At 44.1% G+C, this 57,671-nt stretch carries 52 protein-coding genes (1 of these 52 running past the window's edge); 28 read left to right on the forward strand and 24 right to left on the reverse strand.

The genetic code is table 11. The features are described 5' to 3' along the window. Positions 1 to 60: 60 nt before the first annotated feature. The 4 genes from ttcA to AB4517_RS14165 all read right to left on the reverse strand — a co-directional run bounded on the left by ttcA (position 61) and on the right by AB4517_RS14165 (position 3,707). Complete coding sequence (gene ttcA / locus AB4517_RS14150; RefSeq protein WP_017059635.1) at positions 61 to 954, reverse strand: tRNA 2-thiocytidine(32) synthetase TtcA; 894 nt, start codon at positions 952 to 954, stop codon at positions 61 to 63. A gap of 320 nt (positions 955 to 1,274) precedes the next feature. After that, positions 1,275 to 1,925 carry a DUF2987 domain-containing protein gene (locus tag AB4517_RS14155; RefSeq protein WP_372148506.1) on the reverse strand — a complete coding sequence of 217 codons (651 nt, stop codon included), beginning with the start codon at positions 1,923 to 1,925 and terminating at the stop codon, positions 1,275 to 1,277. Positions 1,926 to 2,047: 122 nt separating this feature from the next. Further along, entirely contained in the window at positions 2,048 to 2,899 is an 852-nt protein-coding gene (locus AB4517_RS14160) for a glucosaminidase domain-containing protein (protein ID WP_372148507.1), read from the reverse strand. Then, positions 2,892 to 3,707, reverse strand: coding sequence for a membrane protein (locus tag AB4517_RS14165; RefSeq protein WP_017063864.1), 816 nt, complete (start codon positions 3,705 to 3,707; stop codon positions 2,892 to 2,894). Before AB4517_RS14165 ends, AB4517_RS14160 begins: the two co-directional genes overlap by 8 nt. A gap of 329 nt (positions 3,708 to 4,036) precedes the next feature. On the opposite strand from AB4517_RS14165, the gene potA reads away from it, so the two are divergent. The 5 genes from potA to AB4517_RS14190 all read left to right on the forward strand — a co-directional run bounded on the left by potA (position 4,037) and on the right by AB4517_RS14190 (position 9,195). Next, positions 4,037 to 5,152, forward strand: a complete 1,116-nt coding sequence (gene potA, locus AB4517_RS14170) for a spermidine/putrescine ABC transporter ATP-binding protein PotA (protein WP_017059631.1) — start codon at positions 4,037 to 4,039, stop codon at positions 5,150 to 5,152. Then, positions 5,136 to 5,993, forward strand: a complete 858-nt coding sequence (gene potB, locus AB4517_RS14175) for a spermidine/putrescine ABC transporter permease PotB (protein ID WP_017059630.1) — start codon at positions 5,136 to 5,138, stop codon at positions 5,991 to 5,993. The genes potA and potB overlap by 17 nt, the downstream gene beginning before the upstream one ends. Then, positions 5,993 to 6,763 (forward strand): spermidine/putrescine ABC transporter permease PotC, encoded by a 771-nt coding sequence (gene potC / locus AB4517_RS14180; protein ID WP_017059629.1) that lies wholly within the window; start codon positions 5,993 to 5,995, stop codon positions 6,761 to 6,763. Before potB ends, potC begins: the two co-directional genes overlap by 1 nt. A 149-nt stretch (positions 6,764 to 6,912) precedes the next feature. Further along, entirely contained in the window at positions 6,913 to 7,947 is a 1,035-nt protein-coding gene (locus tag AB4517_RS14185) for an extracellular solute-binding protein (RefSeq protein WP_017059628.1), read from the forward strand. A 210-nt stretch (positions 7,948 to 8,157) separates the two neighbouring features. Then, entirely contained in the window at positions 8,158 to 9,195 is a 1,038-nt protein-coding gene (locus tag AB4517_RS14190; RefSeq protein WP_017059627.1) for an extracellular solute-binding protein, read from the forward strand. 94 nt (positions 9,196 to 9,289) lie between these two features. Here AB4517_RS14190 and cobB read toward each other — a convergent pair whose 3' ends face one another. The 11 genes from cobB to AB4517_RS14245 all read right to left on the reverse strand — a co-directional run bounded on the left by cobB (position 9,290) and on the right by AB4517_RS14245 (position 20,906). Next, positions 9,290 to 10,024, reverse strand: a complete 735-nt coding sequence (gene cobB / locus AB4517_RS14195; protein ID WP_017063867.1) for a Sir2 family NAD+-dependent deacetylase — start codon at positions 10,022 to 10,024, stop codon at positions 9,290 to 9,292. 256 nt (positions 10,025 to 10,280) lie between these two features. Next, positions 10,281 to 11,501: an ammonium transporter gene (locus AB4517_RS14200; protein WP_137001778.1), complete on the reverse strand. Its 1,221-nt coding sequence runs from the start codon at positions 11,499 to 11,501 to the stop codon at positions 10,281 to 10,283. A gap of 376 nt (positions 11,502 to 11,877) precedes the next feature. Beyond that, complete coding sequence (locus AB4517_RS14205) at positions 11,878 to 12,294, reverse strand: hypothetical protein (protein WP_048658737.1); 417 nt, start codon at positions 12,292 to 12,294, stop codon at positions 11,878 to 11,880. Next, the gene (locus tag AB4517_RS14210) at positions 12,278 to 13,351 is read right to left on the reverse strand and encodes a formate dehydrogenase subunit gamma (protein WP_012603931.1); all 1,074 of its coding nucleotides are present in this window, start codon (positions 13,349 to 13,351) and stop codon (positions 12,278 to 12,280) included. The genes AB4517_RS14205 and AB4517_RS14210 overlap by 17 nt, the downstream gene beginning before the upstream one ends. 13 nt (positions 13,352 to 13,364) lie before the next feature. Further along, positions 13,365 to 13,973, reverse strand: coding sequence for a formate dehydrogenase FDH3 subunit beta (fdh3B, locus tag AB4517_RS14215; protein WP_004742271.1), 609 nt, complete (start codon positions 13,971 to 13,973; stop codon positions 13,365 to 13,367). An 11-nt stretch (positions 13,974 to 13,984) separates the two neighbouring features. Beyond that, positions 13,985 to 16,840, reverse strand: coding sequence for a formate dehydrogenase subunit alpha (locus AB4517_RS14220; RefSeq protein WP_017063869.1), 2,856 nt, complete (start codon positions 16,838 to 16,840; stop codon positions 13,985 to 13,987). A 10-nt stretch (positions 16,841 to 16,850) separates the two neighbouring features. Next, complete coding sequence (locus AB4517_RS14225; RefSeq protein WP_008217926.1) at positions 16,851 to 17,051, reverse strand: twin-arginine translocation signal domain-containing protein; 201 nt, start codon at positions 17,049 to 17,051, stop codon at positions 16,851 to 16,853. 78 nt (positions 17,052 to 17,129) lie between these two features. Continuing rightward, positions 17,130 to 17,768, reverse strand: a complete 639-nt coding sequence (locus tag AB4517_RS14230; protein WP_017059621.1) for a molecular chaperone — start codon at positions 17,766 to 17,768, stop codon at positions 17,130 to 17,132. Between the two features lie 9 nt (positions 17,769 to 17,777). Continuing rightward, positions 17,778 to 19,439: a 4Fe-4S dicluster domain-containing protein gene (locus AB4517_RS14235; protein ID WP_017059620.1), complete on the reverse strand. Its 1,662-nt coding sequence runs from the start codon at positions 19,437 to 19,439 to the stop codon at positions 17,778 to 17,780. 299 nt (positions 19,440 to 19,738) lie between these two features. Beyond that, positions 19,739 to 20,452, reverse strand: a complete 714-nt coding sequence (locus tag AB4517_RS14240; protein WP_372148508.1) for a DUF3306 domain-containing protein — start codon at positions 20,450 to 20,452, stop codon at positions 19,739 to 19,741. Beyond that, on the reverse strand, positions 20,442 to 20,906 hold the full coding sequence (locus AB4517_RS14245) for a DUF3305 domain-containing protein (RefSeq protein ID WP_017070541.1): 465 nt from the start codon (positions 20,904 to 20,906) through the stop codon (positions 20,442 to 20,444). The genes AB4517_RS14240 and AB4517_RS14245 overlap by 11 nt, the downstream gene beginning before the upstream one ends. Positions 20,907 to 21,303: 397 nt before the next feature. Here AB4517_RS14245 and AB4517_RS14250 point away from each other — a divergent pair, with 397 nt between their 5' ends. Further along, a complete protein-coding gene (locus tag AB4517_RS14250; protein WP_017068189.1) occupies positions 21,304 to 22,125 on the forward strand; it encodes a formate dehydrogenase accessory sulfurtransferase FdhD in 822 nt (273 codons plus the stop codon). 222 nt (positions 22,126 to 22,347) lie between these two features. Here the strand turns inward: AB4517_RS14250 and AB4517_RS14255 are convergent, their stop codons facing one another. Further along, positions 22,348 to 23,931 (reverse strand): ABC-F family ATPase, encoded by a 1,584-nt coding sequence (locus AB4517_RS14255; RefSeq protein WP_009846736.1) that lies wholly within the window; start codon positions 23,929 to 23,931, stop codon positions 22,348 to 22,350. A gap of 461 nt (positions 23,932 to 24,392) precedes the next feature. Here AB4517_RS14255 and AB4517_RS14260 point away from each other — a divergent pair, with 461 nt between their 5' ends. Further along, the gene (locus AB4517_RS14260) at positions 24,393 to 26,738 is read left to right on the forward strand and encodes an ATP-binding protein (RefSeq protein ID WP_017068188.1); all 2,346 of its coding nucleotides are present in this window, start codon (positions 24,393 to 24,395) and stop codon (positions 26,736 to 26,738) included. Position 26,739: 1 nt separating this feature from the next. Continuing rightward, on the forward strand, positions 26,740 to 27,627 hold the full coding sequence (locus tag AB4517_RS14265; protein ID WP_017059614.1) for a mechanosensitive ion channel family protein: 888 nt from the start codon (positions 26,740 to 26,742) through the stop codon (positions 27,625 to 27,627). A 368-nt stretch (positions 27,628 to 27,995) separates the two neighbouring features. Here AB4517_RS14265 and AB4517_RS14270 read toward each other — a convergent pair whose 3' ends face one another. Both AB4517_RS14270 and AB4517_RS14275 read right to left on the reverse strand, forming a co-directional pair. Continuing rightward, positions 27,996 to 30,023, reverse strand: a complete 2,028-nt coding sequence (locus AB4517_RS14270) for a cache domain-containing protein (RefSeq protein WP_372148509.1) — start codon at positions 30,021 to 30,023, stop codon at positions 27,996 to 27,998. Next, the gene (locus AB4517_RS14275) at positions 30,013 to 31,476 is read right to left on the reverse strand and encodes a sigma-54 dependent transcriptional regulator (RefSeq protein WP_029235435.1); all 1,464 of its coding nucleotides are present in this window, start codon (positions 31,474 to 31,476) and stop codon (positions 30,013 to 30,015) included. The genes AB4517_RS14270 and AB4517_RS14275 overlap by 11 nt, the downstream gene beginning before the upstream one ends. A gap of 301 nt (positions 31,477 to 31,777) precedes the next feature. Between AB4517_RS14275 and AB4517_RS14280 the strand changes: the two genes are divergently transcribed. From AB4517_RS14280 to AB4517_RS14305, 6 genes are all read left to right on the forward strand, one after another. Then, positions 31,778 to 32,584, forward strand: a complete 807-nt coding sequence (locus AB4517_RS14280) for a substrate-binding domain-containing protein (RefSeq protein WP_017068185.1) — start codon at positions 31,778 to 31,780, stop codon at positions 32,582 to 32,584. 210 nt (positions 32,585 to 32,794) lie between these two features. Continuing rightward, complete coding sequence (locus AB4517_RS14285) at positions 32,795 to 33,493, forward strand: ABC transporter permease (RefSeq protein ID WP_017059610.1); 699 nt, start codon at positions 32,795 to 32,797, stop codon at positions 33,491 to 33,493. 10 nt (positions 33,494 to 33,503) lie between these two features. Beyond that, on the forward strand, positions 33,504 to 34,223 hold the full coding sequence (locus AB4517_RS14290) for an energy-coupling factor ABC transporter ATP-binding protein (RefSeq protein ID WP_017059609.1): 720 nt from the start codon (positions 33,504 to 33,506) through the stop codon (positions 34,221 to 34,223). Then, positions 34,201 to 34,785, forward strand: coding sequence for a molybdenum cofactor guanylyltransferase MobA (gene mobA, locus AB4517_RS14295; RefSeq protein WP_004733776.1), 585 nt, complete (start codon positions 34,201 to 34,203; stop codon positions 34,783 to 34,785). Before AB4517_RS14290 ends, mobA begins: the two co-directional genes overlap by 23 nt. Continuing rightward, entirely contained in the window at positions 34,785 to 36,602 is a 1,818-nt protein-coding gene (locus tag AB4517_RS14300) for a bifunctional molybdopterin-guanine dinucleotide biosynthesis adaptor protein MobB/molybdopterin molybdotransferase MoeA (protein WP_372148510.1), read from the forward strand. Before mobA ends, AB4517_RS14300 begins: the two co-directional genes overlap by 1 nt. 298 nt (positions 36,603 to 36,900) lie before the next feature. Further along, positions 36,901 to 37,167: a DUF2960 domain-containing protein gene (locus AB4517_RS14305; RefSeq protein WP_076651615.1), complete on the forward strand. Its 267-nt coding sequence runs from the start codon at positions 36,901 to 36,903 to the stop codon at positions 37,165 to 37,167. Positions 37,168 to 37,353: 186 nt separating this feature from the next. Here AB4517_RS14305 and nagK read toward each other — a convergent pair whose 3' ends face one another. Then, positions 37,354 to 38,262 (reverse strand): N-acetylglucosamine kinase, encoded by a 909-nt coding sequence (nagK, locus tag AB4517_RS14310; protein ID WP_050621335.1) that lies wholly within the window; start codon positions 38,260 to 38,262, stop codon positions 37,354 to 37,356. A gap of 163 nt (positions 38,263 to 38,425) precedes the next feature. Next, positions 38,426 to 39,172 carry a tRNA-uridine aminocarboxypropyltransferase gene (locus tag AB4517_RS14315; protein WP_372114790.1) on the reverse strand — a complete coding sequence of 249 codons (747 nt, stop codon included), beginning with the start codon at positions 39,170 to 39,172 and terminating at the stop codon, positions 38,426 to 38,428. 68 nt (positions 39,173 to 39,240) lie between these two features. Here AB4517_RS14315 and AB4517_RS14320 point away from each other — a divergent pair, with 68 nt between their 5' ends. Beyond that, a complete protein-coding gene (locus AB4517_RS14320; RefSeq protein ID WP_102320209.1) occupies positions 39,241 to 40,044 on the forward strand; it encodes a sterol desaturase family protein in 804 nt (267 codons plus the stop codon). A gap of 207 nt (positions 40,045 to 40,251) precedes the next feature. On the opposite strand, the gene AB4517_RS14325 is transcribed toward AB4517_RS14320, so the two are convergent. After that, the gene (locus AB4517_RS14325) at positions 40,252 to 42,297 is read right to left on the reverse strand and encodes a methyl-accepting chemotaxis protein (protein WP_372148511.1); all 2,046 of its coding nucleotides are present in this window, start codon (positions 42,295 to 42,297) and stop codon (positions 40,252 to 40,254) included. A 104-nt stretch (positions 42,298 to 42,401) separates the two neighbouring features. Between AB4517_RS14325 and AB4517_RS14330 the strand changes: the two genes are divergently transcribed. Continuing rightward, positions 42,402 to 42,887, forward strand: a complete 486-nt coding sequence (locus AB4517_RS14330; RefSeq protein WP_017059602.1) for a C40 family peptidase — start codon at positions 42,402 to 42,404, stop codon at positions 42,885 to 42,887. 107 nt (positions 42,888 to 42,994) lie between these two features. Here the strand turns inward: AB4517_RS14330 and AB4517_RS14335 are convergent, their stop codons facing one another. After that, positions 42,995 to 43,339: a DUF3802 family protein gene (locus tag AB4517_RS14335; protein ID WP_010440912.1), complete on the reverse strand. Its 345-nt coding sequence runs from the start codon at positions 43,337 to 43,339 to the stop codon at positions 42,995 to 42,997. Positions 43,340 to 43,924: 585 nt separating this feature from the next. Here AB4517_RS14335 and AB4517_RS14340 point away from each other — a divergent pair. Both AB4517_RS14340 and AB4517_RS14345 read left to right on the forward strand, forming a co-directional pair. Continuing rightward, complete coding sequence (locus AB4517_RS14340; protein ID WP_017059601.1) at positions 43,925 to 44,791, forward strand: fructosamine kinase family protein; 867 nt, start codon at positions 43,925 to 43,927, stop codon at positions 44,789 to 44,791. A 92-nt stretch (positions 44,792 to 44,883) separates the two neighbouring features. Continuing rightward, on the forward strand, positions 44,884 to 45,087 hold the full coding sequence (locus AB4517_RS14345; RefSeq protein ID WP_017059600.1) for a CPXCG motif-containing cysteine-rich protein: 204 nt from the start codon (positions 44,884 to 44,886) through the stop codon (positions 45,085 to 45,087). 108 nt (positions 45,088 to 45,195) lie between these two features. Here AB4517_RS14345 and AB4517_RS14350 read toward each other — a convergent pair whose 3' ends face one another. After that, positions 45,196 to 45,804, reverse strand: coding sequence for a riboflavin synthase (locus AB4517_RS14350; protein WP_017065861.1), 609 nt, complete (start codon positions 45,802 to 45,804; stop codon positions 45,196 to 45,198). Between the two features lie 161 nt (positions 45,805 to 45,965). On the opposite strand from AB4517_RS14350, the gene AB4517_RS14355 reads away from it, so the two are divergent. Next, the gene (locus tag AB4517_RS14355; protein WP_017063888.1) at positions 45,966 to 47,336 is read left to right on the forward strand and encodes an MATE family efflux transporter; all 1,371 of its coding nucleotides are present in this window, start codon (positions 45,966 to 45,968) and stop codon (positions 47,334 to 47,336) included. Positions 47,337 to 47,436: 100 nt separating this feature from the next. Here AB4517_RS14355 and AB4517_RS14360 read toward each other — a convergent pair whose 3' ends face one another. Further along, positions 47,437 to 48,279 (reverse strand): DNA ligase, encoded by an 843-nt coding sequence (locus AB4517_RS14360; RefSeq protein WP_065584423.1) that lies wholly within the window; start codon positions 48,277 to 48,279, stop codon positions 47,437 to 47,439. A 311-nt stretch (positions 48,280 to 48,590) separates the two neighbouring features. Between AB4517_RS14360 and AB4517_RS14365 the strand changes: the two genes are divergently transcribed. From AB4517_RS14365 to AB4517_RS14405, 9 genes are all read left to right on the forward strand, one after another. Then, positions 48,591 to 48,920 (forward strand): STAS domain-containing protein, encoded by a 330-nt coding sequence (locus tag AB4517_RS14365; protein ID WP_017059596.1) that lies wholly within the window; start codon positions 48,591 to 48,593, stop codon positions 48,918 to 48,920. Positions 48,921 to 48,982: 62 nt separating this feature from the next. Further along, positions 48,983 to 49,819 carry an OmpA family protein gene (locus AB4517_RS14370; protein WP_017067078.1) on the forward strand — a complete coding sequence of 279 codons (837 nt, stop codon included), beginning with the start codon at positions 48,983 to 48,985 and terminating at the stop codon, positions 49,817 to 49,819. Then, the gene (locus tag AB4517_RS14375; RefSeq protein WP_372148512.1) at positions 49,816 to 51,915 is read left to right on the forward strand and encodes an SLBB domain-containing protein; all 2,100 of its coding nucleotides are present in this window, start codon (positions 49,816 to 49,818) and stop codon (positions 51,913 to 51,915) included. The genes AB4517_RS14370 and AB4517_RS14375 overlap by 4 nt, the downstream gene beginning before the upstream one ends. Then, positions 51,915 to 52,604 carry a tyrosine-protein kinase family protein gene (locus AB4517_RS14380; protein ID WP_017063892.1) on the forward strand — a complete coding sequence of 230 codons (690 nt, stop codon included), beginning with the start codon at positions 51,915 to 51,917 and terminating at the stop codon, positions 52,602 to 52,604. The genes AB4517_RS14375 and AB4517_RS14380 overlap by 1 nt, the downstream gene beginning before the upstream one ends. 555 nt (positions 52,605 to 53,159) lie before the next feature. Beyond that, positions 53,160 to 54,152, forward strand: a complete 993-nt coding sequence (locus AB4517_RS14385) for an ABC transporter substrate-binding protein (protein WP_017063893.1) — start codon at positions 53,160 to 53,162, stop codon at positions 54,150 to 54,152. A gap of 147 nt (positions 54,153 to 54,299) precedes the next feature. After that, on the forward strand, positions 54,300 to 55,199 hold the full coding sequence (locus tag AB4517_RS14390) for a proline/glycine betaine ABC transporter permease (RefSeq protein ID WP_017059591.1): 900 nt from the start codon (positions 54,300 to 54,302) through the stop codon (positions 55,197 to 55,199). After that, a complete protein-coding gene (locus AB4517_RS14395) occupies positions 55,192 to 56,424 on the forward strand; it encodes a glycine betaine/L-proline ABC transporter ATP-binding protein (RefSeq protein ID WP_017059590.1) in 1,233 nt (410 codons plus the stop codon). Before AB4517_RS14390 ends, AB4517_RS14395 begins: the two co-directional genes overlap by 8 nt. Before the next feature lie 379 nt (positions 56,425 to 56,803). Further along, a complete protein-coding gene (locus tag AB4517_RS14400) occupies positions 56,804 to 57,208 on the forward strand; it encodes an Hpt domain-containing protein (RefSeq protein ID WP_017066737.1) in 405 nt (134 codons plus the stop codon). Between the two features lie 224 nt (positions 57,209 to 57,432). Continuing rightward, positions 57,433 to 57,671 carry the start of a sigma-54 dependent transcriptional regulator gene (locus tag AB4517_RS14405; protein WP_017059588.1) on the forward strand. It continues 1,273 nt past the right edge of the window, so 239 of the gene's 1,512 nt are visible here — the first part of the coding sequence; it begins with the start codon at positions 57,433 to 57,435; its stop codon lies beyond the right edge, outside the window.

The following is a 57,671-nucleotide window of genomic DNA, read 5'->3' on the forward strand; positions in this document are numbered from 1 at the left end:
CCTCCTCCTACTCGATTGTCTGTTGTAGGCGCATCTATTGCTCTACAACGATTATTCTTATTATACGTTCGTTACGTCGATGAACATTGACTCATCGATGTTAGAAGATGAAATTTCAGCTTCTTCGAATTCGTACGCTTTGCGGTCTTCACTACGGTCTAGTGGAAGGTTCACGAAGTCAAACAGCTCGCGGTCAGCCAGTTGGCTTGGACTTACGTTCTGGATTGACTTGAAGATCTTCTCAACACGACCTGGCGTTTTCTTATCCCAATCAATTAGCATCGCTTTAATGTTCTGACGCTGTAGATTCTCTTGAGAGCCACATAGGTTACAAGGAATGATTGGGAACTCTTTATGTTCTGCGTATTTGATTAGGTCCGTTTCACGACAGTAAGTCAGTGGACGAATAACAACGTTACGACCATCATCTGAACGAAGCTTTGGTGGCATAGCCTTTAAGCGCGCACCGTGGAACATGTTTAGGAACATGGTCTCAACGATGTCGTCTAGGTGGTGACCCAGAGCGATCTTAGTTGCACCAATCTTCTCTGCGAATGAGTACAAAGTACCACGACGAAGACGAGAACATAGGCCACACGTTGTTTTACCTTCTGGCACTTTCTCTTTAACCACTGAATACGTGTCTTTATCTACGATGTAGTAAGGAATGTTCAGCGTTTCAAAGTACTCAGGAAGAATGTGTTCAGGGAACCCAGGTTGTTTTTGATCTAGGTTTACTGCCACAACATCAAATTTGATCGGTGCTGCTTCACGTAAACGTAGCAAAATATCTAGCATCGCAAATGAATCTTTACCGCCACTAATACATGCCATTACTACGTCATTCTCTTCGATCATGTTGTAGTCGATGATGGCATTTCCAACATTTCTTCTCAGACGTTTCTGAAGTTTGTTGAATTCAAGTGTTTCTTTTCTATTATCGTTTTGGTTCATTGCGACTCTCACACCGTCGTATTACCGACTGTAGATTGCTAGTGGGACTGTTTTAGGGCGTGGATTATACGGATTTTTATTTAATGTTGAAATAGTAACGGCAGGATAAACAAGCTGAGTAATAGAAAGATTCTGCTTTTATTGTTCGATAAGCTCCCTAGCTGGTAGAGAAACGCGGTTTCACATGCTCTCGGTTGGTATCGCAGATAAAGAAAAGCAGCCTGATCTAATTCGATGAGGCTGCTTTAAGATATGTCGTAAAAGCTTAGGGGAATGATTCCGCTAAGCTTTTACTTCACTAACAATGATTCCGTTAAAAACTATTGCGCGGGAATGTACGGCAATACGCGAACTGTTGGTTCTGGTAACGTGATGCTGTCACTTCCATGAAGTTCTTCTAAGGTGAATTTCGCTCGCCCTTCTTTGATTGGTAGTTGCTTACCATTTGAAAGCTCGATGTTGCCTTCCAGCTTATTAGCGAACTCTAGCGTTACCCCTTGGATATCTGGCGTGAACCAACCAGAGAACATGCCGCTGACGTCTTCAAGCATCGCCTGCATCTGTGGTAATAGGTTTTCTAGTTGAGTTACTTCTACTGTGCCAGCTAAAGGCTCTTGCGTCATCACAACCAAAGAATACGCACACTCTTCTTCTTGAGTTTGTACAAAGATAAGAGGGTTTGCTGAGCGTAGGTTTTGATCTACCGGTAGAAGCAGTTCATTCGCAGGAGAGACTTTTAGCTCTTCGTAGTGCTCTTCTTTTTCCATCCAAGCTTTGCTGATGTGACAGGTTTGCTGAGCTTGTTGATCAACAAAGAAGACCGCAACTTTGACATCATCATGCCCTTCTTTGGTGTTGTTTTTCAGCTGAGTATAAAGCTTAGAATACGTGAACATGTATTCTTGCGCTGAAGCAGGAAGAGAAACCCCAAGGCTTAATGAGGCTAATAAAGCGAGTGCTGTCTTTTTCATTATTATAATCTTGTCGAAGTTGAGCGTTTATAAATAGAAAGAGCAGCCAATGAGCTGCTCTTTTTGTGATATTACTGGTATAAGCCGACTATCGAAGGCAACCAAGTTGGTATCAAAATGAGTTACTTTTTCCAGTATACCTCGTTGTGACGGATCATAGCTTGTAAATCAGTCACATAGTCGGAACCTCGCTCAGAATATTTTAACAAGCCATTGGTGAGCTCTGTCGCCGTTGCGGTTGTTAAAAGATCATCACCTTGCGCATCAAGTTTTGCACGAATCACTCTTAGATCGGCGTAAGCACGATTACGATTAAGGTTCATGAAATACCGATGTACGGATTCTTGGCTTGAAGAGAATGTTGCGACTTCATGAGAGCTACCTTCGTTACGTTGTAGCGGAACAAGGCCACAACCTTTGGTGTAACACCAGTGTCCAAAATAGTTATTTGCTTTAGTGGCGAAACGAGATGTACCCCAAGCTGATTCATTGGCCGCCTGAGTTAACACAAGCGCTTCAGGTAGCACGTTTACACGATTCAACATTTCTTTCAGCCAAGCGTCATCTAAGCCCGATGAAGGTACAGGCAGGCTATACAGCTTCCCTAGTCTCTTTGCGTATAACGCGTCTTCAGAGTCAACATTGTTCAACCCCGTCTCTGAAAGCTTGGTTAGAAACGCACGTTCTTTGGTGATTCGCTTGTTTTCGATGTTGATACTTGGGCGAAGATAAGAAAAGAAGGTGTCTTTCTTTTTATTTACATCTTCAATCGCTGCGAAATCTGGCTTATCAGAAGAGACGGTCAAGTCACCAAAGTTTTGCTCTGAGTCTGAAGCCTTTTGCCCCGCTCGCCTGTGCTCTTCTTCTTGTTGGTAAAGCATTGGGCCAACTAACGAGATCGAGCCAACTAAGGCTAATGCTGTCACTTTTAGCGCAAGTGATTTACTTGCGCTTAATTTAGAGTTGTTATGCATCGAATACCTGTGGGTCTTTATTGTTGCTACCGTTGTGGTCGTCGTCGCTCTTTGGTCTGTCTGACGCGATCAGTTTGAGTTTAATGCCAAACATCTCGCGGTAAAGAATCCCTTTCACGTGGAAGAAGAAAGGTAAAACGAAGATAAGGCCAATGCCGTACATCATTGCCGCGACGATGAACATCAGCATTACTAATAGGTAGATAGAAGCAACGGTGAAGATTTTTTTGTTGACAGCACGCAGAGAAAGCAGCAGCGATTGCATTGGCGGCACTTTCTTATCACAAATCAGCAGAATCGAATGGCTGAACGCCAGTGAGAAGTAGATAGACAAGAACGGCAGAATCATACCTGCGATGCCTTGAAGCATTAGGCTAAACAAAGTCACTAGAATAACCGGAACCGTAAACTGCAAACCTTTACCGATGTGGCGTACTTTGGTTTGTAGGCCAGCGGCGTGGCTCATTGCCATTAAACAGATACCGGCATAGATAGGCGCGCTGATCACTTCATAGCTAAAGTTCGCAATAAAAATCGATTCAACGATTTGTGGCGTGAACGACTCTGGGTCGATAACCGCATCCAAGATAACCGCAGGATCACCAAGCTGTAGTTTTAGTGCGATATAAAAGATAGCGAGCTGCACAAACATCAAAGCAATAATCGCTGGGGAAAACGAAAGAAAGTGACTTATCGTATGTTTCCAAGCTTCTTGGAATACAGCCGTTGCTTTGAGCTCATAATCGCCAGAAAGTGCACGGTTGATACTACCGCCCAAATTAAAATCTTTTTCGATGTCGTTGTTCATATTGATACCTAGGTGTGCCGATTAAGCGAAGCCACCTAACTTATTGATAAAAAATTACCTTCATTATACTCATATGTCGGATACAAACTAAAATATGAATCTGTAACAAGGCTTGCTTTTGCGTCTTAATGGTTAATAATTAGACACTTGTTAGGGTGTAGACCCAGTAAATAACAGTATGGTAAAGGATGTTTACTTTTACCTGCGAAATTTTTTATCTTCGAAAGGTAAAAAATGCTTTGAATTCACGTTTTTGGTGATTATGATGCGCGCCTTAAAGGTGTATAGCAACAGGTCTCAAATAGAACCAAGGTGGAGAAAAACAGACGTTGAACGCTAAAAAATCAGTAGGAAAGCCAGTAGTACAGCTAACTGGCATCAGTAAAAGTTTCGATGGTAAGGAAGTCATCGGCAATCTGGATTTAAACGTAAATCATGGTGAGTTTCTCACGATTTTAGGCCCATCAGGTTGTGGTAAAACAACCGTGCTAAGAATGATTGCGGGTTTTGAAACGGCAGATAGTGGTCAAATACTATTAGCTGAACAAAACGTAACCCAAGTTCCTGCTGAACAAAGGCATGTAAACACTGTATTCCAAAGCTATGCCCTATTCCCGCATATGACCGTTTTCGACAATGTGGCATTTGGCTTACGCATGCAGAAAGTTCCAAACAGCGAGATTGAACCTCGTGTAATGGATGCTTTGAAAATGGTGCGCCTAGAACAAATGGCACAACGAAAGCCACACCAGCTATCTGGTGGTCAACAGCAACGTATCGCAATCGCTCGTGCTGTCGTTAATAAGCCTAAAGTTCTTTTGTTGGATGAATCTCTATCTGCTCTGGATTACAAACTACGTAAACAGATGCAAATCGAGCTGAAACAATTACAACGCCAACTTGGTATCACGTTCATTTTTGTAACGCATGACCAAGAAGAGGCGCTGTCTATGTCTGACCGTATTATTGTTATGCGTGATGGCGTGATTGAACAAGACGGAACACCAAGAGAGATCTACGAAGAGCCTAAGAACCTATTTGTAGCGCGTTTCATTGGTGAAATTAACGTATTCGAAGCGACAGCGAAATCTCGTCAAGATGAAAAACGCATTGTTGCGACAATCGAAGGTGAAGAGTCCATTATCTATCACGATAAAGACGTAACACCGGGTCAAAAACTGCAAGTATTGCTTCGCCCTGAAGATCTTCGAATCGAAGAAATTAAAGAGTCAGAGCAACGCGGTATTGTTGGCCACATTGTCGAGCGAACCTATAAAGGCATGACATTAGATTCAGTCGTAGAACTTGAATCTGGTATGCGTGTCATGGTTAGCGAATTCTTCAACGAAGATGACCCTGATGTTGATCACTCACTGGGCCAAAAAGTTGCAGTAACTTGGGTTGAGAGCTGGGAAGTGGTATTAGAAGATGAGCAAGAAGTTTAATTTACAAAACGCAATTGTTGCTTTAATCACAGGTTGGTTAGTGTTGTTCGTGATGATTCCAAACATCATGATCATTGGTACTAGCTTCTTAACTCGTGATGAAGCGAACTTGATCGAGATGACCTTCACTCTCGATAACTACGTGCGTTTGGCTGACCCGCTGTATTTTAAAGTGTTGATGCACTCTTTCTATATGGCAATTGTCGCAACCCTACTTTGTTTGATTATTGGTTACCCATTCGCTTACATCGTGGCAAAAATGCCGGCGAAGTGGCGTCCAATCATGTTGTTCCTAGTGATAGTACCATTCTGGACGAACTCTTTGATTCGTACATACGGATTAAAAATTGTACTGGGTACGCAAGGTGTCTTGAACAAAAGCTTGTTAGCGTTAGATATCATTGATAAACCGCTACGTATCATGTACTCAGAAACCGCAGTAATGATCGGTTTAGTGTACATCCTACTTCCGTTTATGATTCTGCCGCTGTATTCAGCGATTGAAAAACTGGACGATACGTATTTAGAAGCGGCTAAAGATTTAGGTGCGAACAAACTGCAAACGCTATTGAAAGTGGTACTACCACTAACAATGCCGGGCATTATTGGCGGCTGTTTGTTAGTGCTACTGCCAGCGTTAGGTATGTTCTACATCTCTGACCTATTAGGCGGAGCTAAGAACCTATTGATTGGTAACGTGATTAAGAGCCAAGTGCTCAACGCTCGAGACTGGCCGTTTGGCGCAGCGACGAGTATCGCACTGACCATGGCAATGGCTGTGATGCTGTATGCCTACTACCGAGCAGGTAAGCTATTGAACAAGAAAGTGGAGCTAGACTAATGGGGCGCACAGTTAAGTTCAGCTTTATGGCGCTGGTATACGCCTTTCTATACCTACCTATTATCGTATTGATCGCTAACTCGTTTAATGCCAATAAGTTTGGTATGAAATGGGGTGGCTTCACCACTAAATGGTATGACGCGCTTATTAACAACGACAGCCTAATGCAGGCTGCGTGGCACTCGATCAACGTAGCGGTGTTCTCAGCAACAGCCGCAACGATTGTCGGGAGCCTTACAGCAGTAGCCCTATTCCGTTACCAATTTAAAGGTAAAGGCATCGTAAATGGCATGCTGTTCATCGTAATGATGTCTCCAGATATCGTAATGGCGATTTCGCTTCTTGCGCTATTCTTGGTAATGGGTGTTCAACTTGGGTTCTTTACCCTACTTGCTGCTCACATTACCTTCTGTCTACCGTTTGTTGTAGTAACGGTATACAGTCGCTTGAATGGCTTTGATGTGAAGATGCTAGAAGCAGCAAAAGACTTAGGTGCAAGTGAATGGACGATTCTAAAACAGATCATTCTGCCTCTTGCTAAGCCAGCGGTTGCTGCGGGTTGGTTATTGAGCTTCACTCTGTCTTTGGACGATGTAATCATTAGCTCTTTCGTAACCGGCCCAACGTATGAAATCTTACCACTGAAGATTTACTCAATGGTTAAAGTGGGTATCTCTCCTGAGGTAAACGCCCTAGCAACAGTGATGTTAGTGGTGTCGTTAATACTGGTGATCATTTCTCAGTCATTAGCGAGAGAAAAAATCAAGTAAGTCTCCTACTCTATATAGAGACTGGCTTGATTAAGAAGTTAAGAGACTTCAAGTTCAAAAAAAGTGTTAATCATAAACAGAATGGTAAATTGCCATTCTGTTTTTCTATCTACTGCCTTCGGGCAACGTTTAGTTTGGAGCTAACGTCAATGAAAAAATGGGCTACTCTATTAGCTGGTAGTGCATGTGCGCTTTCAATGTTATCTGCACCATCATTTGCAAAAGATAACAAAGAATTGGTATTCATGAATTGGGGACCTTACATCAACAGTGAGATTCTAGAACAGTTCACTGATGAAACTGGTATCAAGGTGATCTACTCGACTTACGAGTCGAACGAAACCTTGTACGCAAAGCTAAAAACACACAACAAAGGCTATGACCTAGTTGTGCCGTCGACTTACTTCGTATCTAAGATGCGTGACGAAGGTATGCTACAAAAGATCGACAAAACTAAGCTGAACAACTTCAAGAATCTAGATACTAACTATCTAGATAAGCCGTACGACCCAAGCAACGACTACTCTATTCCACACGTAGTTGCGATCACAGGTCTTGCTGTTAACACTGACATGTACGATCCAGAAGATTTCCAAAGCTGGGCTGATCTATGGAAGCCAGAGCTTGAAGGTCAACTGATGATGATGGACGACACTCGTGAAGTGTTCCACATCGCACTGCGTAAGTTAGGTTACTCTGGTAACACAACCAACGAAAAAGAGATCGACGAAGCGTACGCTGAGCTACAAAAGCTTATGCCAAACGTTCTAGTATTTAACTCAGACAACCCAGGCGCGCCTTACATGTCTGGTGAAGTGGGTCTTGGTATGCTGTGGAACGGTTCTGCTGCTGCAGCGCAAAACGAAGGTCTACCAATCAAACTGGTTTTCCCTAAAGAAGGCGGTATCGGTTGGGTTGATAACTTTGCGATTAGCTCTGGTGCGGTAAACGTAGAAGCAGCTCATAAGATGATTGATTTCCTACTTCGCCCTGAAATTGCTGAGCAAATTTCTCGTGACACAGGCTACCTAACGGCCGTTAAAGCGTCTAACGAGAAGTTCAAAGATAGCCCTGCGCTATTCCCATCGCAAGAAGACCTTGATCGTGTTGAATGGCAAGCTGCGGTTGGCGATAAGACAGTGAAGTACGAAGATTACTTCATGAAACTTAAAGCAGGTCAGTAATTTAGCTTATTATCTAACTGTGGCTAAGTAACCAGTTTACTTAACAGGTCAACGTAGATAATCAATAAGTTAAAAATAAGAATATCAATGAATAGGCAGCTTAGGCTGCCTATTTTATTATATCGCTGCTATAATATAGCGCGATTTTTCGAAATCCTTTACCTTGGGTTCACTACCCAGCTCCAAATCAAACAAATGAACGGAACAGTAATGAAAAAAACACTGTATACCGGCGCATTGTGTGCTGCTACTTTACTTTCTACACCCTCTTTCGCAGCTGACCAAGAACTGTATTTTTACAACTGGTCTGAATATATTCCAAATGAAGTACTAGAAGACTTCACAGAAGAGACGGGCATTAAAGTCTACTACTCAACTTATGAGTCTAACGAAAGCATGTACGCTAAGTTAAAAACTCAAGGTACGGGTTACGACTTAGTGGTTCCTTCTACTTACTTCGTTTCTAAGATGCGTAAAGAAGGCATGCTTCAAGAGCTTGATAAAACCAAGCTAAGCCACTTTGCAGATTTGGATCCAAATTACTTAGATAAGCCATTTGACCCAAATAACAACTACTCAATCCCATACATCTGGGGTGCGACGGGTATTGGTATCAACTCAGACATGCTAGACAAGTCTTCAGTTAAAAACTGGGGCGATCTGTGGGATACGCAGTGGGAAGGTCAACTGATGATGATGGATGACTCTCGTGAGGTTTTCCATATCGCTCTATCTAAACTGGGCTACTCTCCAAACACGACTAACCCTGAAGAAATCAAAGAAGCCTACGAAGAACTTCGTAAGCTAATGCCAAACGTATTGGTATTTAACTCAGATTTCCCAGCGAACCCTTACCTAGCAGGTGAAGTGTCTCTTGGTATGCTTTGGAATGGTTCTGCTTACATGGCACGCCAAGAAGGCGCAACGATTGACATTATCTGGCCAGAAAAAGGCGCTATCTTCTGGATGGACAGCCTAGCAATTCCAGCAGGCGCTAAGAACACTGAAGCGGCTCATAAGATGATCGACTTCCTTCTTCGCCCAGAGAACGCTGCGAAAATTGCTCTAGAGATCGGTTACCCGACACCAGTTAAAACCGCTTACCCTCTTCTTCCTAAAGAATTTGCTGAAGACAAGAACGTTTTCCCACCACAATCAGTGATGGATAACGGTGTGTGGCAAGATGAAGTTGGTGAAGCGAGCGTTATTTATGACGAGTACTTCCAAAAACTTAAAGTAAACAACTAAGTTATTGTTAGTTAAGAAGTTAAGTAAATAAAGCGGCGTAAGCCGCTTTATTTTTTCAGATTCAGAAACTGATGTGTGTTATTAAAGACAAGGCTTAGGCCGTTAAAGAACCTTTCTCTGTACATAATAACTCGCCAACCAGTTTAGGCACCTCGATACTCGCCTTGCCGTAGCGCTTCTCTTCAAATTCACTTTCAACCGCACTTGGTTCGAGGTTTATCTCGATAGTATGTGCACCATGCATTTTCGCATCGTGAACAAAGCCTGCCGCTGGATAAACAACACCTGAAGTTCCGATAGAGATAAACAGATCCGCTTCTTCCAGTGCGGAATAAATGTCGCCCATTCTTAGTGGCATTTCGCCAAACCACACAATATGAGGGCGCATCTGCGCTGGAATTTGACAACAGTGACAAAGTTCACCCGTTTCAATATCGCCTTTGTGCTCTACAACTTGATTGGATTCACTGCAACGCGCTTTTAAAAGTTCACCATGCATGTGAATAATGTTGTTGCTACCGCCTCTCTCGTGCAAATTGTCGATGTTTTGAGTAATGATGGTAACTTTGCCATCAAGCTTGTCTTCGAGCTCTCCTAGCGCCTTGTGGGCTGAATTGGGCTGAATGCTCTCACTTTGCAGGCCGTGACGACGCTTGTTATAGAAGGCTTGTACCAAGTCAGGATCTTTTGCGAACCCTTCAGGCGTCGCTACATCTTCGATTTTGTGGTTTTCCCATAGCCCGTCTTGTGCTCGGAATGTTTGTATCCCCGACTCTGCAGAGATGCCAGCGCCAGTAAGAATTACGATATTTCGATATGGGAAATGCATATAACGTCCTTTTAGATATGTCACTTTGTAACAGCTTAGCACTGTTCAAATTCCAACAATAGTTTTGGGGATTAGACCATAGTCTTAGGCAACTGAATTCATTGGCTATTTGTGACATAACTCGCTTGATAGTTGTGGTTGTTGTTACTCAAATTCTCTGTTTTGCTATCCATAGAAACAAAAAAGCGACCGAAGCCGCTTAGTTCTGTTCAACAGTTGTCTACTTGATGTGCTTTACCCCACCAAGTGAACAACGTTAGTCTTCGTTGATAGAAGAGATCTTATGGATAGAAAGATCCGCACCGTTGAATTCGTCTTCTTCACTTAAGCGTAGGCCTGTTAGTTTGCTCAACACACCATAAACAATCATTGCGCCAATCAAAGCCACAGCAATGCCCGCTAGTGTACCGACAACTTGAGAAGCAAAGCTCACGCCCCCTAGCCCCCAGAATGTTTGCGAGCCGAAGATACCCGCTGCAATGCCACCCCAAGCGCCACATACGCCGTGTAGAGGCCATACACCTAATACATCATCAATCTGTGTTTTGTTTTGCATGTACGTGAACAGGTAAACAAACAATGCGCCTGCCACGCCGCCAGTCACTAACGCGCCTAATGGGTGCATTAAGTCTGAACCTGCACAAATAGCGACGAGACCAGCCAAAGGACCATTGTGGATGAAGCCCGGGTCATTTTTACCCGCAATTAGAGCCGCAAGAATACCGCCAACCATGGCCATGAGTGAGTTCATCGCCACTAAGCCGCTGATACCATTGATTGCTTGAGCTGACATTACGTTAAAGCCGAACCAACCGACACATAAGATCCAAGAGCCTAGTGCTAAGAATGGGATATTCGATGGTGCGAAGTTGGTGTGTTTGCCTGCACGGATGCGACCTTTACGCATACCTAAGAAGTAAACCGCAACCAAAGCAATCCAACCACCTACGCCGTGAACCACTACCGAGCCTGCGAAGTCATGGAACACGTAACCAAACTGACCTTCTAGCCAATCTTGGAATCCAAAGTTGCCGTTCCAAATGATGCCTTCAAAAAATGGATAGATGAAACCAACCGTAAACAGTGTCGCAATCAAAATTGGGTAGAAACGTGCACGCTCTGCGATACCGCCTGAAACGATCGCAGGAATTGCCGCCGCGAATGTCATTAGGAAGAAGAACTTAACCAGTTCATATCCGTTGCCTTGCGAAAGTGTTTCTGCGTCTGCAAAAAAGTGTGCACCGTAAGCAACCCAGTAACCGATAAAGAAGTAAGCAATGGCGGAGACACCAAAATCCGACAGGATTTTAACCAGCGCGTTCACTTGGTTCTTCTTTCGAACGGTACCGACTTCTAGAAATGCAAAGCCAGCGTGCATCAAGAAAACCATGATGGCGCCGAGTAATAGGAATAAAGTATCTGAACTTTGGGTAAGGGTTTGTACTGCACTATGAACTTGAGTCACCGTTTCACTCATTAAAGCATTCTCCTTCGCTTTATCTGATTTGCACTGATATCGTGCGATTCAATGTTGTAATTAATTAAAGACTCAACAGTGAACGCAAGATGCGTTCCAAGTGTGAGGGGTAATTTTCGTGCAACAGGTTTTGTTTTTAACTTATTGATTATTAAAGTCTAAATATTTAGGTGCACTTTTATGGTCCTTTACACCAAAAAAATCGCAACGACAATTGCACCAAATAAGGGAGTTGCACCATATTGAAGCGGTCAATAAGTAGGTTCTGATGCAGATAGCGGCTGACAACTATTTACGGTTCCGGGGACTTAAAAACAAAAAGCCCAGTTCAATGAATCACTGGGCTTTCTTTAGATATGTCATTAACGTCTCAGCGTTACAGGTTTGGTCCTGTCGACGGGTTTTGCGGTAGGTTTTGACTTAAACGCTGCATGCCTTGATACATACGGATAAACCAAACCACAATCGCAACACCACCGAACAACATGCCTACATACGGTATGTAGTAAGCGATGTCATCGATAATATGATTTTGATACCAGTAATCGTTCACACCGATCAACACGCCATTAGAGGTCGCTACTGTCACGATAAGTACAACAAAGAACGTCAAGTTCAAGAAGAACGAGCGAATCAAGCCGTAGTAATGGGTATCCACTACTTCGCCGTCTTCACCTTTATCTAAACGATAGCCCGCGTAGATGATGGCAACCACACCAGAGAGAAGACAAGTAAATGGCGTAAAGCAGCTTAGTATGTAAGCGACCCAAATACCTTTATGAGGTTTGTTCATTCTTATTCACCCCTTCCGTTTTCTCTGTTGCTGCGTTAGCGCTTTGTTCAACGCCGTTTTTCTCTTGTTCCATCACTTCTTTGTACCAAAGATCATGGTGCTCTTTAGCCCAAGTCTCATCAACTTCGCCTGTTACCATGCCTTCTAGTGCCCCTTCCATACCGAACAAGCCGATGTAGATGTGGAACACGAAACCACAGATAAGGATCAAAGCAGCCAACATGTGGACTAGGTTTGAGAGCTCCATATCTCGACGGGTTTGACCGAAGATTGGGAAGTCTAAAACCAAGCCACTGATCGCAGCCACACTACCCATAACAATCAATAGCCAGAACAGTGCTTTTTCACCCGCGTTCGAAAACTCTGCAGATGGATGAGAACCTTTATGTTTCCCGACCATACCACCCAGTTTCATGAACCACTGGATATCGACCATCTTGAAGATAGACTTACGCCACCACTTGATAAGAACAGCCATCAACAGCACATAGAAAATTGGGCCGATGTAGTTATGGTATTGCTTAGCCAGTAGAACGATGAAGCCCCAAAGGTCTGTTGGAATGTACGGCTTCAAGAAGTGCTTACCGTAAACCAACATCAAACCACTGAACGCCAGTGTTAAGAAGGTAAACGCCATACTCCAGTGCAAGGCACGGTCTAGTCGAGACCAACGTTTGATCTTACGGCCTGTTCTTGGCGCGCTTAGCATTAGCGGGCCAATCACAACGTACATCAAAGTCACGAAAGCAATACTGCCAAAGATAGCGACGGCACCGGCTGGTGACATCCACTTCTCTTTCAATATGTACCACGTTTGACCTGGAGTACTGATCAACACACCATGCTCAGCTGATTGAGATGTGGTGTAACCTTCCTCACCGTTTCTCACTTGTCGCCAAAAATCGGCGCCAGCAAGTTGTGTGATTTCTCGTTGAGCAGAGCTCGATTGAGTTTGTGATGAGTTCGTCTCAGATGCATGACTCATAGGAGAAAGCATTGTTAGTGCTGCCAACATTGGCAGCACTACAAGGAAGAGACGCTTAAACATTGTAAGCATATGTCTCTCCTACTTAGCTCTTAGTCGCATCGTAAGAAAGGTCGTTGCCGTCTGTCCAACCTGCACCTTTCGCACCACGTTCAACAACACGCTGACGGAAAACATCAGAAACTTTCTCTGCGTCACCCGCTAGCAGTGCCTTAGTTGAACAAAGCGAAGCACACATTGGCAGTTTGCCTTCAGCAATACGGTTCGCACCGTATTTTTGACGCTCTTCAACAGAACCTGGCTCTGTTTCTGGGCCGCCAGCACAGAAGGTACACTTGTCCATCTTACCGCGCTCACCAAACGCTTCCTGTTTAGGGAATTGAGGTGCGCCAAACGGACAAGCAAACAAGCAGTAACCACAACCAATACATAGGTCTTTATTGTGAAGTACGATGCCGTCTTCTGTATGTTCAAAACAGTCTGCAGGACAAACTGCCATACATGGCGCATCAGTACAGTGCATACACGCTACTGAGATAGAGTTTTCACCTGGTTCGCCATCGTTCAGTGTCACAACGCGACGACGTTGAATACCCCATTCCAGAGCATCATCATTTTCATTCTTACATGCAGTGACACAACCGTTACATTCGATACAACGCTTGGTGTCACAAAGAAATTTCATTCTAGCCATTTTAAGACTCCTTACGCTTTACGAATATTACAAAGGGTTACTTTCGTTTCCTGCATCAACGTGACAGGGTCGTAACCGTATGTGGTTGCTGTGTTAGCAGCTTCACCAATAACGTAAGGATCAGTGCCTTCTGGGTATTTAGAACGCAAATCTTCGCCTTGGAACTTACCACCGAAGTGGAATGGGATGAATGCCAGACCCGGTTTCACACGACGTGTAACCATCGCTTTCACCTTAATACGGCCCTTCTCTGCACCCTCAACCCAAACATCGTCACCGTCTTTAAAGCCGATGTCGTTTGCATCTTTCGGGTTCACTTCAACAAACATCTCTTGCTGTAGTTCTGCTAGCCAAGGGTTAGAACGGGTTTCTTCACCACCACCTTCGTACTCAACCAAACGACCAGAGGTCAGGATAATCGGGTATTCGCCAGATTTGTCTTGCTCTTGAATCGACTTGTAAAGCGTAGGAACACGGAAGATAGCTTCTTTGTCGTCCCACGTTGGGTAATCAGCAACTAGGTCGCGACGTGGCGTGTAAAGTGGCTCACGGTGCAGTGGTACACGGTCTGGGAATGTCCAAACAATCGCACGTGCTTTCGCATTACCAAATGGGATACAGCCGTGTTTAATTGCCACACGTTGGATACCACCTGAAACGTCAGTCTTCCAGTTTTTGCCTTCAGCAGCCGCTTTCTCTTCTGCAGTTAGATCATCCCACCAACCCAGTTGTTTCAGTAGTTTGTCACTGAACTCTGGGTAGCCGTCTTTGATCTCACAGCCTTTCGAGTAGCTGTCTTCTGCCAGTAGGCTTTGACCTTCAAACTCAACACCAAAACGAGTACGGAAGTTACCACCACCTTCAGCAACCGTCTTAGACGTATCGTAAAGGATGTGTGTACCCGGATGTTTCATCTCTGGTGTGCCCCAACATGGCCAAGGTAGACCGTAAGTCTCGCCATTTGCTGGACCGCCTTCTGCTTCTAGAGACGTTTTGTGGAATGTGTGCCAATTCTGTTGGTGTTCTTTCAAACGCTCAGGGCTTTGGCCTGTGTAGCCGATTGTCCACATACCTTTGTTGAATTCACGTGTAATATCTTCAATCAGTGGTTGGTTGTTCTCAACACGGATGTTTTTGAACAGCTGATCAGAGAAACCAAGCTTCTTAGAAAGCAGGTACATGATTTCGTGGTCAGGTTTAGATTCGAATAGAGGATCAACAACCTTGTCACGCCACTGTAGAGAACGGTTTGACGCCGTTACACTGCCGTAGGTTTCAAACTGAGTCGTTGCTGGTAGCAGGTAAACGCCGTCGGTACGATCATTCATTACCGCTGCAACCGTTGGGTATGGGTCAACAATAACCATCATATCCAGCTTCTGCATCGCTTTTTTCATCTCTGGACCACGAGTCTGAGAGTTCACCGCGTGACCCCAGTAGAACATGGCACGGATGTTTTCGCGTTGGCGAATCTTGTCTTTGTCTTCAAGTACGCCATCAACCCAACGAGATACAGGAATACCTGCACTGTTCATTGGTTTTTGACCGCCGTATGCGTTGTCGTCGAAACGGCCTTTCACCCAGTCAAAGTCGATATCCCAAACTTTTGACCAGTGACGCCAAGAACCTTCAGACAAGCCGTAGTAGCCTGGAAGTGTGTCTGACAGTACGCCAAGGTCAGTTGCGCCCTGTACGTTATCGTGACCACGGAAGATGTTTGCACCGCCGCCTGATTTACCGATGTTACCTAGCGCAAGCTCAAGTACACAGTAAGCGCGTGTGTTGTTGTTACCAGTCGTGTGCTGAGTACCACCCATACACCAAACGATACAACCCGGACGGTTTTCAGAAAGTAGTTTCGCGGTGTGGTATACGTCTTTTTCACTAACACCAGTTACGCGTTCAACTTCTGCTGGGTTCCACTTCGCGACTTCTTCACGGATCTCGTCCATGCCGAATACACGTTGTTTAATGAACTCTTTGTCTTCCCATTGGTTTGCAAAGACGTGCCATAACACACCCCAGATAAACGCAACGTCAGAACCTGGACGAAGAGAAACGTAGTGATCTGATTTCGCAGCAGTACGCGTACGACGAGGATCCGCAACAACGATCTTACAGTTGTTCTTCTCTTTCGCGATCAAGATGTGTTGCATCGCTACTGGGTGAGCTTCCGCTGGGTTTGAACCAATGAACAGCATCGATTTACAGTTGTGCATGTCATTGAACGAGTTTGTCATTGCACCGTAACCCCAAGTGTTCGCAACACCGGCTACTGTGGTTGAGTGACAAATACGTGCTTGGTGGTCAACGTTGTTGGTGCCCCAAAGCGAAGCCATCTTACGGAATGCATAAGCTTGCTCGTTACTGTGTTTCGCACTACCTAGGAAGTAAACTGAATCAGGGCCAGACTCTTTACGAAGTTCTAGCGCTTTGTTACCGATCTCTTCAATCGCTTGTTCCCAAGAAAGCTTCTTCCACTTACCGCCTTCCAATTTCATTGGGTACTTAAGACGACGTTCACCGTGGCCGTGCTCACGAAGTGCTGCACCTTTCGCACAGTGTCCACCAGCGTTGAATGGGTGATCGAATGCAGGCTCTTGACCTGTCCATACGCCATTTTGAACTTCAGCGTAGATACCACAACCCACAGAACAGTGAGAACAGATAGTACGTTTCACTTCTGTTTTCGCTTCTGGATCGACTGATTTAGCCTGTGCTTTCTTCATCATACCTGGTGCAAATAGACTTGCGCCTACCACTGCGCCACCAGCAGCTAATGAAGTGTTTTTCATGAAGGCACGTCGAGACACACCTAGCTGATTGGTTTCTTTGCTCACACTATCGGAGCGTTTGACAAGTTTCATCCGTTATCTCCTAAAGTGTGTCGTAGTAATCGCGAATGTGTTGCGTCTCACGATACCCTGTCTTCTTCACGTCTTCTTTCGAAATTTCAACAGTTTCTGAAGCGGTTGCCACTTTAGTTGTACCAGCGACAACGGCACCAGCAACGGCTGCAGTCGTCAAGCCTTTGAGTAGATCCCTACGGCTTGTATTTATATCTTTATTATCTTTCATCATTGCTTCCTTACCTTACGGTAGATCTTTTTTTGGAGGCTTAATGCCCCTCTATCGATATAATCGCGTACTGCTCGATTACTCGTAATCAGTGACGTTTTTCACATCAATCTTTAATTTGTGCTTACTGCTTTTTGTATTCACGCTAAAACGCACTTGTTCTAACGTTAAGAATGCTTCACACAGTTGAGCGGCCGATTTGTAGAAGTTCGCGCTTTCTGCCCCTTCAAGCTGACGCGTGAAAGAGTTAAACCAAGGGCCAAGGTGCTTATTGAATACCGCCTGTTGCAGTGCTTCTTCTTCAGCCGTTAGCATCGCCATCACTTCACACAGTGCTGCGATATGATCTTCCGGCTCTTTCACTTGATCGTCACGCTCAATGCCTAAAAGCTCTAAGTCATGACGAATCTCTGCCAATGGTTTTTCCATCATGGCGCCAGTGCGATGCCAAGAACCAAATGGAACGACTTCTCCACGCCCAATACCGATGAACAAATCTTGATATTCGTCTTCAAGAGCTTCACGGTTTGATTCTGTTGCCGCTTGTTGAATGGCAATCCAAGCCTTTTGCATTGCGCTTTCAGACGCTTCAATATCGAGTGTTTTTAGAAAGTCGATCACCTCTTCAGAAGGTGCGCTGCGAAACAGTGCGGATAGAACCAAATAGATCTCAGTTCTTAGTGTCTGTTCTTGTGCCTGATCCAAATTCGTTTCCAAGGCTAACTCCTAGTATTTCAATTGTTTCAATGGGTCTTGAGCCATTGAATCGAACATATCCACCACACGGCAGTCTTCACACATAGCAATACGATTAATCGCTGCTTCATCTGAAAAGTGAGAGTGACCGCGTAACTTGTTCTGTAACATGTCAATCATAGACTGAGGTGCGAATGGTTTATGGCAACGTACACATTCCGCAGCTTTCTCTTCATGAATCACAACTGCTTTTTGACGTTCTTCTTTTACCCAGTTCATACGAGGCGTAAGAGTCAGAACATTTTCAGGACATGCCTTTTCACACAAGCCACATTGAATACAGTCTTGTTCTACAAATTTAAGTGATGGAGAAGCCCCGTCGGTATGAAGTGCACGTGTCGGACACACAGCCACACAGCTCATACATAACGTACAATCTTTGCTATCACACGAAACGTTGCCGTAAGGTGCGTTTGACGGAAGCTCAACAATATTTTCAACAGGAATACGAGCTGAAGACATCGCATCAAGTGCTGTAAATAGACGTTGGCGCTTGTTGCCTTGAAGATCGCCAAGTGCAAGGTCGAATGAATCCACACAAAGTGTTGGAGGACATTCACGTAGAGATTCTAAGTACAGAATATCGATGGTTTCTTTTGGAATACCGATTTGATCTAGTAGTTCTTGAGCAATCCCTACTTCGTTATTCAGAACACGAATGATCGTTTCTGGCATAAAGCGAGATGCGGCAAACAGAACCTGAGTTGCGCCATTAACTAAAGCTGCAAACCAAGTATCGATACCAATAGATGGCAGTTCTTCTACGACAATTGGAATCACGTTATCTGGTAGCGCTTTAAGAGCCATCACGTTGTAAGTCTCATGACGTGAGCTACAGATAAGTACGATTGGATCCAGACCACCCGCTTGCTCATAATTAGCTAGCGTACGTTCAATAAACTTTTGAGTGTCATCAGGGTTTGGCAGCGCATAGGTAATCGCTTCTGTAGGACAACTAGTTGCACAAGTACCAACGCCTTGACATAGGTAAGGGTTAATCTCAATCTTGTGACCCGTCTTATCAGAGCCTTCACTTGATAGTGCGCCAGCAGGACAAGCATCTACACAACGCTCACAGCCTTTTACGCCACGAGAACTGTGCGCGCAAAGGTCAGTGTCGAGACGGAAGAACTTAGGCTTATCAAATGTGCCCATAAGCGTTGGAATCTCTTCCAGTGCTTCAGCAAGTTTTGGATAGCCACGACCTACTGGGTAATAACCCGGTACAGGTACTTCTTCTGTCATGCAGCTATTCAGACATAGGTCTAAAACAACATCGAAACAATCGTGATTAATCGCGACTTTCGCTAGATTGCTTGATGTGCCTTTGTTTTCGATCACAACTTCAAACGTGCCAAGGAAACCGGATACTTGAACCGAATTCGCGAAGTACAGTTCTGGGTTTGTGCCCTTTTCGCCATCTGTTGACAATAAGGTTAGGCTCGTCAATTGAGGTAATTGAGCCGCAGCACTTTCAATGATCGCAGTTGGACCAATAACAAGTGTATTACCGCCGCTTTCGTAGCTAACAGTAGGTGGAATCAGATTTGTTAACTCAACTGTATTTTCAAATGCATACAGTCTTGCTTTAGCGTTATTTGAATTTGCTTGTTCTAATAATTGTTTAAGCATTGCTCAGTTCCATCTTTGGACATGGATAATCTGTTCAACCTTTATTGTAGTAAGCGAGAGAGAACTTGCTGAGTAATCCGTTAACAACTAACCCTTTAGCCAGTGTGTCGTTCGTCAGACCGTGAACTCGTCTATCTACAAAAAAGTTGATAATGAACGTTATTTTGCAAATGCCATGCCAATTTAATATGCCTTATATTTCAGTGATTTAATCCTATATAACGTTTATTGTGCGTATAAAAAAAACGCTTGGGACATTTTGTCGCAAGCGGTTCATTGAGTGTTTAGTCAAAATGTACCTATTCTTTGTGTGGTATATTTTGTCCCACCTCTTTCAGGTCTGCTTCGTCTGACATTGTAGCGTTATTATCCGATACTGTGTTTTTATACAGTTCTTTTTCTTGTTCGGTTATTTCGGCACTTTCTGACGTTTCAAGTTTATTATCAGATACCTCAAGATCGCTTTCAGAATTTTCTAAAACTTCACCTTCGTCTTTATTATCAATGATTTGCTCTTCTTCTGGCGCAGTTTCTTCTTCCGTTTTGTCTTTAACCCAATCACGCAAGGTTTCCGCAACCCCTTCAGAAAGAGACTTCAAATTACTGTAATCGTCGTCGTAATCATCTAAACCATCACGAACGTTGAATTCTTCTGAGAGGAATAATTTACGCAATGCCGCTTTTTTTACGCTTTCTGAAGCTTCTGACACCAATAATTGAGCAACAGACAAGTCTTCAGTCGTTTCTGATGCTATCTCCTGAGAGTCAATAGTTTGAGAATCGACAGCGTGAGCGTCTTCATTGTGTTCTGGAGACTCATTTTCTAAAGCACCATTTTCTAAAGTATCACGCTCTAATGACTCCGATGTTTCTGCGTCTATAGATGAAGCAGCAGACGAAGCCTCAGTGGAAGTAAGCTCAGTTTCCTCAAGCGTTTGTTGCGCTTCTAAAGGTTGGTCGGTTGATTCATCAAGCTTTCGTTGAGACCAACGGCTAAAAAAGTTAGTTGCCATTTGATCGACCCGCGCCTTTACGTTTCTTACGTCTTGCTTCTAATAACTCGCCATGACGACCGATGAATGCTTCCATCCAAGCTTGTACAGGTAACGGAATGTCGTATGAAAGGACTTGGTTGTCACCGTCCATGTATTGCCCTGCAACGGTTTGTGATGCTGTAAGTAACTGAATGACGGGCTTAACGCCTGAATCGACATTATCCATCACTAAGAAAAGCTTAGGTTGCTGAGAGCTTAGGTTGAAACGATAGTCTGTACGCTCGTCTTTGTGCAACTGAAGCAAACATACGTCTGGGGTTTCATGTTCAGGTGATAATTCAAAACCGATGAGTTCCCATTGAGTTGCTACCCAAATGCCAGTTTTGATCTCTTTCTCTATTCTTTGGACACCTATTGGCCAAGCTGATTCTGTTTTTTCGTAGTGTTCTTGGAATTCTTTTATCTCAGACATACTGCACCCAATTGATTTTCTTTATTCTGATCGTACGTAGGACATTTTGTACTTCGCATAATCATATACCCTCTACAAAGCAATAAACACGCCAATACATTTTAAGTCCTGCTCCGTCTTTAGTGCGTTTGTCGTAAAGTTACCCCTATAACGTTAGTCGATCGCGCTGGTTTGAGACAGTTAGTCTCGGTGAACTCTCATATTTTGCGCTATTTTAATCGAATGCTTCATGTTTTCTCGAATAGCCGCTATTTTGGAATGAGAATTGCTAAATGCTTGAGTTAAAGCTAAGACTGACTAAGTGACAGAGAACGCATGTATTCTAAAGAGTCGTATGATGACTCTTGCCTAACTTCTTATCCCTTATAATCGCTATCTCATTAAGTAGGACGTGACTGTGGTAAAACCAAACATAATAAAAACCAGTGAAAACCCACTTCAGACCATCGAAGTTGAAGTGTTTGATGAATATGGCGAAAAGCTAACGAAACAAATTGCGTGCGAGCGCCCTCTTACCGTTATGTTGAACTGGAAAGAGATCGTAACTCTAATGACATTGGGTTCACGCCCGGAAGCATTAGTCTTGGGTTATTTGAAAAACCAAAGCTTCCTTTCTGATCCAGAAGCCGTTGAATCAATCATCATCGACTGGGAAACCAGCTCAGCAGCGGTTATCACCAAAGAAGATACGAGCCAACTTGAGCAAGCGCTTAAGAAGAAGACAGTTACCTCTGGCTGTGGCCAAGGTACCATGTATGGCAACGTGATGAAGCAATTGGAAGATTACCAAGTGCCTCAAACCAAGATTAAGCAATCTGAAATCTATACGGCTCTAGAAGCGCTGACTCATTATAACGACACCTACAAGAAAGCGGGTGCGGTTCATGGCTGTGCTGTTTGCAAAGACGACAAGGTTCTATCGTTTGTTGAAGATGTTGGCCGACACAATGCCGTTGATACATTGGCTGGTGAGATGTGGCTTAACAAAGAGACAGGTGAAGATAAGATCTTCTACACCACAGGCCGTTTAACGTCTGAGATGGTGATTAAGGTTGCGCAGATGGGAATCCCTGTTCTACTGTCACGCTCTGGCGTTACACAAATGGGCTTAGATTTAGCGCAGAAGTTCGGCATCACTACGATTGCTCGCGCTAAAGGTTTACGCTTCCAAGTGTTCACGGGTGCAGACAAGATTGACTTTGATGTGAAAGGTGAATAATCAGCAGTCGGAAAAAAGCGTAGGTTTGATTGGTGATTCACTAACCGCTTCTAATTGTAAAGTTCTGATGTAAATAGTTAGTGACCCATCAAGGATAAATACATAGAAACTTAGCTAGATACAAAAACGCCGTCATGCTTTTTAGTATGACGGCGTTTTTAATTTTCAATTTATAGCTTAATTTCCAACGCATAGAGTTGAAAACTAAGGCTAACTTAAAGCTTAGCCGCGTGCTTTCAAGAACTCAGCGTAAGTACCGCGGAAATCGTTGATCTTGCCATCTTTGATTTCAAGGATACGAGTTGCAAGCGAGTCTACGAATACACGGTCGTGAGATACGAAGAACAATGTGCCTTTGTAGTTCTCAAGAGCCAAGTTAAGCGCTTCGATAGATTCCATATCCATGTGGTTTGTTGGCTCATCCATTAGCAGGATGTTTGGTTTATGCATCATGATCTTACCAAGAAGCATACGACCTTGCTCACCACCAGAGATAACCTTTACAGATTTCTTAATGTCGTCTTGACCAAATAGCATACGACCTAGGAAGCCACGAACAACTTGCTCGTCTTCGCCTTCTTGGCGCCATTGGCTCATCCAATCAAACAGGTTCATGTCTGTCTCGAAATCGTGTGCGTGATCTTGAGCGTAGTAACCGATGTTTGAGTTTTCAGACCACTTGTACTCACCAGTGCGAGGCTCAAGAGCGCCCGCTAGTGTGTTAAGTAGTGTTGTTTTACCCACACCGTTCTCACCGATGATAGCAACACGCTCACCTACTTCGAAAATACCGTCGAACTTGTTGTATAGGTCTTCTTCAAAACCTTGAGATAGGTTTTCAACCACAAGTGCGTTACGGAATAGCTCTTTAGACTGTTCGAAACGGATGAATGGGTTTTGACGGCTAGACGCTTTAACTTCGTCTAGTTGGATCTTATCGATCTGCTTAGCACGTGACGTTGCTTGCTTCGCTTTAGATGCGTTAGCAGAGAAACGAGATACGAACGTTTGAAGTTCAGCAATTTGTGCTTTCTTCTTAGCGTTGTCAGACAGTAGACGCTCACGAGCTTGAGTCGCAGCCGTCATGTACTCATCGTAGTTACCTGGGAATAGACGAAGTTCGCCGTAATCAAGGTCAGCCATGTGTGTACAAACAGAGTTTAGGAAGTGACGGTCGTGCGAAATGATGATCATTGTGCAGTTACGTTGGTTTAGCGTATCTTCCAACCACTTGATGGTGTCCATGTCCAGGTTGTTCGTTGGTTCGTCAAGAAGCATGATATGCGGGTCTGCAAACAGTACTTGAGACAATAGAACACGAAGTTTCCAACCCGGTGCTACTTCGCTCATCAGACCGAAGTGCATTGATTCTTCAATACCTACCGCTAGAAGAAGCTCACCAGCTTTAGCTTCTGCCATGTAGCCGTCCATTTCAGCGAACTGAACTTCAAGGTCAGCCACTTTCATGCCGTCTTCTTCGCTCATTTCTGGCAAAGAGTAAATGCGGTCACGCTCTTGCTTAATAGCCCAAAGCTCTTTGTGACCCATGATAACCGTGTCGATTACCGTGAATTCTTCGTAAGCAAATTGGTCTTGGTTTAGCTTAGCAACGCGCTCGTTTGGATCGTAGCTTACGTTACCAGCACTTGGCTCTAGTTCACCAGATAGGATCTTCATGAACGTCGATTTACCACAGCCATTCGCGCCGATTAAACCGTAGCGGTTGCCTTCGCCGAACTTAACTGAAATATTTTCGAAAAGTGGCTTAGCGCCGAATTGTTGGGTGATATTTGCTGTGGAGATCAATGCCATTACCTTTTTAATGTGAAAAACGCCGCAACGTTACTTGTTCAGGGCTTTAACTGCAAGTATTGATTGCAATTACTGGCCATTAAGTGAGTGATAACCTAGCCAAATCATAGTTTGAACTGACTCACATTTTTGGTTTTCTATTTATCGCCGTAAAACCGTCGATTTTAAGGAAAAACAAAATATCGAACAGCGCACCATAATGGGCGGTATATAACGTCCCAAATCATGCCAACCATTGAATATATCGTATGCTGATTGGTCACAGTAAAAGCCAACCCGATCAACGCAACAGAAGACATAATAAAGATGCTCAAATACTAGCCTAATCCCTGACAATTTCATGACAAAATCGCTCGAAACAGGAATAAAGTACTCGCCCCGACACGGGGTTGGATTTCACAAAGTCAGATTATCTAACTATAGTAATCCTAACCTCATAATTCTAAGAGACTTTTATGCGTTCACTATCGCGCTTCTTAATCCTCACTTTGGCCATTCTCTCTTGGCCTAGTCATGCCAACTTGGAATATGACTTACAATCTCAGCCGCAGGTATCCGATTCTGCTGTTGATCTCGATGATCGAATTGATTCGTTACCCGACCCCCTCTTTATGGAACCGTCGGACAGACGCCAAGTCAATATATTGCTCGCTGAAGTGCTACAAGTTCAAAAGCAGGAAATCAAAACCTTCGAGCAACAGATAAAAGCCTACAGAGCGAACAACGACGCCGATCAATGGTTTGCCGTTCAAACCAGTTACGTCACTTTGAATAGCTTGAATGTGAGCAAGCAACACCTGTTAGAGCAGACGAATTCCGCTAATAAAGAGCGCCTAACGGGTTTTGGCCCCTACGGTGTAACTCAATTTAAGCAAGAGTGGGAATTAACCAAGCTCAACATTGAGTATCTTGTTTACTTCCAAATTCGTAGCTTTAAAGCGCTCGTTAAAGACATCTTTATTTCGCCAGTGCCTGTGATTGGTGCATCGTTAAAAGTGTTGTTTATCTATTTTGGTTTAGCGTGGTGGCTTGCCAATAGCACTCGTTTGATTGAGTTGTTCAGAATTAATTTTCTTGAAGCGAAAACGAACCCTCCATTTTTAGTACGTGTGATCTGGTACATCAGCCGCGCTGATCGTGCGATTGCTTGGTTAATTGCGATTACGCTTTCTCTAAGAGTGCTCTCCAGCATCCCTAGCCTGCAACACCTGATTTTCCTTGAGATCTTCACTTGGTGGATTCTAGGTGGTTCGATTGCTATCAGCTTTATTTTGGAATTTGCGTATCGTTTGGGCCGCACATCCAATCAAGAAGTGATTGCGCTGCGCCTATCGACCATTCGCCGTTATGTTTGGAGCTTCATTGTTGCGGGTGTGACTTTGCAAATATCGAGTATCACGCTAGGCAAAGGCACTATCTATAGCTGGATCTACAGCGCCCTATTTTTCTGGTTTGTACTGGTTACCATTTCAGTGCTTAGATTATGGCGTGCGAAAGTCTTCGATACGCTGCAACACATCTCTGATCGTCCGGTATGGGTGAACTGGGCAGTAAACCGCAAGGATACCTTCTTACTTAATATATTGGCGACGGCCATTGGCATCGTATGGTTGAGTGTTTACAACTTCCAACACCGCATCATGGCCTTACTGTCTAATTACACACTGTTTAGCCAAGCTTTGGCGTACCTGTTTAGAATTGAAGTGGCTAAGCAGTCTGACCTTGACAAGAATCAGCAAAACTTGGTTCGAATCAAAGGCGATCAAACCTATGAATACATTCTTCCGGGTAATATCGACAGCACGCTGATTGATTACGCCGGTGATGAGGTTAAGCAACTGTCTCGCTACTTGATGTCAGACAGCCCTGCTATCTGTATTGTTTCAGGTGAACGTGGTGTGGGCGCAACAACGCTGCTTTATACACTGCTGCACAAAGTCTCTAATGCTGAACCTGTCTACGTAAGTTGCCCTTACGCTGGTTATCAAGAGCTGTTAGCGCATCTAGCGGTGAGCATCGGCTTGGAAGAAAAAGCGACTGAGATTCAGATCTTGGCTCACCTTCGTAAAAGCAAGACCACGTACTTGATTGCGATCGATAATGCACAACGTCTAGTTAAGCCAATGGTTGGCGGCTTGTCTGATCTGATACGTTTAACCAATCTACTGCGTCGTTCTAAAAAGAACCACCGTGTCGTGATATCGATCGCCAAATCAAGCTGGCGGTTTGTCGATCGAGCGCGTGGCGAACGTTTGCTGTTTGACTTGGTGTGTTTCCTTCCGCGTTGGACAGAGAAACAAGTCGGTGAGCTTCTAAATAGCCGTATTAATACGGAGCTTGAGAAGCCGTTATCGTTTGATGGTTTGGTGGTGCCTAAACAGTGGGACCAAGATGACATGAGCGAGGAAGATCGCGCACGCCAAGGCTTCTACCGAATCTTGTGGCATTACTCTGATGGTAACCCTACCGTTGCGTTGCGCTTCTTCCGACTCTCATTGAATCGAAACAAAGATACCGATCAAGCCGTGGTGCGCTTGTTCCATGTTCCAGAAGCACAAGAACTAGAAAACATGCCAAAACCTATGCTGGCTGTGCTTCGTTCAATCGTGCAGTTGGAAATCGCGTCTCCGGAAGTCTTGTCTGATTGTACGCAGCTAAGCACGGCTGAGATAACCGGCATTCTGCGTTACTTTGAAAGCCGTGGTTATATTGGTTGGCATGAAGAAAAGGCTCGAATTTCCGAGCACTGGTTCCGCCACATTACTAACGTTCTCGACCGTCAACATCTACTGGTGAAGTAAAATGAAGAAGTTATTTATCCTACTATTTGTTGGCTTGGCAAGTGCTGTCAGTTTCCCGATCTTTGCGACGGAAGAGTTAGCCAATGTAGAAAACATCTCAAAGATAGCGAGTCTAGTGCGATGGAGCGGCGTGTTCTTCTCCATGATCGTTATTGCTGCGATGTGGTTACTGCTTAAGTTTATCAACTCGATGGTGACCAGTTTTGGTAGCCAATTCGTGCAATACCGAATGCTGCTACAGAAACTGCAGTCGTTTACTCAGTTCTTTATCTATGTGAGCACAGGTCTTATCGTGTTCATGATGAGCTTTAGAATCAACGACCAAATACTGGCTTTGATTGGTGGTACCCTCGCCGTGTCAGTCGGCTTTGCGCTTAAAGATTTGGCAGCTTCATTCATCGCGGGCATCACGGTAATGATTGATAGGCCCTTTCAAGTTGGTGACCGCGTCACGTTCGAAGGCAACTACGGTGATATCATTACCATTGGTTTGCGTTCAGTGCGAATGAGAACCCTGAACGATGACATCATTACCATTCCGAACAACAAGTTCTTAAATGAAGTGACCACCAGTGGTAACTACGGTGCGTTGGACATGCAGGTGGTGATTCCGTTTTACGTTGGTATGGATGAAGACATCACCCTAGCCCGCGATCTGATTCAAGAAGCGGCGTCTTCAAGTCGTTATATCCACTTGCCGAAACCTGTAACGGTTTTGGTTAAACAGACGATTACCGATAACTACCTAGCAATACAGCTAACTTGTAAGGCTTACGTTGTGGATACTGCGTATGAGAAGCTGTTTGAAACCGACATTACTTTGCGTGTGATGAAAGAGTTTAAGAAGCACAACATCAACCCACCGAAAATTTCAGTAGCGGCGCATTAGGCTTGATGCTTTAGACGTTTGTTGCTTATAGCAAATGGCTAGCCATAAATAAAAACACCTCCGAACTTATCGCAAGTGCGGAGGTGTTTTTTATGAGCTTTTTATCTTTAAGCTAATAGTCCTATTGATGCTAAACCTTAAAGTATTTCAATTGCTCAGTAAGGTGTTCTGTAGTGTTCGCCATTTTCTGACTGTCTTCTGCGAGCGATTGTGAGGCTTGGAGTACCTCATTTGCAGCGAGTTGAGATTTGGTTTGCGATAGATTAGTAGTGCGGAATTTTCGTGCTTGGGCTAAAACGTTCGTGTAATAGCCCAAGCGCGTTAGAAATATTATCAGATGATAATATCAGTGAATGAGTTCTTAGAACTTATAGGTTTGATACAAGCAATTGAGGTGTCGCTTTCTGTTGAAGATAGATACTAAAGCAACTTCCCTTACCTACCTCAGATTCAACTCGGATCTCGCCGCCAGTTTGGCTCAAGATACTCTGAGATACTGACAACCCTAAGCCCGTGCCATCTCGTTTGGTGGTATAGAAAGGCGAAAAGATGCGTTTCAGTTGTTCTTCCTTAATACCGCAGCCTTCATCTTGAACATGAACGATAGCGCCATGAGACACACCATTTTCAACCCAGTCTTCACTCGAAATGGTTAACGTGCCCTGACCGTCCATTGCATGAATCGCGTTCATTTGTAGGTTAACCAGAATCTGTAGCAATTGGTTTCGATTGACCTCGACTGAGGTTTTAGCGTTCAGCTGCGATACGTACACAATGCCTTTCTTCTTCGCACCTGTTTTTACGAGCGTAATACTTTCATCCACTATTGGGTTGATATGTTGCCACGTAATTTCGTCTTGTACGCCGCCGTGACGGCTGTATTGAAGCAGGCTTCGTGTGATATTTCGAATTCGGTCAATCTGCTCCATGATCGCGTGGACTTCCTCATCTACACGGCTCACTTCATCGCCCAGTTCAAACTTCATCAGTTCAACGTTGCCAAGAATCACGGCGGTTGGGTTATTGATCTCATGAGCAATACCTGCCGTTAATTCACCTAACGCGGCCAGTTTTTCATTGACCACCAGCTTATCTCTGGCTTGATTGAGAAGCTTGATGTGCAGTTCAAGTTCTTCAGTTTTCTCTTTCAAACTCGCGGTACGAGAATGCACTTTGCACTCTAGTTCAGACGCCGCTTGTTGAATCTCTTGATTGCGCTCGTGCAGTAGATCCAACATCTTGTCGAATTGTTTAGCGAGCAGTGTCAGTTCGTGTTGATCATCCAAACCTAGCGTACCAATTCGCTTGTCTTGCCCCATCTGGACTAGCTTGACGACCTTATGAATGCGTTCGATTGGGTTGAAAAGATCACGTGCGCCACGGTGAACGATCAAACCGGATGCCAACAGAAGCAACACAATGGTAATGCTAATTTCGCCAAGGTTGGTTAAGTACGTTTCTATCAGCGGCCAAATCAAATAACCGGTGTAAAGCATACCAATCACATTATTAAACTGGTCATGGATTGGTTGGTAAGCTGTGATGTACCAAGCATCGTAAACATACGCTCGATCTAGCCACTCTTTACCTTCATTCAAGACTTTCGAGTGAACCTCGTGAGAAACACGTGTACCAATGGCGCGCCCTACACTGTCTTCACTGCTCAAAGGCACGTTGGTGCTAACACGAAGATCATCAAGGAAAACCGTGACCGTTCCTATATGACGATTAAAACCTTCTCGTTGTGGATAGATAAGGTTACTGATTTGGTCAACAAGTTGAGTACTGTTATTCAGTAAGATCCCACCATCCAGAAAACCAATCACATGATCATGTTCATCTTTGATGGATACAACGGTTCGGCTTACCAATCCGCGAGTCTCGACCTCTTGCCCGTTGAGCATCGGAACTTCCGCTTTTTTAGCGAGGTCACGATCGAGATAATTGAGTTCATTACGGCTTAAGACACTGAAAAATGAAGGCTTGTGAGTTAAGTTTAGATATTCGAGTTTCTTTTCCATGCTCTCGACACTGCGCCAGCGCAGAAAATCGAGCTCATAGCGAGATTTGTTCTCAGACACCCAGCGAGTTAGCTCTTCGTGTGAAAGATGACTCGCGAGTTTGGTTCGAAAGTTATAAGACTCGGCAAACGCACGAACGTTGTATGCTTGCTGATTTTGGATCAGGTGAATACTGTTATCGGCAACATCCAAGCGTTCATCAACATCAATCAGAGCGCCCTGCCACGTGTAATGTATTGACCAATACAGTGTGATAGCCACAAGCGCGCACAAGGTCAGAATGATCGGAGCTGATGTTAGGAATAATAATCGGTAGCGAACCATGGTTTTGAATCGGAACGCCCACTTTGACCACCAACGACGTCTAATCGGCATATTCAGAGCCTTCTGTGTTCCAATCTTTGTACTTACGCTCTAGCGTTTTACGTGCGACGCCAAGATCTCTTGCAGCTGCCGATTTATTGCCATCATGAAAACTAACCAGCTGTTCTATATGAGATTTTTCTACTTCTTTGAGTGTCCAAGTGTTTGGATAACCCTCGGCAGCGTCTGCATTATTCAAGTTTGGCATTTCCGCACCATGTGACACCGTCACTGAAATACTAGCGGGAACAGGATCACCATTAATCTCGCGCCAATAGTGTGCTGGTGGCTTGTCTAAAAGAATGCATCGTTCGACTAAGTTTTTAAGTTCACGAATATTTCCCGGCCATTCGTATTCGTTCAACGCCAAGATATCTTCATGTGCCCAATTTGGAACTGGCATGCCAAGCTCGCTCGATAAAAGACGAGTAAAGTATGGAACAAGTTCAATCAGGTCTGACGGGCGCTCTCTCAATGGCACCACATCAATCTTAAGTACATTGAGTCGGTAGAACAGATCGCGGCGGAAGTGCCCTTTATCGACCTCTTCTTGAAGATTTCGGTTGGTCGCCGCCACCACTCGTACGTCAACGGAAATTTCCTTCTCGCTACCGACTGGACGAATGGTTCTTTGCTCTAACACGCGTAACAATGCAGCTTGCATTGGCAGTGGCATTTCACCAATTTCATCAAGGAACAAGGTGCCACCACTTGCGACTCGGAAAAGACCTTCACGGTTTTTCTTCGCACCAGTAAATGCGCCTGATGTATGTCCAAACAGTTCACTTTCTAGAAGTTCTGGAGCAATCGCACCACAGTTGATTGGCACAAATGGACCTGTGCGTTTACTGGCTTCATGTACACCACGAGCAACCAGCTCTTTGCCGGTACCCGACTCACCTTCTATCAAGACGGACGCTCGAGACGGTGCAAATTGACTGATCAGCAATTTAAGTTGTTTGGTCTTGTCTGAATTGCCAATCAGTTCAGTCTTGATATGACGACTCACATCACGCTTCAACGCGTACTGCATTCTTTGGTCGAGTCGCTTATCCATACAACGCAGAACCGCTTGTATCATCTGTTCGAGGTTGAACGGCTTAAGAATAAAATCTGAAGCACCAAGCTTAAGCGCGGATATGGTCATCTCTAGATCGGCATAACCCGTCATGAAAATCACATCGGCGCGTTTGTCGTTGTCGTTAAACGCCTCTTCCCACTCAATGCCAGAGCGGCCTGGTAGGTTGATATCAAGGACAATCAGATCAAAATGTTCGCTCGAACGCAGCGTTTCAGCCTCTTCAACCGATCCTGCGCTCGACACCTTGCCAAAGAACTTACCCAGTGCTTTCTTTAAGATAGCCTGCATACCCAATTCATCATCGACCACCAAGACGGAAAACGCCTGATACTGAGTCAATGTGTTCGGGTTGAGATTGGATGCAGATGAACTAGGTAAAGACATAATGATTAGCCGGTGAGAAAAGTTGGGACAGAGTGTACCAATTAACCTTTTCTCCAACAGGGACAATGTGCGACATTTTGTCCTAGCTCATGTTTTGATTCATTTTAACGGGGTAAAAGACTCAGTTTTGTCCGAAATAACAGCAATTTAAAGAAATCTGATGCATTATTTGTTGGCATTAAGATTGCTATAAGGTGTAGATTTCTAATTACAACAATTAGCGTCTTATGCACATGCCCTCTTTGAGCCCTTTAAAACTGAAGGCATGTCATTCATTTATAACAGAATGGACATAATAATAATGAAAGCAATTCCCCTAACTATTGCAGCTCTATCTATCGTCAGTTACACGGCTAGCAGCGCGGAAGACACCACTCATATTAAGTTGGCGACAACCACAAGTACTTATCACTCTGGTCTACTGGACTACTTATTGCCTGAGTTCGAAAAAGATTCTGGTATCAAGGTTGATGTTCTAGCTGCGGGTACCGGTAAATCACTTCGCATGGGCGAAAATGGTGATGTTGATTTGGTAATGACTCACGCACCAAAAGCTGAAGCGAATTTCGTAGAAAAAGGCTACGGCGTTTTACCTCGTAAGCTGATGTACAACGACTTTGTGATTGTGGGCCCTCAAAGTGACCCAGCAAAAATTGAATCTCAAAAAGCTGTAGCTGATGTATTCAAAGCAATCGCAACCAACAACGCGACGTTTGTGTCTCGTGGTGACGATTCAGGCACGCACAAGAAAGAGATGGGCATTTGGGCACAGACCAAAATGGAACCAAACTTTGGTGGCTACCGCAGTGTTGGTCAAGGCATGGGCCCTACTCTGAACATGGCGTCTGAAATGCAAGGCTACACCATGACAGACCGTGGCACATGGTTGGCTTACCAAAACAAACTGGATCTTAAAATCCTTTTCCAAGGTGACAAGAACCTATTCAACCCTTACCAAGTAATCCTTGTTAACCCAGAGCGCTACCCAAGCATTAACTACCAAGCAGCGAAAGTATTCAGTGATTGGTTGGTGAACCCTAAAGGTCAGAAACTGATTAACGACTTTAAACTGCATGGCAAACAGCTGTTTGTAGCGAGCGCAGAGTAGTTTTTCGTCAGCGTAGATTCGTTTATAACAAGCTGAGAATGGTTTGTTGTAAGTACTAATTCCAATTAGCACTACGCTTAACTAACCAGTTAACTGAAGCATTTAAAGAAACAATAGCTGGCCAATATAGGCTCAATAATATTGTGTCAGCTATGATTAACATCAGTCATTACCGATAAAGACCTATTATCGATTCACACGAGATACTTCATGACCCTATGGCAAACAACGATTGATGCAATGAACCTACTAGTGAGTTTTGACCACGAATTGTGGAAAATCGTCGCGGTATCTTTCAGCGTATCTTTGTCCGCCATCTCATTAGTGATTATTCCTGCAATCATCATGGCTTTCTTATTGGCTTATACCGAGTTCCCCGGGAAGTGGGCATTATTATCGGTGATCAACACCCTGCAAGCTATCCCAACCGTGGTTATCGGTTTGTTGATGTACATGATGCTCTCTCGCTCTGGCCCGTTAGGTGATTGGGAATTACTGTTCACCCAAAAGGCGATGATTCTAGGTCAGATGCTGATCTGTTTCCCAATCCTAGTCGCGATGATGCACGGCGCTCTGCAGGCCAGTGACCGCCGAGCGGTTGAAACGGCGCGCACGCTTGGCGTATCAACGACTCGTGTGGCGTGTACGTTAATTTGGGAAACGCGCTTCCCTCTTTTAGCTGCAACTATCGCTGCCTTCTCTCGTATCGTCACTGAGGTTGGTTGTTCAATGATGGTCGGTGGCAACATTATGGGGATGACAAGAAACATCCCAACAGCTATCGCTATGGAAAGCCACAAAGGCGCATTCGCTCAAGGCGTCGCCCTCGGTATGGTGTTATTAGCATTGGCATTAGCCCTTAACTTTTTCCTTTCCAGTGTGAGAGGAAAAGGCTATTTAAGAACTTAGGAACGCTGTCATGAGTATAAAAATAACAACGCAGCAAATTTCAATGCGCTACAAAGAGCGTGTTTTGTTCCATATTCCCGAATTGTCGATCGGCCCCAACGATGCCATTTATCTCAAAGGAGATAATGGTGTGGGTAAAACGACCCTACTTAAAATATTGTCTGGATTGATTCAGCCCAGCTCTGGCCGCATTCAGTCTCCGACACAAAGCTGGCAGCAGATCTTATTCCCTAGGCTCAAGTTCAAAGACATTATCTACCTGCATCAAACCCCCTATCTTTTTGATGGCTCGGTGTACCAAAATGTCGCTTATGGCATTCGCTTTAACAAAGAGAGCCAAAAAGATAAGCGAGCTCAAATAATTAATGCATTGAGAATGGTAGGTTTAGAAACCCTGGCAGATGAGCATATTTCTGTGTTGTCTGGCGGTGAGCGTCAACGCGTAGCAATGGCTCGAGCTTGGATTCTTAAGCCTTCAATCTTGCTTATGGATGAACCAAGTGCTTCTTTAGACAAAGAATCTATTGAAAGATTGGTGATTATGGCCGAAGATCTTCTTCAGAGAGGCGCGAGTTTAGTCATCACCAGTCACCAAACTAACGCGTTAACCGATTTATGTAAGAAGCAGTGGTGGATCAAAGACAATACTTTGACCGAATCCCCGCTTCTGCAAGTTATTCAGAAAGATAAAGCACAAGAGAATATTTATGTTGCTTCCAACGCAAACTAGTTGGGTTATTTTGGCTGGCGGACAGGCCAGCCGCATGGGCGGAAAAGATAAAGGACTTGTTGAGCTCAACGGTTCTCCGCTTATTCAATACGTTATAAACAAGCTGTCACAGCAAGATGTCAGCATCACTATCAATGCCAACCGTAACTTAGACAGTTACCAAGCATTTGCTCCGGTTGTTTCCGATTCCTTCCCTGACTATCCAGGTCCATTGGGCGGCATTCATGCTGGCCTTAAAAACGCGAGTACAGACTGGGTCGGCTTTGTCCCTTGCGACAGCCCACAAATCAGTGACGACCTTGTTGAGCGTTTTTGTTCTGCAGTTAAAGAAGACAGCGACATTCTTGTCGCGCATGATGGCGAATTTAAGCAACCTGTATTCACCCTATTCCACAAACGTGTTCTACCAAAGTTAGAAGCGTTTTTGGAACGTGGTGATCGTAAAATCATCTTGCTATACAAAGAGTGTGTTACCGAATACGTTGATTTCAGCGATTCTCCTAACTGCTTTGTTAATCTCAACACGCCAGAAGAACTCACCCAATTCGGAACGCTTCAATAATGAAAGATTCTAAACAACGCCCTAACCTTCCTTTATTGGGCTTTGCTGCTTATAGCGGTACAGGCAAAACGACCGTACTTGAAGCCCTGCTTCCTCTGTTGACTGATGCGGGTTTAAAAGTTGGCGTGTTAAAACATGCTCACCACGATTTTGATGTCGATAAGCCGGGTAAAGACAGTTACCGCTTACGTAAAGCGGGCGCGAACCAAATGTTGATTGCTTCTCGTAATCGTCACGTGATGATGACAGAAACACCAGAAGCCGAAGCAGATTTTTATTACCTGCTGACTCGATTTGATACCAACACGCTTGATCTGATTTTGGTTGAAGGCTGTAAGAACATCGCCTTCCCTAAAATTGAACTGCACCGAGATGAAGTGGGCAAACCTTGGTTATATCCAAACGATAACAACATTATTGCTATCGCGGCAGACAGCCAAGTTGAATCAGAGCTGCCACAAATGGCGATCAGCGACTTAGAAGCGATTCGTGATTTCATCATCGATTACGCGCAGTCCTTTGACCTTGTCTCTACAACAGGCAGAGCCGTGTCATGCTCACCTTCAAAAGACGCAGCGCCAGCTGTTTGTTGTGATTCGTTCTCTCCTGCAGGTTTAACCGTTACTCAAGGCCAACAAAAGATTGTTGATAGCATTGACGCACTCGATCTCACAGAGAGTGTTGAATTACTGCAAGGCTACGGCCGCGTGCTGGCTGAAGATGTGATTTCGCCAATCAACGTTCCTCAGAATACCAACTCTGCAATGGACGGTTATGCAATTCGTAGTGAAGATCTAGAATTGGACAGTTACAACATCGTTGCTGAAGTCATGGCGGGTCACAGCTACGAGCAAATCGTGCAACAAGGTGAAGCCGTTAAAATCATGACCGGCGCACCAATGCCAGAAGGCGTTGATGTTGTCGTGATGCGTGAACAAGCCGTCCAAGATGGCGATAAAGTTAGCTTCCCTGATGCTAAAATCTCGGTTGGACAAAATGTCCGTATGGCAGGTGAAGATTTAGAAATCGGCCAACCTGTCTTTACACGTGGCACACGCATTGAAGCGCCAGAAATGGGCATGATGGCGTCGTTAGGTTTTGGTACCTGCCCTGTTCTGCGTAAAGTGAAAGTGGGTGTGTTCTCTACGGGTGATGAAGTTCAAGCGCCGGGTCACGAGCAAAAACCAAACTCTATCTATGACTCAAATCGTTTTACTATTATCGGCATGCTTCAAAAGCTCGGCTGTGACATCGTCGATTACGGCATCATTGAAGATGATGAGCAGAAGATGATGGATGTGCTGCATTCTGCGTCGCTTGAAACCGATATGGTTTTGACTTCTGGTGGTGTGTCTGTTGGTGATGCGGATTACATCAAGCTTGCGTTAGATAAACTGGGTGAAATCAACTTCTGGCGTATCAACATGCGTCCAGGTCGCCCATTGGCTTACGGTAAGATTGAGAACAAGCCGTTCTTTGGTTTACCGGGTAACCCTGTTGCTGTGATGGTGTCGTTCATTAACTTTGTTGAGCCTGCGATCCGCAAGCTTCAAGGTCAAACGAACTGGACACCAGTAAAAGCAAATGCTGTAGCAACTGAACAACTGCGCTCACGCCAAGACCGTACTGAATTTAGCCGTGGTGTGTTCTCGATGAATGAATCTGGCGTGCTTGAAGTGAAAACAACGGGCAAGCAAGGTTCAGGTATTCTGCGTTCAATGAGTGAAGCGAACTGCTTAATCGAAATCCCTCCAGCAGTTGATACTGTGAAAGTTGGCGAGACAGTGACGATCATTCCTCTGCAAGGTCGCGTTTGATTCAAAACAAACACCTAAATTGACTTAGCAGCTTTTTAATTAACTTAGCTGCTTTTTAAATGATTTGGAAGATCTTCGCCAAAACATAAACGAAGCCCCTATATAGATTTTTCAATGTTAAGGGGCTTTTGTTTTTTTCGTTCGTGAAAAAACAACCTGTTCGTTTCCTAAAAGACAAATAGCTTAAATTACGCTAAACGTTTAGAACGATAATCTTAAGATTTCTTACCATTACCTTGAGCCACGTACGCTTTTTATGTAGAGTGCGCGCAAAGTAATAATTCTATTGGAGAGCACCATGGCTCGTACCATTCTGTACACTTACAAAGACGAAGACAAAGAGTTACTGTTTTCAAAACAAGAACACCGCACGATCCAAGAAGCTGTCGCTGCAGCTGAAGGTATCGACATCACTGAGTATCTAAAAACTGAGCAACAGCTTGAGTTGATTTCTGATACTAAAGCGGTTCGCAACTACCAAGACAACTACTTCCGCAAGCTTGGCTTTACTAAGCTTACGTTGAAGCAAAAAGACAATCTTGGTGTTGGTAAAAAGAAGAAGTAAGCCCTCTTGGCTCTTTTCTTGATATGTCGTTTCTAGCTTTTCGTTTGTAGTTAACAGCTAACAGCTAACCGCTAAAGAAACGAAAGCACCGAACAATAAAAAATGCCGCAACCTCTTTCGAGATTGCGGCATTTTTATTTGTACTTTTTAACTATCTAACCTTAGCTAGCTTAACTTAAGTCACGATTACTTAATGTTAAGGAATGCAGCACCACGAACGCCGCCTGAATCACCATGCTTCGCTTTGATGATCTTTGGACATTTCGCTACAGACAGTAGGTATTTAGGGATACGCTTTGGCATCTCTTCGTAGATAAGTTCGAAGTTTGAAAGACCGCCACCCAATGCAACTACGTGTGGATCAAGACCGGTAAACAGGTTCGCGAAACAGATAGCCAATAGCTCCATGAAACGATCAACGTGCTCAGCCGCTTTTGCTTCACCTTCGTTGTACGCTTGAATGATCTCGATCGCTTTCTTCTTCTCACCGAAGTAGTGCTCGTAAATCAATTCAAAGCCACGACCTGATAGGTAGCTGTCTAGACAACCTTTCTTGCCACAACCACAGCCTAGTAACGGTGCGTTGTCGCCAAGGTGGAACCAAGCATCAATAGGAAGACGCATATGGCCCAGTTCACCAGCAACGTGGTTACGACCAGAGAACACTTTTCCTTCGTAAACTAAACCGCCACCAAAACCAGTACCTAGAATTAGGCCTGCTACTGATGGTTCGTCTTTAAGCTCGTCATCCCACGCTTCTGAAAGCGCAAAACAGTTCGCATCATTTTCAATTTTCACACTACGACCAATAAGCGCTTCTAGGTCTTTACGTAGTGGTTTCCCCGTTGAAGCTGGCACGTTAACAACCAGCATTGTGCCGTCGTCAGCATCTTCCATACCAGGAAGACCAAGACCAATTTTACCTTCGCAAGAAAATTCGTTGTCGTACTTCTTTACCAAACCGGCAATCGTATCAAGTAGCAGTTGATAATCTTCAGTAGGCGTTGGTACGCGTTCTGTTGCTACTCGCTCAAGTTTTTCATTGAACGCACCAAATTCAATTTTTGTGCCGCCAACATCGAAGCCGTAATACATGAAATCTCTCCAATTTTTCCCTAAATTCGGGCAAATAAATTTTTCAAACTAAACATCTAGGAAGCATTATCCATAACACTCCCCCTACAAACCGTGATAGATAACAAACTTATCTCGTGTTCGAATCTGTTTGAACAACAAGTCAGCACAAAGCGGTTAAAGGTTAGAGTGACGTCTCATTTTTAGTGTGCTCTATGAAAGCGTTCAGGCTTGGTTTGGTTGGATCGGACTTATAACGCGTCTTGCTTAGCATGTAGCTTTCGCGAAATGTCTCAAACCACAACTGTAAAGTCTGAGCGCCCTGCTCTTCACCTGCCTGTTTCAAAACCAAGCTCGCCACTTCTGCAGTCGAAAGATGTTGTTCGTTGTCTGACTTACGCATCATGTATTGCGAAACCGATTCTGGTTCAATCGACAACACGGGTAAATCTTGCAGATACTCTGAACGACGGAAGATACGTCGTGCTTCACGCCAACTGCCATCAATAAAAATCAGCAGCAACGTCTTGTTCGAATCTCGCATCTCACCAAGGTCTGCAACCACGCGCGATTTGTCATCGGTATAATCTTCAGGAAAGACTACGACTGGCTGATATTTATCGTCTTTCAGCACCTCAATCATCTCTTGATTCGGTTCAGTGCGGTGCCAAAGGTAGGCATAGCTGTCTTTAACGGTATCAAGGATTAAACGGCCGGTATTACTTGGCTTGAGTATTTCATTGTCCGATAAGATCAACATGGTCGCGACGTTCGTATTTACGTCTGGTTGATGTTCACAGATACAGCTGTCTTGTTTGATTTTACAGAACTCACATCGAACCACTTTACACCCGCGCGCGTTAAACGGCTTGGTAGAAAGAGACAAACGGTGTTGATATAAACGGTGAAAAGCGTGGATTCTCATGGACAATAACGATAAATCTAGAAAAGTGGCACGATTGTACTTACAGTGTCCCTAGAATGATAGAAGGAATTCCCATGCAAGACCCATCACTGCTTCGCCTTGTTTGTTTTATTGTCGTTTTCGGACTGTGTGCGCTTTGGGAATACCGTTTTCCACGTAAAGCACTGACTCAAAGCAAATGGTTTCGCTGGGGAAACAACTTTGCGTTAGTCGCTTTGAACAGCTTTCTATTGGCCACTATAATTCCTATCGCAGCATTTCAAGCGGCGGTTATCGCACAAGAAAACCAATGGGGTCTGTTCAATACCCTGTCACTTCCGAAAGAATTGACCATTCTGATCTGTGTATTGCTCTTGGATTGTGCCATTTACCTACAGCACTTGGTGTTTCACCGTGTTCCTTGGTTGTGGAAGCTACATCGAGTTCACCATGCGGATCTAGATATCGATGTCACAACCGGAACGCGCTTTCACCCTATTGAGATGATTCTTTCAATGCTCATCAAGGTGAGTTTGGTGATCGCACTTGGTGTGCCTGTCATTGCTGTCGTGATCTTTGAAATTGTTCTTAATGCGAGCGCGATGTTTAACCATAGCAATGCACGTCTTCCGCTATGGTTCGATAAACGATTGAGAAAAGTGATTGTGACACCAGACATGCACCGCGTTCATCACTCGGTCATTGTTAAGGAAACGCACTCAAACTTTGGCTTCTTTTTATCAGTGTGGGACATCTGGTTTAAGACTTACCGCGCCCAACCCAAGCTTGGTCATGACAAGGTGCATATTGGTGTTCCCGAGATTCAAGATGGTAAAGAGCAACGGCTAGATTTAATGTTACGTCAGCCATTTGCACGATTCCCGACAACGAAAGATTAAGTTCGAATTCAGTTGAGTCTCAAGCTTATATTGAGACCAACCTTAGCTTAATACCAAAGTTATCTTAATCCGAAAACAAAACGCCCTTAGATTCTTGTGAGAACTTAAGGGCGTTTCTGTATCGATAGAATTATAAGAGCAGTTAGCGCTTCAACTCTTGTGCTGTTTGGCTTAACTCAGCACGCTCGTTTATTTCAGCACGCTCGTTTAGTTTAAAACGTACTTATGAAGCATAGCTTGTTGGTGCCCTGCTATCTCTCCGACTTGCTCTGAACTCTCGATCATAGATTCAAGTTGCAGCTTAGTATTTTCGCCCTGCTCAGACACGCGAGTGATAGAATGCGTTACATCGACAGTCGCACGTGCTTGTTGTTCGGTAGCCACCATGATTTGCTCAACACGCCCTTTGATCTGGCTTACTGCAAATTCTATTTTCTCGAAGGCTTGTCTTACATCACCACTGGTTTGCAGTGCATTGGCCATCTCGCTTCTCGATTCCGTTACAGAAGCACGTGAGCGATCTGCTGCCGCTACTAGTTCGTTCATCATGCTACGAATATTGGTGGTTTGCTGGGATGTGCCGCTCGCCAATTTACGCACTTCGTCTGCAACTACCGCAAAACCTCGACCTTGTTCACCTGCTCGCGCCGCTTCTATCGCAGCGTTAAGTGCCAATAAGTTGGTGTTTTCAGCGATACCACTGATCATGTCGACCATTTCACGAATCTGTTTCACTCGACCATCCAAGTCAGCCATCGACTCTTCACTCATGCTAAGAGAGTGCTCAAGCGCTTGTAATCGTTGTTGGTTAAGGCCAACCACTTGGCTGCCATTCACTGACTCATCTTCTGCTATTTGAGCATCGTCGTTCGATGCGTTAGAGATACGAGCAATCTCACCAATCGATGCTTCCAGCTCCGTAATGGTGGTGATCATATTCTGAAGTGATTCGTTCTGCTCGTTCAAGCTCGAATTGGTTTGCTCTGCAGCGTCGTGGCTTACTTCTGCCGTTTGATAAAGCGTCTCACAGTTGCGCGTTACTAAACGAACCGAATCTGCGGTTGAATCAACGACCGTATTGAGTTTTGAAGTAATAACTTGCAGCTCTAGCGGCCCCAGTAATTCACTCTGTTTAGAGAAGTCATGATCTGCCAGTGAACTCAACTGTTGAGTTATGTTTTTAAGCCCTTTATTCATCCAACGGCGTAACACGAACCATGAAATCACAATGATTACGGCAATCACTAGCCCGCTGATAAACAACACACGATCAATATTGGTAATGGTTTGATTTACAACCAGTTCACTTTCATCAATCAGATGGGAAGCGGTAGAAGACAACTGATTCAATGTGCTAATGACGGTGTTCGCTAAGGTAATGACTTGCGTTAAGTTCTGCTCTTGCTGCTGAACAAGTTCGAGTTTCAAGAGGATCTGTTTGATCACGCCTTCTTCGGTAAAGCCTTCTTTCACCATCTCGTAAGGCGCCGTCAAGCTCGCGAACTCAACGATGTCTGGATGCCAATCGGCAAAATCGCTGTAAGCCAAGTTAAGGCCTGCGATTCGGTTTCTCAATTGACGGTATTCGTCTTGTGCTTTATCAATGTCAGGTTGCATCATCAACATCAAGAAGGTGTTCGCCATAGCAGACGCACTGGATGTGAATCGGTTCGCTGCATCGCTCGCTTCTGGGTTGTCTTCAACCAAGAATGAGCTGATTCGATTCATTTCTGGTCCGATAGATCCAACGCCATAACGGAACTCGCCCATTTTACTGTCGATCAGATTTTGCTTACTTTGAATCTCAATCTGCGCCAGCAGTACCGTGTTGGTCATAGCTTGCAGTTGCGCCATGTCATCGACAAGGATTTGTTGTTGCTCTAAAGAGATCGCATCAGGAAAAGATTGGGAAATAAAAAGAAGTTCCTCTAGCGTGGTATTGCTCTCTGTCGCGAGTTGGTCAATTGAGCCCCTTGTGGCATTCAGTGTATCTAAGTCGGTTGATTGGGTGCTGTAAGTGAGAAGTTTTACTTGTTCTAATACGCTTTGCGTTAATTCGGCGTTATGTAGAGCAAGGGGTAATGCTTGTTCCGAGAGTGCATCAAAATGTCCCCCGACCCGTTCAACGCCCCGAATGCTAACCATTGATAAAAAAGTAACAAGTAAAAGAATGGAAATAAATACAGCAGTGACGGTTTGAATGAGCGAGAATGTATAACGTGAGGGTTTTATTGATAAATTTGTGTCGGGCATGTGAAATCCAGTTTGACTACGAAAAGAGATATCCTTAAGTTAGGTCGTATACTAGAAGTCCTTGATGACGTTTTTATTTCAGTTTTTTGTCAGAAGAGTTACATATGAAAATCAGAAAAATGGCTGTAGTTACAATAACTTTAGCAACATTGGCTGCTTGTAGCTCGTCACCTTCGCCTTCTCAGCTTAGTCAAACCGCACAGAAACCCCTATCAAAGTCAGAACAATTGACTACAAACGCTTATATGAGCGTGTATGAACAGTGGAAAGGCGTGCCATACCATTTCGGTGGGACCTCATTTCGAGGTATAGATTGCTCTGCTTTTGTTCAAATCGCCGTGCAAAATGCGACTCAACAAGCTCTACCAAGAACCACAAAAGACCAGAGTAAAAAGGGAAAAGAAATTGCGTATGGGCAGGCAACAAGCGGTGACTTGGTGTTTTTCAAGACTTCGATGACGGTGCGACATGTAGGCGTTTATTTAGGAAACAACCAATTTCTACATGCCTCGACATCGAAAGGTGTCATTATTTCTAGGTTAGATAACCCTTACTGGGCATCCAAGTTTTGGCACTTTAGGCGTTTATAGCGGTTCGAAAGATAAACCGCTGAGCGAGGTAACTCTAGAAAGATACGACTTAAACGCCCGTTGTTATTATGCTGATTAATTACGACGATAAATGAGCAAACAAACCGTTAATCGTATTTAGCAACAGCAGTATCAAACAGGTTCTTCACTAACGCGATGTACTCATCGAGGAATACAATTTGTTCGTTAGTCGCTTTCTTAGCCCACACACCCGCTAATACTTCACCAAGATCCGCTACTACGGCATCTGCTTCTTTCAAAAGTTGAAAACGAACGCTCGAATGCAACTCTGGGTTTTGCTCGAAAATAGCCATGATGTTTGTTGAAATCATGTCGGTAACAATGTCTTCGACACTTTCGTTTCCAGTATCACCATTACTATTGGTAAACACATCAAGGTTGAATGATAGGTGCTCGATTAAAGCCAAATAGCCATCGGTTTCTACAACCACAATAATTCTCCGTTTTAAGCTCTAGAGCAGATTAATACGTACTTGCCTAATACTATGTAAATGAAGCTATTTGTCATCACTTTATTGCCCAAAACTACATTTAAATGATCCTAGTTAGTATTTCAGCTTAAAATTAAATCGATATAGCTTTATGTGGTATACCTGCCTACTTACGACATAAGTAAATTCACGCTAAAGAAGTGTAAGACAAACTTTGAAGCAAAGTATTGCGCCAGTTAACAATAGTCCTTTCAACTTACTCTAAAAGCTCATTTGATTTAGTCGCTAGACAATAACAAGCTCAAACCTCTTTTCCAGTTTGTGGCGTTCAAAACCGTTTCGATTGTGAGACCAGTTCCAAACTATTTCATCACGTCAGGTTTTCAATTTATGTTTGTATTTCAAAGAGCTTGAATCAGTTCGAGTTCACAATTCGGCCAATTGATTCTACGTAAGATGAAGAAGAGCTAAGAACATTGACGAGTGCGTCTATAAATTGTTCAGATTTATCCTAAACTATTGCTATTAAACAAACAGTATTTCTAACCTTCAATCTTTTTAACTTTCAGTCTTTGAGGATTTCCTATGTGGCAGGCCATTTCTCAACAACTTTCAGATACTCTTCTATTTAACTTTCAGATTACTGAACGTACCAAGGTTTCTGGTGGCGACATTAACGATTGCTATATGATCAGCGATGGGAATGAGCGTTACTTTGTGAAAGTGAATCAGCGAGAATTTTTACCTAAGTTTGAAATTGAAGCTGAGAACTTACGCTTGTTAAGAGAAACCTCCACTGTTTACGTTCCTGAGTTGGTGCTTATTGGCAAAACCAAAGAGTGCTCGTTCATTATTCTGAATTACTTGCCGACCAAACCGCTCGAGACGGGCAACAATAGCTTCGATTTCGGCGTTCAGCTTGCGCGGCTTCATCAATGGGGCGAGCAAAAAGAGTTTGGTTGCGACCAAGACAACTATATCGGCAGCACACTTCAACCCAACCCTTGGCATAAGAAATGGGGTCGCTTTTTCTCTGAGCAACGCATTGGTTTCCAACTGCAACTGCTCAAAGAGAAAGGCATCGAGTTTGGTGATATCGATGACATCGTTGATGTGGTGAATATGCGTCTTGCTGGCCACAACCCTCGCCCTTCTTTGCTTCATGGGGATCTTTGGAATGGCAATGTTGCTAACTCTGCGTTTGGCCCAATTTGCTACGACCCTGCTTGTTACTGGGGGGACCATGAGTGTGATTTGGCGTTAACTGAATTGTTTGAAGGTTTCCCTAAAGAGTTTTATGAAGGTTACCAGAGCGTCAATCCACTCGACGTTGGCTATACTGATCGGAAAGACATTTACAACTTGTACCATCTTCTTAACCACTGCAATCAATTTGGCGGCGAATATTTAGCACACACTGAAGCATGCATTCAGAAGATACAGGCCGTTTAATACCAATCACAGCTAGCTATTGCGTTCTATAACGCTACTGCGATCTTTAAAGCTACTACGATTGGAACAAGTTACAGTGAGGAGAATTCGCGATGCATAAATACACAGAGAAACATGTCTCCTGTCCGCATTGTGGGCACGGTATTAACATCACGCTTGATGCATCTAATGGTAGCCAAGACTTCTATGATGATTGTCCAGCGTGTTGCAATGCCATTCATTTGGATATGCAGGTTGACGAAGTAAGAGACAGAATCAACCTTTCGATTGATGCCGATGATGAACAAGTATTCTGACAATCAGTTTCTCGTTTAAACCATGATCAAAAAAGAGCACCTCACGTGCTCTTTTTTAATTTGGTCATCGGTGTGATTTTATTGCCACCGATTCAATGCGCTTAGTGGCTATTTCTGGTTCGCTAATACACGCTCGACAGTATCAACAATTGCCTGCGTTTGTGGATCGAACTCAATGTTCACTTGGTCGCCTACTTCACGGCCGCCAAACAGAGTACGATTCAGAGTTTCTGGGATCAGGTGAACAGAGAAACGGTTCTCTTCCACTTCACCAATCGTCAATGAACAACCATCAACGCCGATGTAACCCTTACTCAGCACATACTTCATTGATTCTTGAGGCAGCTCAAACCAAAGCGTACGGTTGTTTTCTGTTTTAATCACATCGACTAGGTTAGCCATCAGAGTAATGTGGCCAGACATGCTATGCCCACCAATTTCGTCACCAAACTTTGCTGCACGCTCAACATTCACTTTGTCACCAACATTCAGTTGGCCTAAGTTCGTCAATCGCAATGTCGCTTGCATTAAATCAAAAGCAATCTGGTTACCTGAAATTTCCGTTACCGTTAAGCAACAACCGTTATGAGCTACTGAAGCACCAATGGCTAATCCTTCAACCATTTCATCGCTTAGCTCAATGGTATGAGTTTGAAACGACTCTTTTTTGTTGATAGCAACCAGTGTTGCCATGCCTTGAACGATACCTGTAAACATAAGATTCCTATTTAGCATTCTAATAACAGTTTTTCATAGCAGTTATTGTGACATTTCTTTATGATTCGTCCAGTGGAAGCTTAAGATCATTGTCTCTGATTCCTTCAGAATGTCCTTTCCTACACTATTATTCTAATTTTCCCTCTTATTTGGAGTTGTTTGTGCATCGTTACAAAGAAGAATCCTCGAATCTAATCAAACTTGCGACCCCAGTATTGATCGCATCTGTTGCACAAACTGGAATGGGTTTTGTTGATACCGTGATGGCCGGTGGCGTAAGTGCTATCGATATGGCGGCGGTTTCGATTGCAGCAAGTATCTGGCTACCATCAATCCTATTTGGTGTTGGTCTATTGATGGCGTTGGTTCCTGTCGTTGCACAACTGAATGGTTCTGGTCGACAAGTAAAAATTCCATTCGAAATTCAACAAGGCGCATTTTTAGCGCTCGTCATCTCCCTTCCAATCATTGGTGTGCTTTTTCAAACACAATTGATATTGGAGTGGATGGACATTGAACAACTCATGGCGGAAAAGACCATCGGCTATATGAATGCGGTGATGTTTGCTGTACCTGCGTTTTTGTTGTTCCAAACATTGCGAAGCTTTACCGATGGTATGTCTTTAACCAAGCCTGCGATGGTGATTGGTTTTATTGGCTTGCTATTAAACATCCCGCTGAACTGGATGTTCGTATACGGAAAACTTGGTGCTCCTGCTCTGGGTGGTGTTGGCTGTGGCGTTGCAACGGCTATCGTATATTGGGTGATGTTTGCACTACTGTTCGCTTACGTTTTAACATCAAAGCGTTTGGCGAAAATCAACATCTTCGGTACGTTCCATAAACCGCAACTTAAAGCTCAAATTCGTCTGTTTAGACTTGGTTTCCCTGTGGCGGCCGCTATCTTCTTCGAGGTAACTCTGTTTGCGGTGGTTTCTTTGTTAGTTGCACCATTGGGTTCATTGATTGTTGCCGCGCACCAAGTCGCGATCAACTTCTCTTCGCTGGTCTTCATGATTCCAATGAGTATCGGTGCAGCCGTGAGTATTCGTGTTGGCCATAAGTTGGGCGAAAACAACACCGAAGGTGCGAAGATCGCGACACACGTGGGTATCATTGTTGGTTTAGTGACAGCCCTTATGACAGCGGCGTTAACGATTCTGTTTAGAGAACAGGTTGCATTACTTTACACAGAGAACACGGCAGTAATTATGGTTGCAATGCAGTTGCTGTTGTTCGCGGCGGTTTATCAATGTACTGACGCCATCCAAGTTATCGCTGCGGGTGCTCTGCGTGGCTACAAAGACATGCGTTCAATCTTCAACATCACCTTTGTGGCTTACTGGTTGCTTGGTCTTCCTATCGGTTACATCTTGGGTATGAAAGATTGGATTGTTGACCCTATGGGTGCGCACGGCTTCTGGATTGGTTTCATCGTCGGTCTAACGTCAGCCGCGATTATGCTGGGTATGCGTCTACACTGGATGCACAAGCAGGACGATGACGTTCAGTTAGAATTTAGTTCTCGCTAGATTCGTACTCGCTAAGTCGGTCTATCTGATTTCGAATAAAAAAAGAGCTCTGATTTTCAGGGCTCTTTTTCGTTTAATGGTCAGGTAGATCGTATCTGCCTTAATATTCACTCTTCTCTCGAACAAAGCGCGCAAACTTGGGTTTTCCGTTTTGAGTAAAACCATTGTAACGAAAGGTAATACGGCTGCCGATCTCTGGCGGTGCGAGTCTCATTTGGTCACTGAACCCGCTGCCTATATAAAATTCCACACCCTCTTCTGTGTGAACCAAGATTGAACCCATCATCCCTTTATACTTCCCTGTCCCACCCTTGTAGCCAATAACTGTGGCTTCGGCATCATGATGCCTTTTCAGTTTTAACAAATCATTACTTCGGCCTGCTTGATAACGACTGGTGATTTTTCTAAGCATCAAACCTTCGCCATTACGCTCATCGACATTATCAAGTTGATGAAACAAAGCCTCTTCACTGTGAATTGGTACATGTTCTATGTAGCTGACATGAGATTCTCCAATCACGCTTACCCAATGCAAAATGTTGTAATAGCGCTTTTGATAATCTCCCGCAGCGCCTGGCATATCAAACAGCATGAAATCGATTTGGCGCCATGCTGTGTCACTCGGCGTATGATCGAGAACGGTAGATTGAACAAGGTGGAACTTGCCCCTTCCTGCCCACAACTCTCCTTCGAGATGGACCTTAGGCAAGTTTTCAGTAAACCACTTGGGTGAGTAAATGCGATTACCATTGCGTGTATAAAGATGTTGTCCGTCCCAAAGAGCCCGAATCCCATCAAGCTTTTCACTCTTCCAGTATTCAGAAACATCAATGCCTTGTTGGTATGTATTGGCCAGTACCAAATGGTCGGGAGGTAAATAGGATGAATGAGAAGAAAGCGAACACGCCCATAGAGTTGCTATCGCCAATTTAGTTAATCTCATCATCTGCTCCGTATTGATATCTGTAGTAGTCAACAAACGCCTTTAATCCTAAGCGTTCTGACACGTAGGTAGACAACCTTTGCTAGAAGATGCGATCCACTCATCAACCTTATCTAACCTTTTCATTTATTCATTAAATTAATGACCTATAACTCTCATATATTCCGCCGTTTTTAGTTCTCATATTGAGAAACGTCTTTTCTCAATTTGAGATAGGAATTCGTACTAAACATAAATTATTGAAAAATAACAACATAAAAGTTGGCACATTCAGTGCAGTTGTCCATACATACTTAAAAGGAGATATCGCTATGGAACTACGTAAGACTGATTTAAACACAACGACACTGACACTTTCTATTTTCGGTGATCTGGATGCAGCAGGCAGTCGTGATGCACAAACCGACATCGATGATGTGATTTCTAACGATGGTCACCCTGAAATCGAAGTTGATTTTAGCCAGGTTGAGTTTTTAGATTCATCTGGTGTTGGCGCGATTGTTTATATGTTCAAACGTCTGACTGAGCGCGAACGCAACATGCGACTTGAAAATGTGACTGGTCAGCCTCTTGAAATTATGAACCTACTACGTATTGGCCACGCTATCCCAGTAAATTCAAAAAATCCTGCAAATTCATGAAGACCCACTAAGCTAGAAGTAACAAAAAATAATAAGAAAAATTAGAAACATAGGACGTTGGCATGAAAATACTGAAAAACTACATAGCCCTTTCTCTGTCCGCTCTCGTTCTGGGTGGCTGTACTAGCTATCCTGAACAAGGCACAGGGGGTTTGGCTGAAAGTTACGATTCTATTAACTATCAAAACTCAGACTTCTCTCCTGTCATGCCAGACGAGCCTCTTGGTCCAGAACATGGATTACGCTTTGATTGGCAGCTCGCTAAATTGCACCTTGATGCTTTGATCCAAGAAGGTGCTCGTTGGTGTTTCCCAGCTGCTGTTGTTCAAGCAATCGAAAAGCAAAATCGTATTGCTCGTGAACTTCAAGGCGGTCTACTACTGGATGCAGCCAACGACTTAGTGATCCAAAGAAAACGCCTAAATGAACTTGAGGTCCAACTGGATTACGTAACTTCACAAGCCCGCTGTGAGCCACCAAAAAATGAAAATCAATTTAGAATGCAACTGTCGGTTATTGAACAGTTGTATGACCTGCTTAATGTTGACAACCAATTTGCGGAAAACTCGACTGAAGTAAATCCTAAATATATGGGAAGACTGGCCGAGGCGACCACTTTACTTAAAGAACACAAATCCCTAGACCTTGTTGTTACCGGCCATGCTGATGCAACGGGTGCCGAAGAATACAACGACAAGTTAGCACTTGGACGAGCGAAACAAGTCGAACGCTACCTGACTATTTTTGGACTAGGCGCTCAACGAATCAAAGCCGTCTCTGTTGGCGAAACCGTCCCTCTTTTTGAAGGTGAATCCGACGGCACGCGTTTAACGAACCGCCGAGTAAGTATTGAAATTGTCTCGCCTAAGAATGCCGAGAAAATGGGAGGTGGATTATGAAATTCTTGATCGCTTTTATCATCACCCTATCGTTATGCTTTGCGAATGTCGTCAATGCTAACGATGAGTTTTCAGACGCGGTTCAAGTCGGTGATCTAATCCAAGTTAACGTACCCGGTGAAAGTACCTTAAACACGGGGTTCCAAGTGGATAAGCGTGGCCGTATTACTCTTCCAGAAGTAGGCGCTGTGTTTGTTGCGGGTTACGACAGCGAACAGCTTAACAAAGTCGTTCTAGAGTCGCTGGCAACCGCTTACAAAGATCTTTCGAACGCTTCAGTGTATGTAAAAGAGCAGCAAATCATCATCTACGTGCAAGGTTATGTAGAACAGCCTGGCGAATACACGCTCTCATTAGGTTCTAGCATCCAAATGGCACTTTACGCTGCGGGTGGTTTACGCCCGGGCGCGCAACTGGATAAGCTGATTCTTAAGCGAGGCGCAGATAAGAAAGAGTTTAACTACAAACGATTCCTTGATTCAGGAGACGAGTCAGCATTACCTACTCTTCAATCACTGGATTCACTATTCGTTCCAGCTTCTCCATTAGTCGGTAACATCGAGCAAGAGTTTGACGCAGCAAAGCTTGCTAACTCAGGTGACAGTGCTGATTCTCGTAACTCCATCAAAGTGTTTGGTGAGGTGAACGCGCCGGGTTCGTTCACTTACAAAGAGAACACCGACCTTGTCGACGTACTTATGCGTTCGGGCGGCGTAACTCGTTATGCCAGTGTTGAGCAAATCCGAGTGATTTCGAACAACACCCCAACGCTATTCAACCTAAAACGTTACTTAGATTCTGGTGACGAAAGTCTGCTTCCAATTTTACGCCCGGGTGCGACCATTTTCGTTCCCAAGCAAGAAGAAGAGATCAAATCCGGCGCCAACATGGTTTACGTAATGGGCGAAGTCGCAGCCCCTGGTGCTTTTGAAGGCAAAAGAGACGCGACCTTTATGGATATCTTGGCGAATGCGGGCGGCCCAACTCGATTTGCAGAGTCACGACAAATCCGTGTTATCAAAGCAGATGGCAGAGTGCTTAAATTCGATTTAGCGGCTTACACTGAAGGCTTACCTAACTCTAACCCTCCTAGCATCAAAGCTGGTGACGCGATTTTCGTTCCCGAGAAAACCGACATGAACGAGAAGTCTTGGTTGAAAATCACGCCAGACAGAGCAGTTAACGTGATTGGTGAGGTGAATCGACCTGGTCGTATTGAATGGTCAGATGAAATGAATTTCATGGGATTATTGGCACACGTCGGTGGCCCTACGCTACGCGCTGACACATCGAAAATCGAAGTTGTTACTGGTAGAAAGCTAGTTGTGTTTAACCTTGATGATTTTATTCGAAATGGTGCGCCACGTGACCAAATGCCACAAATTCGAGCGGGCTCTATCGTGCGTGTTCACGACTTGCCACAAGATCCTTCAGACAATAAATCACAATGGGTTCGTCAAAGCTCTGATGCTTCGATCTACATCTTTGGACAAGTGAATGCACCCGGTCGTTACCGCTTCACCAAAGACATGCACTTCCTTGATATCTTGTCTGCGGCTGACGGTCCAACAAAGGATGCCGACATCCACAACGTTCGAGTAACGCATCGTGACAAAACCTATTCGCAAGTAAGCAAACTTAACTTATCACTGTACTTCGAAACCGGTGACGAATCGTTACTGCCAAACGTAACCACTGGCGACACGATTTACATCCCAGAGAAAGGCAAAAACTGGTTAGATACACCGAAAGAAGAAACCGTTCGTGTGCTTGGTGCGATTAACAATCCGGGGCGTTATGTGTTCAACGACAACATGACCATTCTAGATATTCTGGCAGAAGCAGCAGGACCTACCGACAATGCTTATGTAGAAAAAATTACCATCGTCAATATGTCTTGCTGCCAAGGTCAGGCTCGTACTTTTGACCTTGTTGAATTCAGCAAAACGGCGAACATTTACAACTTGCCGGTGCTACGCGCTGGTGACACGATTTACATCCCAGACCGTCGCGAAAGCTTTATTGAAAAAGCACGCGTCGGACTTGATGACATACTGCGTATCACCACCACCATCGTATTAATAGGAGCTTTATAATGACAATTTCAGCGACCCATGCCGAAGTCGAGCAACTGTATTTAGCTTCTGAACTTAACGGCCAAAAATCAATATGCGTCACCGCCTGCCATTCAGGTGACGGCGTAACATCTATTGCAACCGCATTAGCCGAGCGTTTTCTTCTTGCGGGTCATTCAACGCTTTATGTTGATCTCAACTTATTCAACCCTGCTTTCAAAGATTTGAATATGCTAGAAGATAATCAGCAAGGTCAACTGATAGAACATGTTGAATCTCAGCGTACGTTTATCGGTGTCCCTGCTCCACAAGTTGCTTCAACGCAATTGGCTTATAAAGATCCGACAACGTTACAAAAAGTGGTCAACAAATGGTTAGAGAAATACGACAGAGTCATCATTGATACCTCACCGCTTCTCAACATAAACAAAGGCAATATTCCGGCGCAGTCTGTCGCGAGCGCTTGTGGCAGTACACTAATTGTTGTCGCCTATGGAGAAACGTCGAGTCACCACCTAGAACAAGCGAAAAAGCTGCTTGATGCACAAAGTATCAATCTAATGGGCTGCGTGATGAACATGAAACAAAAGCCTAGCTTTGCACAAGAGTTGGTCAGACAAATCAATCGAATGAAATTTATCCCCGTTAAGCTTCGCGATAGCTTGGCAAACAAGCTGTATCAAAATGAGTTTTTGAACCTTCCTATGTAACTTTCTTTTGCTACTTTCTGGCTGTCATTAAAACCATGACAGCCGCCAATCGTATTAGACTTCAAGCTCCAACTGCTCTGAATGATTCAAAACCAAATTGGGTGTTTTTGGCGAAATTGTTATTAAAAATAAGATTTTAAAAACCATTCAACGCATTTCACACACGTCATTCATGGTCTTACCACCTTTAAATCCCTTCAAAAATAAACAGCCCCACACCTAACTTTAGCGGTAATGTGACACAGACGGTTAAAGTGCCATGTAAATCGCATCAAAGATGGAATTCGTACGATTATTCCCTAAGATTATAAATAGAGGTGGTTTTTGACGAATTTGTAATAGTTTGACAAAGTTATCCGATGGCTGTTGAAACACAGTGGATGAATTGGCAAATCACACTTCACTGACTTTGCACGTTTATCTATTCAAACTTCACCCATCCCTCCTTCTGCTCAAATGGTTCAAATACACGGAAAGGATCACCATCGAGCAATTTAGATAATCAATTTACCTTGGTTACCTTAGTTGTATTATTAAAGAGAAAGGAAACTCAATATGAAATACAAGTTAAGCTCCGTATTTTTGTTAGTAGCAGCAGCCAGCGGTAATGCTAACGCTGGAGAATGTGGCAGCGTAACAATCGCAGATATGAACTGGAACTCTGCAACACTGATCGCCAATATCGACCAATTCATCCTTGAACATGGTTATGGGTGTGATGCTGAACTTATCCCTGGCGACACTATGCCAACAGGCACGTCTATGATCGAAAAAGGCCAGCCTGATGTTGCACCTGAACTTTGGAGCAACAGCTTAAAAGACGCATTAGATAAAGGTGTTGAAGAAAAACGTCTTCGCTACGCAGGTAAAGCACTTGTGAACGGCGGCGAAGAAGGCTTTTGGGTTCCAGCTTACCTAGTAAAACAGTACCCTGAAATGGCAACCATCGAAGGCGTACGCAAAAACGCAAGCTTATTTAAACACCCTGAAGACCCAGATACATCTGCATTCTACAGCTGCCCTGCAGGCTGGAACTGTCAGATCAGCGCCGGAAACCTGTTTAATGCTCTTGAGCTAGAAAACAGCGGTTTCACGATTGTTGATCCAGGCTCGAGTGCCGGCTTATCTGGCTCTATCGCAAAAGCTTATGAACGTGAAGAAGCTTGGTTTGGTTACTACTGGGCACCGACGGCTGTGCTAGGTAAATACGACATGGTTAAAGTCGACTTTGGCAGTGGCGTTAATGAGGAAGAGTTCCTTAACTGTACCACTAAAGAAGATTGTGAATCGCCAAAAGCGACCATGTACCCGCCTTCACCTGTTCACACGATTACCACTGAAAGTTTTGCGTCACGTGCTCCTGAAGCATACGACTACTTTACTAAACGTGGTTTCACGAACGACAAAATGAACTCGCTACTTGCTTGGATGGAAGACAACCAAGCTGATGGCGAAGAAGCGAGTCTGCATTTCTTAAGTGAATTCCCAGAAGTATGGCACCCATGGGTTTCTGAAGAAGTGGCTAAGAAAGTTGAAGCAGAGCTGTAAGAGCTTGATTTAATAACAAGTAATTACGCTTCAACAATAAAACAGAAATAACGTCGCTATACTTGATGTTATTCATGATTCGGAGCCCTTTTCATTAGCGATTTTCTTATCGCATGGACAAGTGGCTCCGAACTATAAGGATATAAAATGGCTGACAGCAATTGGTTATCAAGCTTTCCAGAGATGGAACGCGGTGATTTACGAACCATAAAAAAGACGCTAGATGGCGCATACCGTGAATTTTCCCGTGAATACGGCGAAATGATTGAATCTCTCTTTGACCCTCTTCTTTCATTCCTCGTTTGGTTTGAAAAACTCCTTATCTCAACACCTTGGATTATAGTCCTGGCTGTGTGTACCAGCCTTGTCTACGCAGCAAGCCGTTCTTGGAAACTGGCTCTAGGCTGTGTAGCTTCTCTACTTCTCATTGGTTACTTTGGAATGTGGGAAGACACCATGCGGACGCTCAGTATCATCACTGTATGTACCTTGGTTTCAATATTCTTGGGCATTCCGATTGGTATTGCGATGGCTCGTTCAAATCGAGCTCAGTCAATTGTTACGCCGATGCTCGATATCATGCAAACCATGCCTGCGTTCGTTTATTTGATTCCAGTGGTAATGCTACTGGGCATCGGTAAGATTCCAGGGCTAATCGCCGTGGTTATCTACGCGATCCCACCTGTAATTCGTCTAACTAACCTAGGCATACGCTTAGTTGATAAAGAAGTCCTTGAAGCCGCTACCGCTTTCGGTGCGAGCAAAAAGCAACGCTTATGGGGTGTTCAACTTCCTCTAGCAATGCCAACGATCATGGCGGGTATTAACCAAACCATCATGATGGCACTGTCTATGGTTGTTATCGCATCCATGATTGGTGTGAAAGGCCTAGGACAACCGGTTCTCAAATCGATTACTAACCAGTACTTCACATTAGGCTTGATGAATGGTTTCGCCATCGTTGCCCTCGCAATCCTTTTTGACCGCGCTTCACAAGCGTACGCAAGAAGAACTAATGCGCATTTAGGAGGATTCAAGCATGACTAAACCATTGATTGAAATTAGTGGTCTGTACAAGGTGTTTGGACCGAAACCAATGTCTGTTATGAACCGAGTTCAAAACGGCGAACACAAAGATCAGATTCTTGCGGATACGGGTCATACCGTTGGTTTGAAAGAGATCAACCTTGAGATTAACCGTGGTGAAATCTTCGTTATCATGGGGCTTTCTGGCTCGGGTAAATCGACGCTGATTCGCCACTTCAACCGTTTGATTGACCCGACTCAAGGTAAAATCATGGTTGAAGGCATTGATGTGATGAGCCTCAACACTAAACAGCTAGAAGAGTTCCGTCGTCATAAAATGTCGATGGTATTCCAACGCTTTGGCTTAATGCCTCATCGCACTGTGGTTGAAAACGTTGCGTACGGGTTGGAAGTACAAGGCATCAAAAAAGAAGACCGTTTAGCAAAAGCCAACGAATGGTTAGAAACCGTGGGCTTGAAAGGTTACGGCAAGCAATACCCTGCGCAACTTTCAGGTGGTCAGCAACAACGTGTTGGCCTTTCTCGCGCTCTGTGTACTAACGCTGAAATCTTGTTAATGGATGAAGCCTTTTCGGCACTCGACCCTTTGATTCGAAGTGAAATGCAAGATCAGCTTATCGAACTTCAAGAGAAGCTTCATAAGACGATTGTTTTCATCACTCATGATCTGGACGAAGCACTCCGCCTAGGCGATAGAATCGCAATTTTGAAAGACGGCGAGTTAGTACAACAAGGCACACCACATGAGATTCTGCTAAATCCAGCCGATGATTACGTGGAAGCGTTCGTGAAAGACGTAAACCGTGCTCGTGCACTGACCGTTGAAACCGTTATGCAGCCTCCTCTGTATCGAATCACATCAGAAACGATTGAAGGTGCTCTGGCACAGATGAAGATGCTGAAAAACGATTACGCTTATCACGTAACGGATGACGGCTATCAAGGCCTAGTCACACAAGAGAGCCTACAAGACGCAGTTGAAGATTCATCGGTACATGATTTTAGTGATGAGATATACGAAGAAGTCCCTGCCATCTTACCAGATGCGGTGATTGAAGAAGTGCTACCGGACACTATGTCTTGTGACTACTCTCTTCCAGTTGTTGATGAAGACGGTAATCTAAAAGGTGAACTCGAGAGAAGCGCTGTTGCTGATATCTTCTCAGAAAGTAGCGAGGAAGAAGTAGAAGCCGACCCAAAGCCAAAGATTGATAAAGCTTCGTAGTCCTACTTTTCGTGATTTAAAGCTCGGCTGTTTAAATTATCGCTATTTGCGTTATCGCTATTTAGATTAGCCTAAACTACATAAACCGCTCTAAGACCACTGTTGTTATTTCACTGCAGTGGTCTTTTTTATTTGTATCGGGCTCGTTTTCTTCTGAGATCTACCCGCACCTTAGGCTTTATAGGCACCTAAGTTTATATTTCATAAGAGAAAACAAAATAAAATCAGTCCGTTAGGTTTGTCACAAACCCAATAGCAAGATGAGTGAGATGCCAATTAAATGCTCTATTTGTACGGCAACCAGTTGAAATTATTCTAGAAAATGACTAAAACTTAATAGTATTAACAGATATTAAGCTCAATAAAAGGACTTAGTTTGATGAATTCTACTTTAGCGTCAGACGCAGCTACAAATCTAAACTCACAACAAGTGAGCAAGCTTGTCGATGAAAGCGTTCTGGAGCAAATGATTCGCGATACAAGTGCGGACATTATCCCTATCTTGATCGACCATTATGTCGAAGAATCACAAACACGCTTGGTCGCTATAAAAGAGGCAGTCACGCAGAAAGACGCTCAAACACTTGAGTTCGAGGTCCACACTCTCGGCAGCACAGCGCTTTCGTTAGGTAATCGCCCTTTGGGTGAATTAGCTCGAGCTTTAGAAAAGCTATGTTTAGAACAGAGTCATGATGCGGCATTTCGACAAGTTGATGAATTACTAGAGCTCGCAGAGCGTTCAATAAAAGCCTTGCTTGAAAGGAAAGAGGCAGGCTTCAGCTAGCTTTGCATGTTCATTATCGGTATCAGATTAAAAACTCAAAACAGTCGTTATTAATATAGTCGCCATAAGATGGGCTCCATCATGAACAGCAATGCGAGAAGTTATACAGGCCGCTTCTTAAAAGATTGCATGTGGTAGATAACAAAATACACAAGACTCGTATTGATGGTTGCATATCACTATGTTATTGATTGGTTAGGATAAAGTTTCAAAAGGAATACACAATGCGCCCTAAGGTATTGTTAGTTGAAGACTCCACCTCACTCGCCGTACTCTACAAGCAGTACGTAAAAGACGAGCCCTATGATATTTTCCACGTCGAAACCGGCGCGGAAGCTAAGACCTTCATTGAAAGGCACTCTCCACAGCTTGTGATTCTCGACCTTAAGCTTCCTGACATGCCAGGCGAAGAAGTCTTAGATTGGATTACTGCTAACGAAATACCGACCGCTGTCATCATCGC

The sequence above is a fragment of the Vibrio sp. 10N.222.52.C3 genome, assembly GCF_041474195.1.
Classification (GTDB): domain Bacteria; phylum Pseudomonadota; class Gammaproteobacteria; order Enterobacterales; family Vibrionaceae; genus Vibrio; species Vibrio crassostreae_C.

Excerpts from the sequence above, each read along its gene's own strand:
- ttcA (WP_017059635.1), bottom strand. The coding sequence starts at position 954 with ATGAACCAAAACGATAATAGAAAAGAAACACTTGAATTCAACAAACTT.
- AB4517_RS14155 (WP_372148506.1), bottom strand. The coding sequence starts at position 1,925 with ATGAAAAAGACAGCACTCGCTTTATTAGCCTCATTAAGCCTTGGGGTT.
- AB4517_RS14160 (WP_372148507.1), bottom strand. The coding sequence starts at position 2,899 with ATGCATAACAACTCTAAATTAAGCGCAAGTAAATCACTTGCGCTAAAA.
- AB4517_RS14165 (WP_017063864.1), bottom strand. The coding sequence starts at position 3,707 with ATGAACAACGACATCGAAAAAGATTTTAATTTGGGCGGTAGTATCAAC.
- potB (WP_017059630.1), top strand. The coding sequence starts at position 5,136 with ATGAGCAAGAAGTTTAATTTACAAAACGCAATTGTTGCTTTAATCACA.
- potC (WP_017059629.1), top strand. The coding sequence starts at position 5,993 with ATGGGGCGCACAGTTAAGTTCAGCTTTATGGCGCTGGTATACGCCTTT.
- AB4517_RS14185 (WP_017059628.1), top strand. The coding sequence starts at position 6,913 with ATGAAAAAATGGGCTACTCTATTAGCTGGTAGTGCATGTGCGCTTTCA.
- AB4517_RS14190 (WP_017059627.1), top strand. The coding sequence starts at position 8,158 with ATGAAAAAAACACTGTATACCGGCGCATTGTGTGCTGCTACTTTACTT.
- cobB (WP_017063867.1), bottom strand. The coding sequence starts at position 10,024 with ATGCATTTCCCATATCGAAATATCGTAATTCTTACTGGCGCTGGCATC.
- AB4517_RS14200 (WP_137001778.1), bottom strand. The coding sequence starts at position 11,501 with ATGAGTGAAACGGTGACTCAAGTTCATAGTGCAGTACAAACCCTTACC.
- AB4517_RS14205 (WP_048658737.1), bottom strand. The coding sequence starts at position 12,294 with ATGAACAAACCTCATAAAGGTATTTGGGTCGCTTACATACTAAGCTGC.
- AB4517_RS14210 (WP_012603931.1), bottom strand. The coding sequence starts at position 13,351 with ATGCTTACAATGTTTAAGCGTCTCTTCCTTGTAGTGCTGCCAATGTTG.
- fdh3B (WP_004742271.1), bottom strand. The coding sequence starts at position 13,973 with ATGGCTAGAATGAAATTTCTTTGTGACACCAAGCGTTGTATCGAATGT.
- AB4517_RS14220 (WP_017063869.1), bottom strand. The coding sequence starts at position 16,840 with ATGAAACTTGTCAAACGCTCCGATAGTGTGAGCAAAGAAACCAATCAG.
- AB4517_RS14225 (WP_008217926.1), bottom strand. The coding sequence starts at position 17,051 with ATGAAAGATAATAAAGATATAAATACAAGCCGTAGGGATCTACTCAAA.
- AB4517_RS14235 (WP_017059620.1), bottom strand. The coding sequence starts at position 19,439 with ATGCTTAAACAATTATTAGAACAAGCAAATTCAAATAACGCTAAAGCA.
- AB4517_RS14240 (WP_372148508.1), bottom strand. The coding sequence starts at position 20,452 with ATGGCAACTAACTTTTTTAGCCGTTGGTCTCAACGAAAGCTTGATGAA.
- AB4517_RS14245 (WP_017070541.1), bottom strand. The coding sequence starts at position 20,906 with ATGTCTGAGATAAAAGAATTCCAAGAACACTACGAAAAAACAGAATCA.
- AB4517_RS14260 (WP_017068188.1), top strand. The coding sequence starts at position 24,393 with ATGCGTTCACTATCGCGCTTCTTAATCCTCACTTTGGCCATTCTCTCT.
- AB4517_RS14265 (WP_017059614.1), top strand. The coding sequence starts at position 26,740 with ATGAAGAAGTTATTTATCCTACTATTTGTTGGCTTGGCAAGTGCTGTC.
- AB4517_RS14270 (WP_372148509.1), bottom strand. The coding sequence starts at position 30,023 with ATGCCGATTAGACGTCGTTGGTGGTCAAAGTGGGCGTTCCGATTCAAA.
- AB4517_RS14275 (WP_029235435.1), bottom strand. The coding sequence starts at position 31,476 with ATGTCTTTACCTAGTTCATCTGCATCCAATCTCAACCCGAACACATTG.
- AB4517_RS14280 (WP_017068185.1), top strand. The coding sequence starts at position 31,778 with ATGAAAGCAATTCCCCTAACTATTGCAGCTCTATCTATCGTCAGTTAC.
- AB4517_RS14285 (WP_017059610.1), top strand. The coding sequence starts at position 32,795 with ATGACCCTATGGCAAACAACGATTGATGCAATGAACCTACTAGTGAGT.
- AB4517_RS14290 (WP_017059609.1), top strand. The coding sequence starts at position 33,504 with ATGAGTATAAAAATAACAACGCAGCAAATTTCAATGCGCTACAAAGAG.
- mobA (WP_004733776.1), top strand. The coding sequence starts at position 34,201 with ATGTTGCTTCCAACGCAAACTAGTTGGGTTATTTTGGCTGGCGGACAG.
- AB4517_RS14300 (WP_372148510.1), top strand. The coding sequence starts at position 34,785 with ATGAAAGATTCTAAACAACGCCCTAACCTTCCTTTATTGGGCTTTGCT.
- AB4517_RS14305 (WP_076651615.1), top strand. The coding sequence starts at position 36,901 with ATGGCTCGTACCATTCTGTACACTTACAAAGACGAAGACAAAGAGTTA.
- nagK (WP_050621335.1), bottom strand. The coding sequence starts at position 38,262 with ATGTATTACGGCTTCGATGTTGGCGGCACAAAAATTGAATTTGGTGCG.
- AB4517_RS14320 (WP_102320209.1), top strand. The coding sequence starts at position 39,241 with ATGCAAGACCCATCACTGCTTCGCCTTGTTTGTTTTATTGTCGTTTTC.
- AB4517_RS14325 (WP_372148511.1), bottom strand. The coding sequence starts at position 42,297 with ATGCCCGACACAAATTTATCAATAAAACCCTCACGTTATACATTCTCG.
- AB4517_RS14330 (WP_017059602.1), top strand. The coding sequence starts at position 42,402 with ATGAAAATCAGAAAAATGGCTGTAGTTACAATAACTTTAGCAACATTG.
- AB4517_RS14340 (WP_017059601.1), top strand. The coding sequence starts at position 43,925 with ATGTGGCAGGCCATTTCTCAACAACTTTCAGATACTCTTCTATTTAAC.
- AB4517_RS14345 (WP_017059600.1), top strand. The coding sequence starts at position 44,884 with ATGCATAAATACACAGAGAAACATGTCTCCTGTCCGCATTGTGGGCAC.
- AB4517_RS14350 (WP_017065861.1), bottom strand. The coding sequence starts at position 45,804 with ATGTTTACAGGTATCGTTCAAGGCATGGCAACACTGGTTGCTATCAAC.
- AB4517_RS14360 (WP_065584423.1), bottom strand. The coding sequence starts at position 48,279 with ATGAGATTAACTAAATTGGCGATAGCAACTCTATGGGCGTGTTCGCTT.
- AB4517_RS14365 (WP_017059596.1), top strand. The coding sequence starts at position 48,591 with ATGGAACTACGTAAGACTGATTTAAACACAACGACACTGACACTTTCT.
- AB4517_RS14370 (WP_017067078.1), top strand. The coding sequence starts at position 48,983 with ATGAAAATACTGAAAAACTACATAGCCCTTTCTCTGTCCGCTCTCGTT.
- AB4517_RS14375 (WP_372148512.1), top strand. The coding sequence starts at position 49,816 with ATGAAATTCTTGATCGCTTTTATCATCACCCTATCGTTATGCTTTGCG.
- AB4517_RS14380 (WP_017063892.1), top strand. The coding sequence starts at position 51,915 with ATGACAATTTCAGCGACCCATGCCGAAGTCGAGCAACTGTATTTAGCT.
- AB4517_RS14385 (WP_017063893.1), top strand. The coding sequence starts at position 53,160 with ATGAAATACAAGTTAAGCTCCGTATTTTTGTTAGTAGCAGCAGCCAGC.
- AB4517_RS14390 (WP_017059591.1), top strand. The coding sequence starts at position 54,300 with ATGGCTGACAGCAATTGGTTATCAAGCTTTCCAGAGATGGAACGCGGT.
- AB4517_RS14395 (WP_017059590.1), top strand. The coding sequence starts at position 55,192 with ATGACTAAACCATTGATTGAAATTAGTGGTCTGTACAAGGTGTTTGGA.
- AB4517_RS14400 (WP_017066737.1), top strand. The coding sequence starts at position 56,804 with ATGAATTCTACTTTAGCGTCAGACGCAGCTACAAATCTAAACTCACAA.